The sequence below is a fragment of the Gammaproteobacteria bacterium genome (assembly GCA_035501935.1).
GTDB lineage: Bacteria > Pseudomonadota > Gammaproteobacteria > JAJPIJ01 > JAJPIJ01 > JAJPIJ01.
The window spans coordinates 1-41766 of sequence record DATJVC010000005.1; the positions used below are offsets into that span (position 1 = coordinate 1).

General features: G+C 60.8%; 34 protein-coding genes. 18 read left to right on the top strand and 16 right to left on the bottom strand.

The window, feature by feature from the left end; all coding sequences use genetic code 11:
- Positions 1-2641 (bottom strand): DNA gyrase subunit A (gene gyrA / locus VMH34_00930; protein ID HTT07348.1); only part of this gene is annotated, 2641 nt, incomplete at its 3' end.
- Between the two features lie 178 nt (positions 2642-2819).
- Positions 2820-3872, bottom strand: coding sequence for an S-methyl-5-thioribose-1-phosphate isomerase (mtnA, locus tag VMH34_00935; GenBank protein ID HTT07349.1), 1053 nt, complete (start codon positions 3870-3872; stop codon positions 2820-2822).
- 44 nt (positions 3873-3916) lie between these two features.
- Here mtnA and VMH34_00940 point away from each other — a divergent pair, with 44 nt between their 5' ends.
- A complete protein-coding gene (locus tag VMH34_00940) occupies positions 3917-5242 on the top strand; it encodes a TRZ/ATZ family hydrolase (protein ID HTT07350.1) in 1326 nt (441 codons plus the stop codon).
- Positions 5243-5246: 4 nt separating this feature from the next.
- Here VMH34_00940 and rnt read toward each other — a convergent pair whose 3' ends face one another.
- Positions 5247-5909: a ribonuclease T gene (gene rnt, locus VMH34_00945; protein ID HTT07351.1), complete on the bottom strand. Its 663-nt coding sequence runs from the start codon at positions 5907-5909 to the stop codon at positions 5247-5249.
- Positions 5888-6925, bottom strand: a complete 1038-nt coding sequence (pyrC, locus tag VMH34_00950; GenBank protein HTT07352.1) for a dihydroorotase — start codon at positions 6923-6925, stop codon at positions 5888-5890. The genes rnt and pyrC overlap by 22 nt, the downstream gene beginning before the upstream one ends.
- Before the next feature lie 306 nt (positions 6926-7231).
- Between pyrC and VMH34_00955 the strand changes: the two genes are divergently transcribed.
- From VMH34_00955 to VMH34_00965, 3 genes are read left to right on the top strand one after another with little or no spacing between them, the layout of a single operon-like run.
- On the top strand, positions 7232-9235 hold the full coding sequence (locus VMH34_00955) for a hypothetical protein (GenBank protein HTT07353.1): 2004 nt from the start codon (positions 7232-7234) through the stop codon (positions 9233-9235).
- Between the two features lie 7 nt (positions 9236-9242).
- Complete coding sequence (locus VMH34_00960) at positions 9243-9755, top strand: hypothetical protein (GenBank protein HTT07354.1); 513 nt, start codon at positions 9243-9245, stop codon at positions 9753-9755.
- Positions 9752-11953, top strand: coding sequence for a hypothetical protein (locus VMH34_00965; protein ID HTT07355.1), 2202 nt, complete (start codon positions 9752-9754; stop codon positions 11951-11953). Before VMH34_00960 ends, VMH34_00965 begins: the two co-directional genes overlap by 4 nt.
- A 49-nt stretch (positions 11954-12002) precedes the next feature.
- Here VMH34_00965 and VMH34_00970 read toward each other — a convergent pair whose 3' ends face one another.
- Positions 12003-12995 (bottom strand): radical SAM protein, encoded by a 993-nt coding sequence (locus tag VMH34_00970; GenBank protein HTT07356.1) that lies wholly within the window; start codon positions 12993-12995, stop codon positions 12003-12005.
- A gap of 95 nt (positions 12996-13090) precedes the next feature.
- Between VMH34_00970 and purB the strand changes: the two genes are divergently transcribed.
- The 5 genes from purB to purL all read left to right on the top strand — a co-directional run bounded on the left by purB (position 13091) and on the right by purL (position 21083).
- Positions 13091-14464 carry an adenylosuccinate lyase gene (gene purB / locus VMH34_00975; protein ID HTT07357.1) on the top strand — a complete coding sequence of 458 codons (1374 nt, stop codon included), beginning with the start codon at positions 13091-13093 and terminating at the stop codon, positions 14462-14464.
- Positions 14451-15650 carry a cupin domain-containing protein gene (locus tag VMH34_00980; GenBank protein HTT07358.1) on the top strand — a complete coding sequence of 400 codons (1200 nt, stop codon included), beginning with the start codon at positions 14451-14453 and terminating at the stop codon, positions 15648-15650. The genes purB and VMH34_00980 overlap by 14 nt, the downstream gene beginning before the upstream one ends.
- A 33-nt stretch (positions 15651-15683) precedes the next feature.
- The gene (locus VMH34_00985; protein ID HTT07359.1) at positions 15684-16196 is read left to right on the top strand and encodes a hypothetical protein; all 513 of its coding nucleotides are present in this window, start codon (positions 15684-15686) and stop codon (positions 16194-16196) included.
- A complete protein-coding gene (locus VMH34_00990; protein HTT07360.1) occupies positions 16193-17059 on the top strand; it encodes a secretin N-terminal domain-containing protein in 867 nt (288 codons plus the stop codon). Before VMH34_00985 ends, VMH34_00990 begins: the two co-directional genes overlap by 4 nt.
- Positions 17060-17168: 109 nt before the next feature.
- A complete protein-coding gene (gene purL / locus VMH34_00995; GenBank protein HTT07361.1) occupies positions 17169-21083 on the top strand; it encodes a phosphoribosylformylglycinamidine synthase in 3915 nt (1304 codons plus the stop codon).
- Between the two features lie 53 nt (positions 21084-21136).
- Here the strand turns inward: purL and VMH34_01000 are convergent, their stop codons facing one another.
- The 4 genes from VMH34_01000 to VMH34_01015 all read right to left on the bottom strand — a co-directional run bounded on the left by VMH34_01000 (position 21137) and on the right by VMH34_01015 (position 26421).
- Complete coding sequence (locus VMH34_01000; protein HTT07362.1) at positions 21137-22696, bottom strand: FecR family protein; 1560 nt, start codon at positions 22694-22696, stop codon at positions 21137-21139.
- A 14-nt stretch (positions 22697-22710) separates the two neighbouring features.
- A complete protein-coding gene (locus VMH34_01005) occupies positions 22711-24045 on the bottom strand; it encodes a tetratricopeptide repeat protein (GenBank protein HTT07363.1) in 1335 nt (444 codons plus the stop codon).
- A 143-nt stretch (positions 24046-24188) separates the two neighbouring features.
- Entirely contained in the window at positions 24189-24884 is a 696-nt protein-coding gene (locus VMH34_01010) for a FecR domain-containing protein (GenBank protein HTT07364.1), read from the bottom strand.
- A 130-nt stretch (positions 24885-25014) separates the two neighbouring features.
- Positions 25015-26421 carry an autotransporter outer membrane beta-barrel domain-containing protein gene (locus VMH34_01015; protein ID HTT07365.1) on the bottom strand — a complete coding sequence of 469 codons (1407 nt, stop codon included), beginning with the start codon at positions 26419-26421 and terminating at the stop codon, positions 25015-25017.
- Between the two features lie 299 nt (positions 26422-26720).
- On the opposite strand from VMH34_01015, the gene msrP reads away from it, so the two are divergent.
- The 3 genes from msrP (at position 26721) to VMH34_01030 (ending at position 29057) form a co-directional block, all read left to right on the top strand.
- Positions 26721-27680, top strand: a complete 960-nt coding sequence (msrP, locus tag VMH34_01020; protein ID HTT07366.1) for a protein-methionine-sulfoxide reductase catalytic subunit MsrP — start codon at positions 26721-26723, stop codon at positions 27678-27680.
- A gap of 3 nt (positions 27681-27683) precedes the next feature.
- A complete protein-coding gene (locus VMH34_01025; protein ID HTT07367.1) occupies positions 27684-28337 on the top strand; it encodes a protein-methionine-sulfoxide reductase heme-binding subunit MsrQ in 654 nt (217 codons plus the stop codon).
- A gap of 177 nt (positions 28338-28514) precedes the next feature.
- Positions 28515-29057, top strand: coding sequence for a Smr/MutS family protein (locus VMH34_01030; protein HTT07368.1), 543 nt, complete (start codon positions 28515-28517; stop codon positions 29055-29057).
- 535 nt (positions 29058-29592) lie between these two features.
- Here the strand turns inward: VMH34_01030 and ispF are convergent.
- The 6 genes from ispF to VMH34_01060 are packed head-to-tail and all read right to left on the bottom strand — an operon-like array spanning position 29593 to position 34885.
- Complete coding sequence (ispF, locus tag VMH34_01035; GenBank protein HTT07369.1) at positions 29593-30063, bottom strand: 2-C-methyl-D-erythritol 2,4-cyclodiphosphate synthase; 471 nt, start codon at positions 30061-30063, stop codon at positions 29593-29595.
- Positions 30054-30716 carry a 2-C-methyl-D-erythritol 4-phosphate cytidylyltransferase gene (gene ispD / locus VMH34_01040; protein ID HTT07370.1) on the bottom strand — a complete coding sequence of 221 codons (663 nt, stop codon included), beginning with the start codon at positions 30714-30716 and terminating at the stop codon, positions 30054-30056. The genes ispF and ispD overlap by 10 nt, the downstream gene beginning before the upstream one ends.
- Positions 30717-30742: 26 nt before the next feature.
- Positions 30743-31087 (bottom strand): cell division protein FtsB, encoded by a 345-nt coding sequence (gene ftsB, locus VMH34_01045; protein HTT07371.1) that lies wholly within the window; start codon positions 31085-31087, stop codon positions 30743-30745.
- A gap of 1 nt (position 31088) precedes the next feature.
- On the bottom strand, positions 31089-32366 hold the full coding sequence (eno, locus tag VMH34_01050) for a phosphopyruvate hydratase (protein HTT07372.1): 1278 nt from the start codon (positions 32364-32366) through the stop codon (positions 31089-31091).
- Positions 32367-32394: 28 nt separating this feature from the next.
- A complete protein-coding gene (gene kdsA, locus VMH34_01055; protein ID HTT07373.1) occupies positions 32395-33216 on the bottom strand; it encodes a 3-deoxy-8-phosphooctulonate synthase in 822 nt (273 codons plus the stop codon).
- Entirely contained in the window at positions 33203-34885 is a 1683-nt protein-coding gene (locus tag VMH34_01060) for a CTP synthase (GenBank protein ID HTT07374.1), read from the bottom strand. The genes kdsA and VMH34_01060 overlap by 14 nt, the downstream gene beginning before the upstream one ends.
- 161 nt (positions 34886-35046) lie before the next feature.
- Here VMH34_01060 and VMH34_01065 point away from each other — a divergent pair, with 161 nt between their 5' ends.
- Positions 35047-35943 (top strand): DMT family transporter, encoded by an 897-nt coding sequence (locus VMH34_01065; protein HTT07375.1) that lies wholly within the window; start codon positions 35047-35049, stop codon positions 35941-35943.
- 162 nt (positions 35944-36105) lie between these two features.
- Here the strand turns inward: VMH34_01065 and VMH34_01070 are convergent, their stop codons facing one another.
- On the bottom strand, positions 36106-37059 hold the full coding sequence (locus VMH34_01070; GenBank protein HTT07376.1) for an adenylate/guanylate cyclase domain-containing protein: 954 nt from the start codon (positions 37057-37059) through the stop codon (positions 36106-36108).
- A gap of 234 nt (positions 37060-37293) precedes the next feature.
- Here VMH34_01070 and VMH34_01075 point away from each other — a divergent pair, with 234 nt between their 5' ends.
- From VMH34_01075 to VMH34_01095, 5 genes are all read left to right on the top strand, one after another.
- Entirely contained in the window at positions 37294-38970 is a 1677-nt protein-coding gene (locus VMH34_01075; protein ID HTT07377.1) for a formate--tetrahydrofolate ligase, read from the top strand.
- A gap of 180 nt (positions 38971-39150) precedes the next feature.
- On the top strand, positions 39151-39567 hold the full coding sequence (locus tag VMH34_01080) for a hypothetical protein (protein ID HTT07378.1): 417 nt from the start codon (positions 39151-39153) through the stop codon (positions 39565-39567).
- Between the two features lie 178 nt (positions 39568-39745).
- A complete protein-coding gene (locus tag VMH34_01085) occupies positions 39746-40867 on the top strand; it encodes a 3-oxoacyl-[acyl-carrier-protein] synthase III C-terminal domain-containing protein (protein ID HTT07379.1) in 1122 nt (373 codons plus the stop codon).
- Between the two features lie 5 nt (positions 40868-40872).
- On the top strand, positions 40873-41598 hold the full coding sequence (locus tag VMH34_01090) for a methyltransferase (GenBank protein HTT07380.1): 726 nt from the start codon (positions 40873-40875) through the stop codon (positions 41596-41598).
- On the top strand, positions 41588-41766 hold a 179-nt coding region (locus VMH34_01095), incomplete at its 3' end, for an FAD-dependent oxidoreductase (GenBank protein HTT07381.1). The genes VMH34_01090 and VMH34_01095, both read left to right, overlap by 11 nt.

Genomic DNA, 41766 nt, shown 5'->3' on the forward strand with positions numbered 1-41766 from the left:
CGTTCGACACGGGGTCCTCGCCGTTGCCGTTGCCGTTGCCGTTGCCGTTGCCGTTGCCGTTGCCGTTGCCGTTGCCGTTGCCGTTGCCGTTGCCGTTGCCGTTTTCCGCTATGCGCTCCGCGATGCGCTCAACACCCACCAATTTTTCGCCGTCGGCCAGATTGATGAGGCGCACGCCCTGGGTGTTGCGGCCCATCACCGAAATGCCACCCGCCGGGGTGCGCACCAGCGTACCGGAATCGCTGATCAGCATCACCTCATCCTCGTCGGTGACGAAAACCGCGGCCACCACCTCGCCGTTGCGCTCCGTGGTCTGGATGGAAATGACGCCCTGGCCGCCGCGACCGTGCACCGGGTAGTCCTCCACCGGGCTGCGCTTGCCATAACCCTTCTGTGTCGTGGTCAGTATGGTGCTGTAGGGCTCGGCGATGATGAGCGAGATCACCCTCTGCCCTTCGCCCAGACGCATGCCACGCACGCCGCGGGCGTTGCGGCCCATCGGCCGCACGTCATCCTCGCTGAAGCGGATGGCCTTGCCGGCGTTGTTGAACAGCATGATGTCCTGCCTGCCGTCCGTCAGCGCGACGCCCACCAGGGCGTCGTCATCCGGCAGGTCGACGGCGATGATCCCCGACGGCCGCGGCCGTGAATATTCCGAGAGCGCCGTCTTCTTCACGTTGCCCTGTTTGGTCGCCATGAACACGTAGCGATCCTCGGCGAATTCCTTGATCGGCAGGAGCGCCGTGATGCGCTCGCCTTCGGACAGCGGCAACAGATTCACCAGCGGCTTGCCGCGCGCAGTCGGACCCGCCTGCGGCAACTGCCACACCTTGATCCAGTAAATCTTGCCGCGACTGGAGAAACACAGCACCATGTCATGGGTATTGGCGACAAAGAGTTTCTCGACGAAGTCCTCCTCGCGCGTGGTGGCGGCGATGCGCCCCTTGCCGCCGCGGCGTTGCGAGCGGTACACGTCCACCGGCTGCGATTTGGCATAGCCGGCATGCGACAGCGTCACCACCACCTCCTCCGGCGCAATCAGGTCCTCCTCGTTCAAATCCTGATGATCGTCGATGATCTCGGTGCGGCGATCGTCGCCGTACTTCTCGCGCATGTCGTTCAATTCATCGCGGATCACCTGCATCAGTCGCTCCGGACGGCCGAGGATGTCGCGGAGGTCGGCAATAGCGGCGAGCACTTCCTCGTACTCCTTTAAAATCTTGTCCTGCTCCAGGCCGGTCAACCGGTGCAGCTTGAGGTCCAGGATCTCCTGGGCCTGCACTTCCGACAGCCGGTAACCTTCGGTGGACAGGCCCAGTTCCGGCGCCAGGCCCTCGGGCCGCGAGGCATCGGCGCCGGCGCGCTGCAGCATCTGCACGACCATGCCCGGCGGCCATACCCGCGCAATCAGTCCTTGTTTGGCCTGTGCCGGATTCGGGCTGGCCTTGATCAGCGCGATGACCGGATCGATGTTGGCCAGCGCGATGGCCAAACCCTCCAGCTTGTGGGCGCGTTCGCGGGCCTTGCGCAAATCGTAAACGGTGCGGCGGGTCACTACCTCGCGACGGTGACTTACGAACGCCTCAATCATCTGCTTCAGATTGAGCAGCTTCGGCTGTCCGCCGGACAGTGCCACGCAGTTGATGCCATACACTTCCTGCATCTGCGTGTGCTTGTAGAGATTGTTGAGCACCACCTCGGCCACTTCGCCACGTTTCAGCTCGATGACCATGCGCATGCCGTCCTTGTCGGACTCATCGCGCAGTTCGCGGATGCCCTCAATTTTCTTTTCCTTGACCAGTTCGGCGATGCGTTCGAGCAGGCGCGCCTTGTTCACCATGTACGGCAGTTCGGTGACCACGATGCGCTGCTTGTCATCGTCGCTGCCGTAGGTCTCGAAGACGGTGCGGGCCCGCACGAAGATGCGGCCGCGGCCGGTGCGGTAGGCCTCGCGAATGCCCGCCACGCCGCTGATGATGCCGGCGGTGGGGAAATCCGGCCCGGGCACAAGCCGCATCAGCTCCTCGATGCTGACCTCGGGTTTGTCAATCAGCGTGATGCAGGCATTGATGATTTCACGCAGATTGTGCGGCGGGATGTTGGTGGCCATGCCGACCGCGATGCCGGAGGAACCATTGACGAGCAGGTTCGGAAATTTCGCCGGCAGGATGGTGGGCTCCTGCTCCGCACCGTCGTAGTTCGGCACGAAATTGACAGTCTCCTTGTCGAGATCGGCGAGCAGTTCATGGGCGATGCGCGCCATGCGCACTTCGGTGTAGCGCATGGCGGCGGGATTGTCGCCGTCCACCGAGCCGAAATTGCCCTGCCCGTCCACCAGCAGGTAGCGCAGCGAGAAATCCTGCGCCATGCGCACGATGGTGTCGTACACCGCCGTGTCGCCGTGCGGGTGATACTTGCCGATGACGTCGCCGACGACGCGCGCCGATTTCTTGTAGGGTTTGTTCCAGTCGTTTCCGAGTTCGTGCATGGAAAAGAGCACGCGGCGATGGACCGGTTTCAGTCCGTCGCGCACGTCGGGAAGCGCCCGGCCGACGATGACGCTCATGGCGTAGTCCATGTAGGACTGCCGCATCTCGTCTTCGATATTTACCGGCAATAATTGCCTGGCGAATTCAGTCATGCGGGCGTCTTTCAACCCGCCTTTTCAAGAGGTTCATCCTGGAAAGCGGTAAGATAGTTTAACAACATGATTTTAAAAGGCTTTTAAACAAAATGCGCCGGTGTTTCCACGGCGCTTTTTCAAGTGTTAAATTCTACCATGCACGGACCCGCAGTGCACTGAAAATTTGCGTGATTTTTCAGCCTTGGATCACCTGCGCCACGCGCGCGGCATCGGGACGTTCAATGAGGCCTTTTTCCGTCACGATCACATCGATGAGCGCCGCCGGCGTCACGTCAAACACCGGGTTCCACGCCCCCGCGCCGGCCGCCGCCACGGGCATGCCGGCATGGCTCAGCACCTCCGCCGCGTCGCGTACCTCGACCGGAATGTCGCGTCCGCTCAAGACCGTCAGATCGAAGGTCGAGGACGGCGCCACCACCATGAATTTCACGCCGTGCGCGCGCGCCGAGAGCGCCAGCATGTAGGTGCCGATCTTGTTGGCGGTATCGCCGTTGGCGGCGATGCGGTCGGCACCGACGATCACGCAATCCACGCCATGGGTCGCCATCAGATGCGCGGCCGCTGCGTCGGCCAGCACCGTCACCGCCATCCCGTCCCGCGACAATTCCCACGCCGTCAGGCGCGCGCCCTGCAGCCACGGCCGCGTTTCGTCCACATAGACCGCCTTGAGCGATCCGCGGGCATGGGCGGCGCGGATGACCCCGAGCGCGGTGCCGTAACCGCCGGTCGCCAGCGCCCCGGCGTTGCAATGCGTGAGCACCGTGGCTTTGGGCGGCAACCAGTCGGCGCCCAGTTTGCCCATCTTGAGATTGGCGGCGCGATCCTCGTCGTGGATAGCCTGGGCTTCGGCCAGCAGCGCCGCCTCCGGTGACCCATTGATGGCATCGAACCGGCCTCGCATGCGTGTAATGGCCCAGCGCAGATTGACGGCCGTGGGCCGCGAGGCGGCGAGCCGCGTTAAATCTGCTTCGATGGCATCGCGCCAATTGTCTCCGGCACCTTGATAAGCCGTTCGCGCGGCCAGGACCACGGCATAGGCCGCCGCGATGCCGATGGCCGGCGCCCCGCGCACCACCATGCCATGGATGGCCCGCGCCACTTCGGGTGCGGTATTCATGGTGAGATATTCTTCGCGCTGCGGCAACCGGCGCTGATCCAGCAAGCGAAGGCCGCCGTCCCGCCATTCCACCGCATGAAAAGATTCCCGCCCAGCCGCAGGCTGCTCCACGTTCATCTCTCCGCAAACCGGCACGCCATGTACAATACCTGCTCATGCCGTCCAACTCCATCGACCTGCTGTTGACCGCGCGCTGGGTCATTCCGGTCGAACCGGAGGGCGCCGTGCTCGAGCACCACGCGCTGGCCGTCGATCAAGGCCGCATCATCGCGCTGCTGCCCGCCCAAGAAGCCGTGCAGCGTTACCAAGCGCGCGAAACCGTCCGCCTGGCGGGACATGCCCTGCTCCCCGGCTTCATCAACGCCCATACACACGCCGCTATGAACCTGCTGCGCGGCTATGCCGACGATCGGGCCCTCATGGACTGGCTGCAAAACCACATCTGGCCAGCCGAGGCAAAATGGGTGGGCCCGGAATTCGTGTGCGACGGCAGCCAGCTCGCCATCGCCGAGATGCTGCGCGGCGGCGTCACCTGCTTCAACGACATGTACTTTTTCCCGGAAGAGACCGCGCGCGTGGCGGCGGCGGCGGGCATACGCGCCATCCTGGGCATGATCGTCATCGACTTCCCCTCCGCCTACGCCGCGCATGTCGATGAGTATTTCAAAAAGGGCCTGGCGCTGCATGATGAATGCCGCGACCACGCCCTCATCCACACTGGCTTTGCGCCGCACGCGCCTTATACCGTCTCCGATGACGCCTTCCGGCGCATCGCCACGCTGACCGGCGAATTGAATGTGCCGATCAGCATTCACGTGCACGAGACCGCGGGCGAAGTTCGCGAGGCGCTGGCAAAGACCGGCGAGCGGCCGTTGAAACGTCTGGAGCGGCTGGGGTTGATCACGCCGCAATTGCTGGCCGTGCACATGACGCAACTGGAGCCGCACGAGATTGCCCTGCTCGCAGCCCAGGGCGCGCACGTCATCCATTGCCCGGAATCCAACCTCAAGCTCGCCAGCGGCTTCTGTCCCGTCGCCGCATTGCTCAAGGCCGGCGTCAATGTCGCACTCGGCACCGACGGCGCCGCCAGCAACAACGACCTCGACATGTTCGGCGAGATGCGCACCGCCGCCCTGCTCGCCAAGGCCGTGGCGAATGACGCCACCGCCGTGCCGGCGGCGCAGGCCCTGCGCATGGCCACGCTTAACGGGGCCCGGGCCCTCGGCATGGATGACCTGACCGGTTCGCTCGTTTGTGGTAAAGCGGCGGACGTAATTGCGGTGGATCTAAGTCCGGTGGAGACACAGCCTGTACACGATCCGATCTCGCAGATTGTCTACGCCGCCGCCCGCGACCAGGTCACCGATGTCTGGGTTGCCGGCCGGCAGTTGTTGAAGCAGCGCAAACTTCTCACTCTTGACGTACCCGCCGTCAGCGCCGCCGCGCATCTCTGGCGTGATAAATTGCACGACGCTCGGTAAATCATCATGTCTTCAATTCACTCGTCAAGACATCCCAGCGATTGATGATGATGCAGAAAAGATCGGCGGTCAGTTCGGCGTCGTAGATTGCCGAATGCGCCTTCCCCGAGTTCCATTCCAGGCCGGCCACCTTGACGGCCCGTGCCAGCACGGTCTGGCCGAAAGCGAGCCCCGCGAGTGAGGCGGTGTCCAGCGTGGTGAAGGAATGAAACGGGCTGCGCTTGATTTTGCAGCGCTCCGCCGCCGCCTTCACGAAGGCCAGATCGAAGAAGGCGTTGTGGCCCACCAGTATGGCGCGGCTGCAACCCTGCTTTTCGATCTCCTGCCGCACCGGTTTGAAAATTTTCTCCAGCGCCTCCTTCTCCGGCAGCGCCATGCGGAATGGATGATACGGGTCGATGCCGTTGAATTTCAGCGCCTCCGGATCGAGTCTGGCCCCCTCAAAAGGCAGCACATGCGAATGCAGCGTCTCGCCGCGTTCCCAACGGCCCTCGCCATTGATCCGCAGCAGCACCGCGGCGATTTCAAGCAGGGCATTTTTGATCGGATCGAAGCCCGCAGTCTCGACATCCACAACCACCGGCAGAAAACCGCGAAACCGCCGCGCCACAGGCGTGCGGGGGCTGGCGGGCTCAATGGGTTCAATCAGGTCTTCTGCAGTTTCCATGTACATTCCCCGCCGGCGCGAAACGGCACCAGCGTATGTTCGCCAAAAGGCAGCGATTCCGGCACACGCCAGGTTTCGCGCTTGAGGATGATTTTATTCTTATTGCGCGGCAGACCGTAGAAATCGGCGCCAGAGAAGCTGGCGAATGATTCCAGCCTGTCGAGCGCGCCGGCTTGTTCAAACACCTCGGCATACAGCTCGATGGCGGCATGGGCAGTATAGATGCCGGCGCAACCGCAGGCGGACTCCTTGGCGTGACGCGCATGCGGCGCGCTGTCGGTACCGAGAAAAAACTTCGGATTGCCGCTGACGGCCGCGCGCACCAACGCCTCGCGGTGCGACTCCCGTTTCAGCACCGGCAGGCAGTAGTGATGCGGCTGGACGCCCCCGGCAAGCATGGCGTTACGGTTTAAAAGCAGGTGATGCACCGTGATCGTGGCACCGACACTGGCTGGCGCGCCCATCACAAAATTCGCGGCGTCCTTCGTGGTGATGTGCTCAAAGACCACTTTGAGCGCGGGAAAATTGCGCGTGATCGGTTGCAGGACATGCTCGATGAAAACCTTTTCACGGTCGAAAATATCGACATGGGTATCCGTCACCTCGCCATGGACCAGCAACGGCAGGCCGGCGCGCTGCATCTCTTCCAGTACCGGCAGGACTTTGGCTATCGCGGTCACCCCTTCATCGGAATTCGTGGTCGCACCCGCCGGATAATATTTCACCGCGTTCACGAAGCCACTCGCGGCGGCAACCTTGATCTCCGTTGGCGGCGTATTGTCGGTGAGATACAGAGTCATCAACGGTGCAAAGGCGGCGCCTTTGGGCAATGCCGCGAGAATGCGGTCGCGATAGGCGCGGGCCCGTGCCACTGTCGTCACCGGCGGCCTAAGGTTCGGCATGACAATGGCGCGTGCGAACTGCCGTGCCGTGTCCTGCACCACGCTGGCCATGTAGGGGCCGTCACGCAAATGCACGTGCCAGTCGTCCGGCCGGGTCAGCGTCAACGATTGCATGGCCGTGGTACGAGTTCCTCGTTGTCCGTTATCCCGCATTGTGAAGTGAAGATAATGATTAGAAAAGTCATATAACCAACGGAATTCAGGATGGTGCTTGCGACACTATACACCTGGCGCATGCGCAGATGACCCATGGCGCCCGGAAATTCCGCGATTCTGTGCATGGACAACCGTAAATTTCGGTGCCATGCTGCATTCAAATAAGTTTCGCATCGTTTTCAAAAAACGACTTACATAGGGATCCGGGGGGATCCATTGCATGGGGGGGGCGCCGGGACTTTCGTCCCGGCGGACAATGCATCTATGTATTTCCTATCTTCGATCGCCGAGAGCCCGCTGGCGCGCGTTCTGCCGCCGGCCTCTGAAACTTCGTCGCCACTGCGCGGGGTATGCGCGCTTGTGCGCCGCTGCGCGCTGTATACGCTGATCGGTACCGGCCTGCTGCTGGCCACGTCATTGCCCGCCCAAGCCGAATTGAAGGCGGAAGCGCCGTCCCTCAAGGACACTATCATCGAAAAGGGCAAGGAAAAGGCGACCGATGCGGCCGTTGATGCTGCGTTTGACAAATTCAAGGACGTAGTCGCGGGCGGCGAAATTACCCCGGAGATGTACCAGATATTGCAGTCAGTGTTCAACAGTATCGATGGCATGAAGGGAATACGCCGCAGCCCCTGTGAAGCGGCGGCCTATGACATGGCCTGGCAGGACGCCTTTGACGCCGCCCATCAGGGTCCGATAACCGCTTTTGGACGTGCCATCCTGGACACGTTGAAAAACCTCTTCTCCTTCGGCAGTGCCGGCCTGGCTGGCGAGGTTGCGGATTGGGCGAAGGATCAGGGGATCGATTTCGCCAAGGACAAGTTCAAGGATCTCCTGAGCGAATACATCCGCGGCAAACCGCCGGAAAAATATGAGAACTCCTTCACGCGCGGCGCCTGTACACAAGCGATCGAGGCGGTCTGGGACAAGGCGACGGGCAGTTATCACGTGCTGCTGAGCGGTGGTTGCGGCTGCCAGCCCTACACCTTTGGAGGCTTGACGTACGGGCACAATATCACCGTGCACATCAAAAGCTGGTTCGTATATGTCACCGGCAGGGTCTCGGTAAAACCCACGGATGATAACAGCGGCATGACGCTGATAGTGGGCACGCCGCACATCAGTCTGCGCGCGGATTGCGACAGCTGCGCCGAACCCACCCACACGACCGCGAAGCCGACCGGCGGAAGCGTCACTGCCGGCGGGGTAACGACGGGCACGGGCGGCGGCACGACTACCGGCGGTGGTACAACCACGGGTGGAGGAGGCGTGACTCCGCCGCCACCCCCACCAGCGCCGCCGCCTCCACCGCCGCCCCGTCCGCAATGGTCGGAGCAGAATCCCTGCCCTGAATGCCGGCCCTTCCTGGATCTGGCAATCAAGCATCAGCAGGAAGCCGCGAAATATGATCAGGAGGTCCAGCGCATTCGTGGTCAGATCGCCGACAACGGCGGGGAGCAGCAAAAGGTCCTCGACAAGATCGCCCGTGAACAGAAGGAGATTGAAGCCATCGGCAAGTCCGGGGCCGGCGGCTCGGCCTACGACCCCGAGACCGGGAACACCACCGAGGCGTGGACCCAGCCGGACGGTCGCGTGAAGGTCACCGTCAAGGATGCCAATGGCAATGTCATCGAGGAGCGCTGGCGCGATCGCCGCGATGCCGGCAAGGTACGCGATGAACTCGCCGCTGACCAGAAAAAACTCCAGGAACTGAAGCAAAAGCAGGAGCAGTTGCAGAAGGATCTGGACTACAACCAGCGTGGTGCGGATACCCAGCGCAAGCTGGCCGACGACGCAATGCGCGCCCTGCGCGAATGCATCGCCGAGAAATGCGGTGTGCTTGATGTGCAGGTCCAGCAGGTCTATCACATCACGGGGAACAATCCATTCGACCCGCAGGATCCGACCGCCAGGGAGGCCAATCAGCAGATCGAAGAGCGTACGCAGACCACTACCGGCACAAGTGGTGGCGGCACCTTCCTGGTGACCAGTGGCACTTATTTTGGCAGCGGCGGCTGTGGAATTTTTTCAACCGATCTCACCGTGTCAGGCGGATCGGTCACCGCCAGTCCCTTGGGGGCGAATGCCTCGGTCATGTTCACCGTGAACGGCGCCGATGCCCGCTCGAACAGCACCAATCTCACCATTCTCGCCGCCCCGGGCCATACCTGTGATATCAAGGATGGCAGCAGTTCAACAACGTTCAGCCTGTTCTGCTTCAGAACCGCCAATCCGGCGATTAACTGCACCGAACCCATGCACCCGTAGGCCGCCGATGAAAACGCGAACGTTGCTTGCTCACTGCGCCCTGGCACTCGCGATCTCTTTGCATTCGATCTGCGGAGTGGAGGCGCGCCAGTTCCGCCAGCTGCGCCAGATCGCCTCTCCGACCACCAACATTGCGACATTGCCCGCCAATGCGCGGCCCGTATCGCAGATGCATCCTCTCTCGCGCGAACAGGTGGCACCGCTGGTGGAAAAGGTCATCTCGGCCTGGAATACGGCACAGCTCGGGGACATGCTGGGGACGGAGTTTTATGACAGCAGCAGGTTGACCGATGCCGTGAACAGGCTGGCGACGCGCGATGCGACCCTGCGGCTGCAGTCGGTACAGGGCGTGCAGACCCTCCAGCAATACTACGACGGTGAAGATGGCAAACTGGTGAGCATTGTCTCCGCCACGGTCCGCACCCAGCTCGAATTCAACGACCCCCAGAATGGATTCCAGCGCCGCCCCGGCGTCAATGAATACATCCTCAAGATAACCCAGACCGCGCCCCCGCCATGATCCGCCGACGCGCTGATCGCGATGTCATGCTTCGCTGCGCGGTCGCCGCGGGAGCCTTGTACACGGCATTCGCCAGCGCCGATGATCAGGTGCCATTCCCCGGCTGGGACATCAACGGCTCCAATACGTTGCGGCTGGAATCCTACGATAATAACGGCGACAAGAGCGCGAGTCCTTACCCGTTCGACGGCGGCCAGTACTACGACGAATACGGCCTGAACTTCCTGAATAACGAAACGCCCTATGATACCTGGCGTCTGCAGCTCTACGGCGTATTCAACGCCTCGGATTACCGCTCGCATGATCGAGGTGTCGTGCCGGAACGCATGAGTCTGGTGCACGAAAAGGGCGATGGCGACCTGCCCTATCGCGCGGAACTCGGTGATTACTTCTCCTACTACAGTTTCCTCACGCTGCAGCGTTCGCTCAAAGGGTTGCAGATTGAACTGCAGCCGCATGCCGACTCCGCCGGCTGGCAGCATTCCATAGTCCTCACGAGCGGCACGCCCATCCAGTCATGGAAAAATTTCACGCCCCACGAGGACGCCGTCAACGGCGCCTCATGGCTGATGGACAACGGGCATGGAAGCTCCTACGCGCTCAATTTCGTGGCGAGTCACCGCTCCGGCAACGCAGTTCTTGGCACCCTCGTCCGGGACCAGTACACCACCAGCCTTGCCGGCGAGCAGGAATTCCTCGGCACGGCCCAGCGTGTCACCGTGGAGGGTGAGGCCGCTTACATGTGGGGCGACGACGATGGCGTTGCCGGCGTCAACAACGGCCAGGATCGCAACGGCAACGGCTTTTTTGGTGAAATCCGCGGCCAGGACCTGCATCTTCCCCTCGACTACCGCGCGCGGGTGGAATACTACACGCGGGACTTTCAGCCGCGCGGCGGGGTCATCACCCCCGATCGCCGATCGGTGGAGTTTCACGCGGGCTGGCGTTTTGACTCGGGCCTGCGCCTGAGCGGCCGCATCCAGGCCTTCGAAGACGCATTTCAGACGAAAAATTCCCTCGATACCCACACCGTGGGCTTCAATCTCTCCGGACCGATGTTCCGCGGCACGCTGAACGGCGTTACCGGCAGTATGGATTTCTACGTGCAGACTCTGGACAACGACAACAACACCATCGATCAACGCGTCGTCAACTCCACCATCAACCTGAGCAAGCCGCTGCCCGGCGACTGGTACGGGCGGCTGGCGGTTTTTCTCCAGGACATTGACGACCATACTCCGACGAATGCGGACTTATGGACCGGTCAGTATCAGGTGAGTGCTGATCACACTTTCGTACTCGCCGGTTTCGACGGCACCATCACGCCCGGAATCATGTACCGCAATCTCAGGAACGGCCCGCCCAAAGCCGATGACTGGAGCCCCACACTGGCGCTGCGCATGAACCGGGGCCCGCATGCGGTCGGCTTCAATTACGGTTTCCTGACGCAGGATCGGCATTTTGTTGGCGCGACGGACATCGACACCCAGACTGTGGCGTTCGACTACCGCTACACCCTGCGTCAGAACACCTTCGGTGTCGATTTCAACCTATTCGATCGCAATCCCAATCCCGGACGTTTCACCGATGCCTGGCGCACCGGCATTTTCTGGACCTACAGCTTCGATCGCCCGGCCAATCTCGCCGCGCGTGGTTATGAGGCGATCGGCGGCGCGGCACCCGCCGGTCCCATCTCCGCCGATCTCCGTTCACTGGCACCGGGCGTAACCCTGGCCGATGCAACACAGGCGCTCACCAGCGCGGGTATTTCCGGTGGGTCTCCGCAGGCCAACTACATCGTCTACGAATACCCGCTGCTGCGCGAGATAGAACAGCGCCAACGGCTGGTACTGATGCACGACGGCGTGCAGCTGACCGGCTCGGCGCTGATCATCGATCTCGACACCGTGGGGAACGTCGACAGCCTCGCGCAGACCTTCGAACACGTGCGCAAGGCGCTGATCCAGCATTACGGCAACCCCGCCAACAACTTCGAGGACGGCGATTTCACCCCCTCTTTTGTCGACGACGTCAATTCACAACGGCTGATCCGTGTGTCGGAATGGATCACGCCCACCGGTATCTTGCGCCTGGGCATCCCGCGCCGCCTCGACGGCCAGGTGCGCATCGAGATCCAGCATCAACGCTCGTTCCCGTTGCCGCGTGAAACGCTGTGGAGCATCGAGGCAGTGCGCTGAACGCAACCCGCACTTAATGCGCAGGGGGTTATTCGTCGGAAAGTCTCGATTAATGCGAACGCTGATCAAAGCGCCACAGGCCGGCGGCGCGCGCGGCGGCATGGGCGGCTTGCATCTCGCCCGGGGTCGGCCGGCGGTTGATCTCTGAATATTGCGGCGAGCCGCTTTTACCTGCCGCACCCACCTGAAACTCCGGGCGGTACTGACCCATGAGGTTGAGGTAGGTATCCGGCGAGATTTCCTGTGCCAGCCACCGGCAGATCGCGGCGACTTCATCGGTCTGCCCCGGCATGACCAAGTGCCGCACCAGCACGCCGCGACGCGCCAGCCCGTCCGGGCCGAATTTGAGCGGCCCGGCCTGGCGGTGCATTTCCGCAATGGCCTCGCGCGCCCGTTCGGGATAATCCTTGGCCTTGGCGTAACGGCGGCTGCTTTCGTAATTCCAGAACTTGAAGTCCGGCATGTAGATGTCCACGATGCCGTCCAGCAGCTTCAGCGACTCGACCGAGTCGTAGGCACTGGTGTTGTAAACGATGGGCAGGTTCAGTCCTTTCGGCACGGCAGCGGCGATGGCTTCGACAACCTGTGGCACGACGTGTTCGGGCGTGACGAAATTGATATTGTGGCAGCCGCGTTTTTGTAGCGCGATCATGACATCGGCGATCCGTTGAGCTGGATATTCGCCGCCGATTTTCTGCTGGCTGATGTCCCAGTTCTGGCAGAACACGCAGCGCAGATTGCACAGGGCGAAAAATATGGTGCCGGAGCCATTCCAGCCGCGCAGGCAATCCTCCTCACCGAAATGGGGAAAGACGCCCGCGACCCGGGCGTAACGGCCGGTATTGCAGACACGCATCTGGTTTTCAAGCCGGTTGACATGGCAGTCGCGCGGGCAGGCACAGCAATCCTCCAATTCGCGCAATCCCGCCGTCATGCGCGCCGCCAGCACGCCTGAACGGCGCAGCTGCAGGTAGGCCGGCTCGAAATCCTCGAGCAGAAACGCGGGGCCCACCCGCGGGCGTCTGAGGAACCTGGCCAGCATGATTTGAACCTAATCCTCCAGTAATGGCCTGTCAAACTGCGTCAGTTTGGCGGCGGTGTTATGATTATATTGTGGCGCCAAAACCAAATAAAAACGTGCTGTCATCGTTAACCGCCCTGTCACCGCTTGACGGCCGCTATGCCGGCAAAACTGCGGTGCTGCGCGATTATTTCAGCGAGTACGGCCTGATTCGCCGGCGTGTGCAGATCGAGATCGCCTGGCTCAAGGCGCTGGCCGGAGAGCAGAAGATCAAGGAAATCCCCGAACTCAGCCGCGCGGCCTCGGCGCGTCTGGACGCGATTGCCTCTGGTTTCAATCTGGCCGGCGCGGAGCGCGTGAAGGCCATCGAGGCGCGCACGAACCACGACGTCAAGGCGGTGGAGTATTTCCTCAAGGAGAAGGCCGCCGGGAATGCCGAGATCAAGCAGATGCTCGAATTCATTCATTTCGCCTGCACCTCGGAGGACATCAACAACCTCGCCTATGCGCTGCTGCTGAAAGAGACGCGCGCGGAGGTGCTGCTGCCCGCGATGGACAAGCTGATCAATGCGCTGCGCAAGCTGGCGCTGAACACCGCCAAGGAGCCGATGCTGGCGCGCACGCACGGCCAGCCGGCCTCGCCCACCACGCTGGGCAAGGAATTGGGCGTGTTCGTGCACCGCCTCCGCCGGCAACGCCGGCAGTTCGCGGCGCAGGAAATACTCGGCAAAATCAACGGCGCGGTCGGTAATTTCAATGCGCATCTCACCACCTGTCCTGAGGTGGACTGGCCCAAGCTGGCAAAGGGAATGGTCGAGAGCCTGGGCATCACATGGAATCCCTGCACCACGCAGATCGAACCGCATGATTACATGGCCGAATACTTTGCTGTTCTGGCGCGCTTCAACTCCATTCTGATCGATCTCTGCCGTGATTTGTGGGGCTATATATCTCTGAATTATTTCACGCAGAAGGCCGTCGGCCGCGAGGTGGGCTCCTCGACCATGCCGCACAAGGTCAACCCCATCGATTTCGAAAATGCCGAGGGCAATCTGGGCCTGGCCAACGCCCTGCTGGAACACTTGAGCGCGAAGCTGCCCATCTCCCGCTGGCAGCGCGACCTTACCGACTCGACCGTTCAGCGTAATATCGGCTGCGCGCTGGGTTACGGCCTCGTCGCCTATCAGGCCTGCCTGCACGGCCTCTCCAGGCTGGCGGTGAATCGCGCCGCCTTGCGCGCGGATCTGGACGCGGCATGGGAGGTGCTGGCGGAACCCATCCAGACCGTCATGCGACGGCACGGCCTGCCCGATCCCTACGAACAATTGAAAAAGCTCACACGCGGCCGGCGTATGGACCGCGCTGTCCTGCACGCATTTATTGATCGCCTGTCCCTGCCGGCGCGGGAAAGAAGCCGGCTGAAGAAACTCACCCCCGCCACGTACACCGGCAATGCCGCCGCGCAAGCCGCCGCACTTGCCAAAGAGTAAGCGCTCGTTCGCCGGACTCCTGCCGGATCCGCCCTCATTGCTCGGCGGCATGAACGTCCGCCGGTTTCTGCAACGTCACTGGCAGAAAAAACCACTGCTCATCCGGCAGGCGCTGCCGGATTTCCAAGGCTTCCTCAGTCCCAAAGATCTGATGCAACTTGCCGGTCGGGGAGACGTACAATCGCGCCTTGTGCTGGAAAAGGGCGGCGACCATCCCTGGCAGTTGCGAACCGGCCCCTTCAAACCGGCGGAATTCCGCCGGCTGCCGCGCACGCACTGGTCGCTACTGGTGCAGGACGTGGACAAGTCCATCCCTGAGGCCGCTGATCTGCTGCAGCACTTCAGTTTCATCCCAAGCTGGCGGATTGATGATTTGATGATAAGCATGGCGCCCCGGCACGGCAGCGTCGGGCCGCATGTGGACAGCTATGATGTGTTTCTCCTCCAGGCCCACGGTCATCGCCGCTGGCAAATCGGGGCACGGCAACACAGCGCGCAGGATTTAATTCCTGATCTGGATCTGCGCATTCTGTCGCGCTTCAAGCCCGGAAAAGAATGGGTACTCTCACCCGGCGACATGCTCTACCTCCCGCCGGGCGTGGCGCATCACGGCGTGGCGCTGGATGAGTGCATGACCTATTCCATCGGCTTCCGCAGCCCGAACCAACGTGAACTGCTCAGCCGGTTTTATGAATATCTGACCGAGCAGGCCTCCGATACGCTGTACTACACCGATCCGGACCTTGCATTGCAACGCGATCCCGGTGAAATCACGCCGCGCAGTCTGCGTCAGATCCAACATATGATCAGCGCATCGCGTTTTGATCAGGAGCAGATCGAACGGTGGTTTGGCAGCTACATCACCGAACCCGGCCTGTGGCCACCGCCACTCATCCCACGACGCAAATTGACGCCGGTGGCTTTTCTCAAACGCTATGCCAGCGTGGGCATGCTACAACGCCAGCAAGGAGTCCGTTTTGCCCACATCAATCGCCGCGGCGGTGCGCTGTTATTCGTGAACGGGCAGATTTTTCCAATGCCAGCCTCGCCGCGGTTTGCCGCGCCGCTGCTGAGCGGCCGGCGCGAACTCGGCCACATCGAGTTGAAACCGCATCTCAAGGACAGGGCATTTGCGGAATTGCTCTGCCGGTTATATAACGGCGGCTACCTGATATTTGAGAATTGAAATCCCGGATTGAGAGACGGAAGGGGGCCATACATGCTGGAAATGGATAAATATACCTTGGGAGGCACCAACACAGAACTGGTATTTGGCAGCCGTGAGGACGTGCGCGCCATCACGCTGGCGCTGACGCAGCAGTGTCAACGCACGCTCGACATCATGGGCCGCGGCCTAGATCCCGATTTGTACGAAAGTCCACCGTTCCTCGACGCCGTCCGCAAACTGATCGCGCGCAGCAGTCACAGCCGCATCCGCCTGTTGGTCCTGCAACCCGAAGCCCTGTACCGGCGCGGGCATGCGTTGATTGCGCTGGCGGGGGCCTTTTCCTCGTTCTGTCATGTGCGCGTCCCGGGGCCGGATCATCAGGACCTCAATGAAGCCATGCTGGTGGCCGATGAAACCGGCTATTTGCACCGCAAGCTCTCGGATCGCTACGAGGGCACGGCCAATTTCAACAACCGGCCTTATGTCGGCGGGTTGATGCGCCGCTTCGAGGAAGTCTGGATGACGGCTGAGGCCGATCCGAATTTCCAGCGCCTGAGGATATGAAGCGTTTCCTCCTCGCCGTCATTTACCTGTGGTGCGGCGGGCTCGTGGTATTGGTATCAGCGCAGGAGATGCCGCTGGAAATCATTTCCATGCAACACCGCCCGGTCGAGGACGTCGTCCCGATCTTGCAACCCCTGATTGCGCCCGGCGGCACGGTCGCGGGCATGAACAACCAGTTGATCATCAAAACCACGCCGGAGAATCTTGAACAGATCAAACAAGTGCTCGCCACTCTGGATCGGTCGCCGCGCCGCCTGAAGATTTATGTGAGCTGGGGCAATCGTGAAATCGCCAGCTCGCGCGATGACTCGCTCGCCGCGCGCGTGCGTTCCACCGACGTCAGCGCCAGATTGCCCGGTGATCACGCGAAGGACGGCGCCTCGGTAGCCGTGGGAAATGAAAACAACGCAGTGCGCTATTCCACCCGCGCCACGGAATCCAGCAGCCAGGATAGCGATGTCCATTTCATCATGGGGTTGGAAGGCCAGCCCGCCTGGATCAGCACCGGCGAATCTGTGCCTTTGCCGGATCAGAACGTATACGTCGGGCCGGATGGCGTGGTCGTGCAGCAGAGCACGGAATATCACGACGTCACCTCGGGGGTTTACGTCATCCCGCGCTTGAACGGCGACCAAGTCACTCTGGAAATCTCGCCACAGCGCAACCGCATCGATCCGCATACCGGCACTATTCGAACACAACAGGCTTCCAGCATCGTCACTGGCCGGCTCGGCGAATGGATCGCGCTCGGCGGTGTCAACGAAAGCACATCGCACACCGATAGCGCCAGCCTGAGTCGTGCCCAGACCCAGAGCAACCCTAGCACTAACATCCAGGTCAAGGTCGAAGAACTTCCGGATTAACTTCGTTGTGGGTTATGTTGCACTTGCCTGCCCTGCAGGTTGATGCGCCGCACAAGAGGTGGATTTTCCAGTATGATCGCCTCTACGATGCCCAGCCACCGCCGATGACATGGAAACTTATCGCGGCCCCCTCACCCATTCCACCTTCCGCCTGCAAAAAAAGCGCGACCTGCTGCGGAGCATAGCCTCCGGCATCGGGGCGCTGCACGCCGAGTTCGTGCACTTTGCCGATCTTGAAGCGCCGTTGACCGAGGACGAACAGCAACGGCTGAACGCCCTGCTTGATTATGGCTTGGCAGCGCCAGCGCAGAAACCTTCAGGCTTTCTGTACATAGTCATCCCGCGCCCGGGCACGATCTCGCCGTGGTCGAGCAAGGCCACCGACATCGCGCGCAATTGCGGGCTCGCCAAGGTGCGGCGGCTGGAACGCGGCACCTGCTGGTGCCTCGAAATGCCTTCCGGCGCCTCATTATCCGCCGTCACGCATCAGACGTTGGAACGTCAACTGCACGACCCCATGACCGAGGCGGTCATTCACGACCTGCGTGATGCGGAACGCTTATTTGCGCACACCCAGCCGGGAAAATTCAGCGTGATCGATCTGATCAAGGACGGGCGCGTTACTCTGGAGGCAGCCAATCGCGATATGGGGCTGGCGTTGTCGGACGATGAGATCGACTATCTGCTCGACAATTTCAAGCGGCTGAAACGCAATCCGACGGACGTCGAACTGATGATGTTTGCGCAGGCGAATTCCGAGCATTGCCGCCACAAGATCTTCAACGCGCAATGGACCATCGACGGACAGGTGCAGCCGCATTCGCTGTTCCAGATGATCCGCAACACCCATGAGAAAAATCCCGGCAAAGTGCTGCTGGCTTACAGCGATAACGCCGCCGTGACGCGCGGCTATCGCGGCCATCGCCTGCTGCCCGACCGCACGCACCGCTACGGCAGCACCGTCGAGGACGTGCATCTGGTGATGAAGGTGGAGACGCACAACCACCCCACCGGTATCTCGCCCTACCCGGGCGCTGCGACCGGCGCGGGTGGCGAAATCCGTGACGAGAGCGCCACCGGCCGCGGCGCCAAGTCCAAGGCGGGACTGACGGGCTTCAGCGTCTCCAACATGCGCATCCCGGACTTCGTACAGCCGTGGGAACAGGACCACGGCCGTCCCTTCGACGCTGCTCAGGACAGGCCCGCGCACATGGCCTCGGCGCTCGATATCATGATCGAGGGCCCCATAGGGGCAGCGGCGTTCAACAACGAATTCGGCCGGCCGGCATTGTGCGGCTATTTCCGCACCTATGAACAATCGATCAACACAGCGTCCGGCGCGGAAATCCGTGGCTACCACAAGCCGATCATGCTGGCAGGAGGCATTGGAAACATCCGTGCGGAACACCTGAACAAATCAGCGTTGCCTGAAGGCGCGCTGGTGATCGTGCTCGGCGGTCCGGCGATGTTGATTGGTCTCGGCGGTGGTGCGGCCTCGTCGGTGGCCGCGGGTCACGGCAGCGAGCAGATCGATTTCGCCTCGGTGCAACGTGACAACGCCGAGATGCAGCGGCGTTGTCAGGAGGTCATCGACCGCTGCTGGGCGCTGGGCGAAAACAATCCCATTCTATCGATCCACGATGTCGGCGCCGGCGGATTATCCAACGCCATTCCTGAACTCCTGCACGGCGGCGACCATGGCGGGCGGATCGATCTCCGCAGGATACCGAACGCCGAGCCTGGCATGTCGCCGATGCAAATCTGGTGCAATGAGGCGCAGGAGCGTTACGTACTGGCCATATTACCGAAGGACGAGAAGCTTTTTGCCGATTTGTGCGCGCGCGAACGCTGTCCCTTCGCCATGATCGGTGAGACGAGCGCGGATGAAAAACTGGTGCTCGAAGACGCGCTGTTCGGCAACACGCCCATCGACATGCCGCTCAGCGTGCTGCTCGGCAAGCCGCCACGGATGCACCGGCAGGTGCGCCACGGTGCAACCACGCTTTCGCCGCTGCGCACGGACGGCATCGATTTGCGCGAGGCGGTGGAGCGCGTGCTGCGCCTGCCCGCCGTCGCCGACAAGGGCTTTCTCATCACCATCGGCGACCGCACGGTCTCCGGCCTGACCACGCGCGATCAGATGGCGGGGCCGTGGCAGGTGCCGGTCGCGGACTGCGCCGTCACCGCCGCTTCGCTCCTCGACACCACCGGCGAGGCGATGGCGATCGGCGAACGCACGCCGCTCGCCGTCATCGATGCACCGGCTTCGGGACGCATGGCCATCGGCGAGGCAATCACCAACATCGCCGCCGCGCGCATCATGCAACTGAGCGACGTCGTGCTGTCGGCCAACTGGATGGCCGCCTGCGGGCATGGTCACGACGACGCCGCGCTGTACGACACGGTGCGGGCCGTGGGCATGGAATTGTGCCCGGCACTGGGATTGAGCATACCAGTCGGCAAGGATTCGTTATCGATGCGCGCGGTATGGTCCGAGGACGGCACGGAAAAGTCCGTAACGGCGCCGGTATCGCTGATCACCTCCGCCTTCGCGCCGGTCGTCGACGTGCGGCAGTCGCTGACACCGCAATTGCGCACGGACATGGGTGATACCGAACTTCTACTGGTCGATCTGGGACGCGGAAGAAATCGGCTCGGCGGCTCCGCGCTGGCGCAGGTGCACGGGCAGATCGGCGTTGTCGCGCCGGACGTGGATCATCCAGAGGATTTGAAAAACTTTTTCACGACCGTGCAGGTATTGAACGAGGCAAGTTTGCTGCTGGCCTATCACGATCGCTCCGACGGCGGCCTGATTACCACACTTTGCGAAATGGCGTTCGCCGGGCGCACGGGCATCAATGTCATGCTCGATGCACTTGCGCCCGACGATTTGGCTGTGCTCTTTAATGAGGAACTGGGTGCAGTATTACAAGTAAGAAGCGCGGATACCGATGCGGTCATTGCGCAGTTCCACGCTGCCGGGCTTGAAGGTCGTGTCCATCATCTGGGTCGGCTTAATGATGAATTGACGATCACCTGTACCCGAGATAGGCGGAAGGTTTTCAGCGAAGACGTGCTCAAGTTGCAGCGCATCTGGGCGGAGACCAGCTACCGCATGCGAGCCTTGCGAGATAATCCGGAATGTGCGCGGCAGGAATACGATGCCCTCCTCGACCGCACTGATCCGGGGCTCTCGCTCCACGTCACCCATGCCATCAACGAGCCGCCCGAGATCAACGCCGGCGCACGACCGCGGGTGGCCATCCTGCGCGAACAGGGCGTGAACGGCCAGGTGGAGATGGCGGCGGCGTTCGATCGCGCCGGGTTTGACGCCATCGACGTGCATATGAGCGATCTCATCAACGGCGCCGTCAATCTCAAGGATTTTCACGGGCTGGCGGCCGGCGGCGGATTTTCCTACGGTGACGTACTGGGTGCCGGCGGCGGCTGGGCCAAGTCCATCCTGTTCCACGAGCGCACGCGTGATGAGTTCAGCCTTTTCTTCGAACGCGATGATCGCTTCGCGCTGGGCGTATGCAACGGCTGCCAGATGATGTCGCACCTGAAGGCCATCATTCCCGGTGCGGCGCACTGGCCACGTTTCGTGCGCAACACCTCCGAGCAATTCGAGGCGCGGCTGGTGATGGTGGAGGTGCTGGAGTCGAAGTCGATCTTCTTCGACGGCATGGCCGGCTCAAGACTGCCCGTGGTCGTGGCGCACGGGGAGGGCCGTGCCCTGTTCCTGGATGCCCCGGCAGCACAGACGGCGCTGGACGCGCAAGCCGTGTGCTTGCGCTTTGTCGACAATTATGGGAGGCCCACCGACAGTTATCCTTGCAATCCGAATGGATCACCGCTGGGGATCACCGGCCTGACCAGCGCCGACGGGCGTGTGATGATCGTCATGCCCCACCCGGAGCGGATGTTTTTACGCCGGCAGTTTTCGTGGCTTCCGTCGGAATGGAAACGAGAGGTGAGCCCCTGGTTCAGAATGTTCCAGAACGCCCGCAGCTGGCTGGACTAGGATGCGAACGGCAACCGACGCGCGCGCTTCAGTTATACAATCGACTTCAGATCCTAATCACTAATAAAACACCTTCCCGTGCAGAGCTGGAAGGCCCCCACACCCTTGACCCAATTCTGCGGGTTCAAGGTGGAACCGAAATTATCATGGATACGGTAAGCGAGCCCAAGAGCCTCCGGCGCATTAATCGTGCTGCTTGGCGACGGCCCTAGACTGACGAAGGGAATCGGACTCCCTGATGTTGCCATATTGGGGCCTTCCAGACTGCCCACAATATCAGTCGGGCAACCCCCCGCGTTGTAGCAGCTACCCGTCCCCACACCATAGCTGTAGGCGAAGACCGCGCCGCCCTTGAAACTGCTGAATGTGCCGTTGGTGGTATCCAGCGGAATCGGGGCGCCCCCTGGCCCGAAAGTAGTGACGTCGTAAAACGAACGCATATGTTCCACTTCGAAACTCACGTCCACCGCAGCGGGACCGAAGAAGTCCACCTGGACAATACCACCGACGATGCCCGTTCCGGTTCCCATCGCATTGGTGGAAGCAGTGCCATTCAGGCCCGGGATGAAGGTATAAGTGGCGATGCCGCTGGTGGGCAGTGGATCGCGCGGTCCACTGCCGACAATGAAGCTATAGCCGGAATCGGGACCCACGACTTCCGTACCCACGATGGTGCCGTTTGCATCGAATTTCGTCACCGTGCCGTTGGTCCAGCGGAAGATAAAGGCGTCATCTGCAAAAGTGGAAAAATCCGTCACCTTGCCATCGAAAAACAGGGCTTCGGTATTGTTGCCACTGAAGGAGTCCTTGATCAAAAGGAAATTCGGCGGAGTACCCAGCGCCACGCCATGAAGGGCACTGACGACCTCGCCCATACTTTGCGAGCCACCCGGGACCACACCGACAATCCGGTCGTTGCCCGAGAAATTACCCAACACACACCCTTGATCGCATTGCTCGTCCGCCCTGAACCCCTTGGGCTCAGGCACATCCACGTGCGCCACGGGGGTCTCCTCAACGGGCTCGATATTGCAGTTGCTGCAACCGACGTAATACGTTTCGCCCGGATGCACGTCCTTGCTGTCGCCATCATTGGTCAGCGTCAGCGTATCCTGATTACCGGTAAGATAAAGCCCATCCTTCATGCCGGGGCAACTGCCGGCGACGCATAGGATCGCCAGTCCGCCGCTGCCACGGATGCCGATGGTGGCCACGACGGTCTTGATCTTGTAATTCTGCTTGTTCTTGTGGCCGATGGCGCCGGTGACGAAACGCATGCTGCCCTTCAGGAGATCGAAGAAGCTGCGTTCGCTGCCGTCCTCCTTGCCCGCATAGTTGTACTCGCTGATCTTGAAGCTGGTGTTGGGTTGGAGGGCGACAAAGCCGCCGTCCTTGAAGGTGATCTGGGCGCGGCCCTGCTGGGTCTGCACGGTGTCTCCTGACTGCACCTCCGCCCCCTTGGCTAGCGGGCGGCCCTGGCCGGCGGTGTTGATGGCCTGCGCCTGACCGTAGGCATAAGTAACCTGGGCGGCGGCGGCACAGACTGGCGTGGAGAAGAAGGAACATGCCGCGAAACCGGAAAGCAGCGCGAAATTCATGGTCAGATTACGCATGGTGCATACCTCCGTCAAAAGTCGTAGCGCATGGTGGTTAGTAGTTCCCAACGCTCAAATCCAAAAACGCTGATCGGTGAATCATTGCGTGAGTAACGCACCTCGGGCCGCAGGCTGATGTTTTTATTCAAGGCGTACCGGGCGCCGATGCTGGCGGCGAAAAAGTCATCGTCGCGGGTCTTCTGGAAAAGCGGTTCCGGGCCGCCGTATTCGCTATGCTCATATTCAAAAGATCCCAGCGCATAGAGGCGCTCATTCACCATGTATTGCCCACCGAGGCGCAAGCCCGCGAAATCGCGGCCGATATGTGCAGCATTGCTGTGCGTTTCGAATTCACTGCCGCCGTCGATACTCGCATACATCACCGGTTTGCCGGCGCCGCTGAAGGCATGCCCCCAGCCAACACCGCCGGCGACGCGGTCGACATCACGGATATTTTGGTCGGGATAGCGCAACACTGCCCCCTGGGCGAAGACCGTGATCTGGTTGTTGGCGTCCAGATCACGCTGCCATTGGGCAACGCCACCGCCATAGTCGCGGAAATTATTACCGCCTACGGTGAACTTCTGCGCCTGGCCGATAAGGCGATATTGATCCGTGCCACGCCGCAGGTTGACGCCGAGGCTGCCATTGTATTGATGCTGGGTGAAGTCCACTTCATCCACCGACAGCCGGTTGTCGAACTCGATGCCGCCGAAAAGCGTGGTGTCCTGGCGCAGCGGAGTGTAGAAGTTGAAGCCGGCATTGATGAGCCACAACATGCTGTCAAGCTCAGAACTGTTATTGGTCAGGTTGAACACCAGACCTCCCAGCGCCGGGATGGCCACCTGATTGTCGCTGGTGGCGCTGTTCACATTGCTGTCGTAGCCAAGGCCGGTTTCGACGAAAACGTCATAGCGGGTGCGGGTGGCGCCCAGACGCTGCTCGATACCGGAGAGATACTGGTCTATCGTGTTGGAGATGGAGGACGGCAACTGCTTGCCGCGCACGGCTTCGAATTCCTCCCTGGCGGTATCGTTCTCGCCCAGTTCGTAATAGGCGCGGGCCAGTTCAGCGCGGGCCAAGTCGTTGCCGGGCTGGTTATCCAGCACCCGTTCCAGCGCGAATACGGCTTGATTGGGCTTGCCGGCATCGATCGCCGCCATGCCCAGCGCCAGATCGAAATCCGGATCGCCGGCCTTGGCGTCAACATGTCCCTTCAGGAGTTCATAGGCCTGTGCACCCTTGCCAGCCTTGAGCAGTTGCTGCGCCTGTTTGACGTCATCGTCCGCCGATGCGGCGAAACTCGCGGGAGCCGTGGCGAGAACGCACAATAACCCCAGGAGACACAACCAGAATATCTTCGGCACCTTAGCTTCCCCCTAAATTCAACTGCTATTTTGGAAGCACAATCATCATAATTTTACATTATAAGCGACTTTCTAGGTCCCGGGTAAATAATCAATGCGGCTTTTTCCATGGGAAAATATCCCGCTGGCATGCCCCGGGCCAGCTATCGGATTTGAGGCCGCGGCGCGGGGTGGGGCAGGTTTGTCCTTTGTATCGATTGCATGATGTGCATCAGGTTTTCAATGTTACGCAGACGCATGCGCTGTACCGGCGATGGGGGGCTGTGCGCATCCGGCACATTGGTGCCAAAACCCGGCTCGGTGATGTCCACGCTGCCGTAGTCATTAAAGACAGTAATGGCCGTGGCCTTGGGTTCCCCCTCCGGCTCCATCAAGACGACCGATGCGGATTCACCTTCGAGTTCACCGGCCACATGGGTGCCACGGATACCGATGGTGGCCGTCGCCGCCAGTTTGACCTGCATGGCGGAAGGCTTGCGCTTGGCGACCAAACCGCTGACGAATCGAAAAGCGCCTTTGATGATGCGGGTGGATAACCCCTCCTCCCCCTGCTTGTCGGCAAAATGCTCCACGTTCATCCGGGTGTTATGCCACAGCACGAACTTGGTCTCGTCGCGGAAGATAACCACCAGCGCGCCATCGTCACCGGTGGCAAGTTGATCGCCCTCATACACGGGATCGCCTTTGGAGAGGGTGCGGGTTTCCGTGCCCAAGATTGCGGTCACGGTGCCGTTCACCACTTCGGCCTGCCCCACCGGCTCCGCGGCCTGGACTGCAAAACACAATACGCAGGCTGCAAGAAACGACAGGATGAACGATTTTCCAAATCCGGTTCGCATTGCTTCCCCGCTATGTCTGCGTCCTGCGAAAGACTAGCACATGGATGCGGTTATAAATGTTGAATACTTCACACAACTGCACAGATAGCAGTCTGAATGTCAGCCGCAACCACCGTCCAATGCCGGCGTCTTAAAAATCCAGCCGTAGTGTTGCGGTAACGACATCCTCATCGAAGTTTTCGCGGCTGACCCGTTTGTTCCACTCAAGGTTGCCAGTGATGCCCTTGGGCCCGAAGTAGCGCACGCCCGCCCCCACGAGCACGTCGTCATTGTCGTTGGCGGGTTGCGGTCCGGTAAGAACGGTGATCACCGTCCTGGAATAATCGCGTTCATAAGTCGCGCTCGCAAACGGCTCGAAGTCGCCCAGCGAATAGGCCACGTTGCCGCCAATCAGCCACTGGCCGAGCCGGTCGTCCGTTTCGGATACTTTCGTGCCGTCACTCTCAGTAAAGCTGTTCTGCACGCTCTTGGTGTACAAAGTGCCGATCTTGGCGCCCAGAGTCCACTTGTCATAAGTCCACAACCCGTTCACGTTGAGGGCGCCGAACCAGCGGTCGGTGTTCGGTGAACTGGTCACCCGCAAACCCGTGCCGGGCGCCGTGCGGAATTGATCGTAGTCGATGCTGGAATAGCCGGCGCTGAAATCGACGCTCCAGGTGTCCGACAACACGGCCCCGAAATAGGGCGCGATGGTGTAGCCATCGGACTGCTGGTTGCCCTGGTTGAAGCCGGTGTCGATGTCGCTGTTTTCATAACCGGCAGAGAGGCCGATGACCACCTTCTCCCACGGCGCCACGTCCACACCAGCCAACACCGTGTGGGTGTGGCCGTCGAAGGCGGTGCTGGAGAGATCGTTCTTGTAATCGGCATAGGAGTAACTGGCCCACGCCCCATAGTTGATCATCCGGTCGCCGGCGTTCAGACCGGAGGAGTTTTCATACATGAGGCCGTTGCTGGACACGCGCGGACCCGGATGCTGGATGCCCCGCAGGACATCGCCGATGCGGGTGCCGATGTTCGAGGTCACCGCTTTCACTTGCGTCGAAAGCAGGAGGGGCGCGGTGAGTATATTGCTGGGCGTGGTCTCCGGGTTTACAACCAGTTCACCGCTCCCGCCGCTGGTGCGGGTCATGATGCCGCTGCCATTCTGGGTGGGACATGAGCTGTCTCCGCCAGACACCGAAAGGTCCAGCGAGTCGCCATTCAATGTACCGGTGAACGTGCCGGTGAAACCTGCAGAATCTGAAATGCTGCCGGTGGCGATGCCACTGGCATTGATCGTGCCGCTAAATGACAGTGTGCCTTGCTTGCTGTTTCTGAGGTCAAGGGATGTGCCTGAACCCGTGATATTGGAACCTGACTGGGTGATGGTAAACGTCAGTTGGACTTGATCCGTTTGGGTAACCGTGGAAGGCGGCGGAGACGGATTGTTGCAGATTTCATTGACTGTCAGCGTGCCGGAATATGATCCGGTTGCGTCCGGAACGGAGGATGCGGCATAAACCAACGTGCTTACAGCCCCCAACAACAACCCCATAAGCAATGACAAGATGCACCGCGCGATATTCCAGCCCATCCAAGCCCCCCTGTCCCCGAGTTCTGTACCACTAATGAATCAATTAGCTTGTGAAATCAGTATAGTAATTAACTGTCCTGAGGTAAATATTAAAATTTGCCATATTCCGACGCTCCCGCGCCTGTGAGTGCCCGGCCGCTCCTCCAGGCAGCGCGCAGTAAGCCGATCCACATCTTCATATGCTCGTAACTTTGTGAACTGTAAAGCCATCAAACAAGTCAGTTAAGTTAATATCTGACAAAAATCACGGCAGGTGACCCATGCTCATCAAGAAACCACCGGACATCAAGCCCTCGGAGATTACCGACAAGTCGCTGTATTTGCGACGCCGCGAATTTCTGTCGACCTCCATCCGCTCCACCGCCGCCGTCGCTACGGCGAGCCTCGCCGGTGACCTTTTTTTGCCCTCGATCGCGCAGGCAGGCGCTAAATTGCAGGGCATCGTCAAAAGCCCCTTGAGCACGAACGAAGAGTTGACGCCATATGAAGACGTCACCACCTACAACAACTTCTACGAATTCGGCACCGACAAGGAGGACCCCGCGGAGTATTCCAAAGACTTCAAACCGCTGCCGTGGACGATTGCGGTGGAAGGCGCCTGCAACAAACCGGGCACGTTCCAATTCGAGGATTTCATCAAACCGCATCAGTTGGAGGAGCGCATCTATCGCCTGCGTTGCGTCGAGGCGTGGTCTATGGTCATCCCCTGGGTGGGTTTTCCACTTGCCGATGTCATCAAGCGTTTCGAACCCACCGGCAACGCCAAATACGTCGCCTTCACCACCCTGCTCGATCCCAAGCGCATGCCGGGCCAGACGCGCCCCGTGTTGGACTGGCCGTACGTCGAAGGCTTGCGTATGGACGAGGCCATGCACCCGCTCACCATTCTGGCGGTGGGTTTGTACGGCGAGATGCTGCCGAATCCCAATGGCGCACCGATACGGCTGGTCGTGCCCTGGAAGTACGGCTTTAAGGGCATCAAGTCGATCGTGAAAATCGCTTTCACCGAAACCCAGCCGCCGACCACCTGGAATAACGCGGCGCCCGGCGAGTATGGCTTCTACTCCAATGTCAATCCGAATCACGACCATCCGCGCTGGACGCAGAAAAAGGAGCGCCGCATCGGCGATCTGTTCAAGCGCCCGACGCTGATGTTCAACGGTTACGCCGATCAGGTGGCCTCGCTCTACGCCGGCATGGATCTCGATAAGTACTACTGATCCATGCGCGTGAAGGACCCGATCAAGATCATCAAGCCGGTGCTGTTCGCGCTGATGCTGGTGCCGCTCGCTCTTCTAATTCAGAAGGGATTCACGCACGGCCTGGGCGCCAATCCGATACTGAAGATCGAACATGAACTTGGCGACTGGGCACTGCGCTACCTGCTCATCACGCTGGCCTTCACGCCGTTGCGCCAATTGACGGGCTGGCAGCCCATGATGCGTCTGCGCCGCATGTTCGGACTCTATGTTTTCTTCTATGCCTGTTTGCATTTCACAACCTGGCTGGTATTCGACAACAGCCTCGATATTCACGATATCGCGCGCGACATCGCCAAGCGTCCGTACGTCACCGTGGGTTTCAGCGCATTCGTGCTGCTGGTGCCGCTGGCGCTCACCTCCACCAACAAGATGGTGAAGCGGCTCGGCGGGAAACGCTGGAAAAAATTGCACAGCCTCGTTTATCCCATCGGCACCCTGGTCATTCTGCATTTTCTCTGGCTGGTCAAGGCCGACAAACGCCTGCCGATCATCTACGGCCTCATCTTGATCTTCCTGTTGCTCTTGCGCGTACCCGGTTTCTTTAAGCGCCTCCCCGCGCTGGCATCCAAACGAGCCGCGCCGCAGCCTGCCCGCACTGCGCCACAACCCACCTGATCTCCTCTCAAAAATAAAAAAGCACAGTTCGCCCCGAGGTATCGAAGGGTGAACGAACATGTGAATTAAGATCGTCGTGCTTCGATACCCCAGCACGAGCGGCGTTTTTTGAGCCGTGTTCCTGATACTTATGCTGGTTTCTTTTCAGTACCGCCTTCTGCGTATATTCTTTGCGGTATGAGCAAGGAAACACGGCCCACACCGGCGGAAGTCGCCATGTTTCGCGAAGCGATGAGCAAGGTCCGCCGGTTGAAATCGGATCGGGTTGCGCCGGAGCGACCCAAGCGTGCGCCCGTCCCGGAGCAACGTCTTCGCGATGAGCAGGAAGTACTGCGCGAGATGGCGCAGGGACTCTATGACAGCTCCGAGATCGAGACCGGCGATGAACTGCTGTTCGTCCGCCCCGGTATACAGCACTCTCTCACCCGCAAGCTGCGGCGCGGCCAGTTGAGTATCGAGGGCGAACTCGATCTGCACGGCCAGACCGTCGCGGAGGCCAAGGAATCACTGGTGGCGTTTCTGAGCAAGGCACAGGACAGGGGCTGGCGCTGCGTGCGCATCGTGCACGGCAAGGGTTTGCGCTCGCAGGGCCGCATGCCCGTGCTCAAGGGCAAGGTGAACCACTGGCTGCAACAACTCGACGCGGTGCTCGCCTTCAGCTCCACGCGCCCCGCCGACGGCGGTACCGGCGCCGTCTATGTCCTCCTCAAACGCGGTTAACGCCGGAAAGAAACAATGGTGGTACATCCCTTCACCTTCACGCAATGCCCAAAATAACCTTTGGATTATCTTGGAAGCATCCCGCGGTGGTTTTAAACGGGATTGCCGTGTTACTTGATGCACTTTATGAGGTGATGGTTATCGCCGTAATCCACATTTCCAGTCGGTGAGCATCCTTATTACCGACTCATATTAGTTGGAGTGATAATGTACGCCCTATCTTTATGGTGTATTTCCGCATCGGCAGCTATAGCCAATGCAATCGTTGGTTATTCTTTGACCACCCTGAATGTGCTTTTTAGTCTCGTTTTTTTTGCTGGCTTGTGCTTCATATCTAACAGGCCCCGATTCAACTCTTTGGTACTTAATACATAAAACGTTTTAGGAACACCTAGGGACGTATCACGTTTCTTTTTGAACACTGAATCGATGCCCGCCTACTACACCTCATCGCACTTGTTGAATCGATGCCCGCCTACTACACCTCATCGCACTTGTCTGAAAACTGAAGAAAACAGCATTAGATAGTTTCACGTCAACCGGTGAGCAAAGCGACGGCGAGAGCAGCGATGCCTTCGCCGCGGCCGGTGAAACCCATTTTCTCTGTAGTGGTGGCTTTGATGTTGATTGCATCGCGGGCGATCTGCATGTCCGCAGCCAGGTTCTCGCACATCTGCGGAATGAATGGTGCGAGTTTCGGCGCCTGCGCGATGATGGTGGCATCCACGTTGCTGATCTTGTAATTCTTGTCATGCAATAATTTCACGATGTGGCGGAGCATGATGCGGCTGTCGATACCCTTGATGTCCTGATCGGTGTCGGGAAAGTGTTTGCCGATGTCGCCCAAGCCCGCGGCACCGAGCAGCGCGTCGCACACCGCATGGATCACCACATCGCCGTCAGAATGAGCCTCCATGCCGGATTCATAGGGGATGGTGACGCCGCCCAGCACCAGCCGGCGCCCCTTTTCAAAGCGATGGGCATCGAAACCCTGGCCTACACGCATGTGCCTTCTTCCTCCTGTAACCGCAGATAGATGTCCGCCAGATCCAAATCCTGCGGCTGGGTGATTTTGATGTTGTCGGGGTGGCCCTCGACCAGCATGGGTTGATGACCGGCCAGTTCGATGGCCTGCGCTTCATCGGTCACGATGACTCCCTTCGCCAGCGCCTGCTCGATAGCCTGCGTCAACGCGCCCAGGCGGAACATCTGCGGCGTCAGCGCGTGCCACAAACCTTTGCGTTCAACCGTGGCGGTGATTTCGTTCCGCGCGCCGCTGCGCTTCATGGTATCGCGCACCGGCGCGGCGAGGATACCGCCGACCGGATGCGTGGCCAACTTGTCCAGCATGAGGTCTATGTCTTTTTTGCGCAGGCATGGCCGCGCCGCGTCATGCACCAGCACCCAGTCCGTGGGCGCCGCGATTTCCGCCAGCCGCTTGAGCGCGTTCAGCACGGAGTGGCAGCGTTCGGCGCCGCCGTCCGCACGCCGCACCTTGGCGGCGCGTGCACACGGCAAATGGTCCCATGACGCATCCTGCGGTGCGATGGCGACCACGACGCCGGCGATGCGCGGGTGTGACGCAAACCGTTCGACGGTGTGCTCCAGCACCGCCCGCCCGCGCAGCGGCAGGTACTGCTTGGGGACCTCCGCGCCCATGCGCTGGCCCAAGCCCGCCGCCGGGATCACTGCCCAGTACTGTTCTTTGGCCCGGGTGGCGATGGCTTGGACCCCGCTGGCGCCGGCATGACCACGCCGGGCTGGTCGATAATCTGGTAGAACACTTCATCTTTTTTGATCATGCCCATCTCGCTGCGGGCGCGCTCCTCGATCGCCTCCAGGCCCTGCTTCAAGTCCTGCACCTCGGCCTCCAGCGCCTGGTTGCGCTCCTTGAGCTTGTCGTTGTCCAGTCGTTGCGCCTTGATTTGATCACGCAGCGCCCACACGGTCGGCCAGCTGCCTTCCCCATGCCACAGCCTGATCTGCAAGGCCCCCAGCAGTATCAGCAGCAAGAAGACAACGATCCGCATTTCAAAGGTTGTAGAACGCCTTGCGCTTCGGATAGTTCGCCTTTTTTCCGAGTTCTTCCTCGATCACCATCAGCCGGTTGTATTTGGCGACGCGATCGGAACGCGACATGGAGCCGGTCTTGATCTGGCCGCAGGAGGTGGCGACCGCGAGATCGGCGATGAAACTGTCCTCGGTCTCGCCGGAACGGTGCGACACCACAGCGGTATAGCCGGCCTCCTTCGCCATCTTGATGGCGGCCAGTGTCTCCGTCAGCGTGCCGATCTGATTGACCTTGATCAGGATCGAATTGGCGACGCCCTGCTCGATGCCCCGTTTCAGCAGCGCCGTATTGGTCACGAAATTATCGTCGCCGACGAGCTGCACCTTTTTGCCCAGCCGGCGCGTCAGCAGCTTCCAGCCGTCCCAGTCGTTCTGATCCATGCCGTCTTCGACGGTAATGATGGGGTATTTTTCCACCCATCCCGCCAGTACATCGATGAATTGCGCGCTGGTGAGTTCCCGGTTCTCGGACTCCAGCACGTAATAACCATCGCGGTAGAACTCGGAACTGGCGGCGTCAAGGCCCAGCAGGATGTCCCTGCCGGCCTTGTAGCCCGCTTTTTCCACGGCCTTGAGCAGCGTCTCGATGGCGGCCTCGTTGGAGGACAGGTTGGGCGCGAACCCGCCCTCGTCGCCGACCGCAGTGCTCATCCCCTGATCGGCCAGGATCCTTTTCAAGGCGTGAAACACCTCGGCGCCCCATCGCACCGCCTCGCGCAGGCTGGGCGCGCCGACCGGCAGGATCATGAACTCCTGCAAATCGACGTTGTTGTTGGCATGCACGCCGCCGTTGATGACGTTCATCATCGGCACCGGCATGGTGTATGGTCCGTTTCCGAGATAGCGGTACAGCGGCACGTCTTCCTCATTGGCGGCGGCGCGGGCAGCGGCCATCGACACCGCCAGTATGGCATTGGCGCCCAGACGGCGCTTGTTCGGCGTGCCATCCAGTTCGAGCATCGTCTCGTCAATTTTCTCCTGATCGTCCACCTTCAGCCCTTTGACCGACTTCCTGATGGCGCCGTTGACGTTGGCGACCGCCTTCAGCACGCCCTTGCCGTTGTAGCGCTTGCTGTTGCCGTCGCGCAGTTCCACGGCCTCGCGCTCGCCCGTGGAGGCGCCGGACGGCACCGCCGCCGCTCCCACCGCGCCCTTGTTGGTGCTGACCTCGGCCTGCACCGTCGGATTGCCGCGCGAGTCGATAATCTCGCGGGCATGCACGTTCACTATCCTGGACATCTCACTCCCCCTGTTATTGTTACTCGAATTACTTCGCTGATTTCTGCTTGGTAATCTGATCCAATTCCTTCAGTGTTTCCAGCAGCGCAGGCATGTCCTTCAGCCGCACCGAATTCGGCCCGTCGCTCATGGCTTTTTCCGGTTGCGGATGGGTTTCCATGAATAATCCGGAAATACCCACCGCCACGGCGGCACGCGCGAGCGGCGCCACGAATTCACGCTGGCCGCCGGAGGAGCCGCCCTGCCCGCCGGGCATCTGCACCGAGTGCGTGGCGTCGAACACCACCGGACAGCCGGTGTCGCGCATGACGACCAGGGCGCGCATGTCGGAAACCAGATAATTGTACCCGAAGCTGGTGCCGCGCTCGCAGACCATGATCTGATCGTTGCCCGTCGCCTTGGCCTTGGCGACCACATGCTGCATGTCCCACGGCGCCAGAAACTGCGCCTTCTTGATGTTGACCGGTCTGCCCTGACGGGCGACGTTCTGGATGAAGTTGGTCTGCCGGCAGAGAAAGGCGGGTGTTTGCAACACGTCCACGACCGCCGCCACTTCCTTGAGCGGCGTATCCTCGTGCACGTCCGTCAACACCGGCAGTTGCAACTGCTGCCTGACCTTCTCCAGCACCTTCAGCCCTTGTTCCAGACCCGGTCCGCGGAAACTTTCGTGCGAGGTGCGGTTGGCCTTGTCATAGGACGCTTTGAAGATGTAGGGAATGCGCAGCCGCCGCGTGATTTCCTTCAGCGTGCCGGCCACCTCCATGACCAGCGCCTCGCTCTCGACGACACACGGCCCGGCAATCAGGAAAAATGGCTGATCCGGGCCGATCTCAAAATCACACAGCCGCATGCTTGAGCGCCGGCTTGCGCGCCGCGCGGTAAGCCATTGCCGCGGCGATGAAGGATTTGAACAGGGGATGGCCCGCGCGCGGGGTCGAGGAAAATTCCGGGTGAAACTGGCAGCCGATGAACCACGGATGATCCGGCAGTTCGATCATTTCGGTCAGGGTCTCGCCGCTCACAGTCGCCCGCGCCCGCGCCGCGACTCTCAAGCCGGCGGCTTCCAGCTGTGGCAGATAATAGTTGTTGACTTCATAACGATGCCGGTGGCGCTCGTTCACCGTCCGGCTGTTATATATCTTTTCCACTTGCGTCCCGGCGGCGACGTCGGCGGCCTGCGCGCCGAGGCGCATGGTTCCGCCCAGATCCGAATTGACGTTGCGCCGCTCAACCACGCCATCGCGGTTCTGCCACTCGGTAATCAATGCCACCACCGGATGGGGCGTGTTGGGGTCGAATTCGGTGCTGTTGGCACCGGCGAGCCCCACCTTGCCGCGCGCGTATTCGATGACGGCCAGCTGCATGCCAAGACAAATGCCGAGATAAGGTATGTGGTTCTCGCGCGCATGACGGATGGCCTTCATCTTGCCCTCAGTGCCGCGGGAGCCGAAGCCGCCGGGCACCAGTACCGCGTCGGCGGCGCGCAGCGCGCTCCAGGCCGCCGCGTCGTCCTTTTCCAGCGCCTCGGAATCCACGTAGGCGATGCCGACCCGCGCGCGATTGTGGATGCCGGCGTGGGTCAGGGCCTCGTTCAGCGATTTGTAGGAATCTGTGAGGTCCACGTACTTGCCGACCATTGCCACCGTGACGTCGCCCTGCGGATGTTCCAGCGCCTCGATGAGATCGTTCCACGGCTTCAGATCGGCGGCGCGGGCCAGCAGTCCCAGCTTCTGACAGACGATTTCATCGAGCAGCTGTTCGTGCAGCATGCGCGGTATCTTGTAGATCGAGTCAACGTTCCACACCGAAATAACCGCCTTGGGACGCACGTTGGTGAACAATGCGATCTTCCTGCGCTCGTCCTCCGGTATGGGCCGATCGGAACGGCACAGGAGCGCATCGGGCTGTATGCCTATGGAACGCAGTTCCTTGACGCTGTGCTGCGTGGGCTTGGTCTTCATCTCGCCCGCAGTCCCGAGATAAGGCACCAGCGTCAGATGGATATAGCAGGTCTCCTGAGCTCCCAGCTCAAGACCCATCTGGCGGATGGCCTCAAGGAATGGCAGCGATTCGATGTCACCGACGGTCCCACCCACCTCGACGATGGCCACCTCGGCATCGCCGGCGCCGCGGCGGATGAAGGCCTTGATCTCATCGGTGATGTGGGGAATGACCTGCACGGTGCGGCCCAGATACTCGCCGCGCCGCTCTTTTTTGATGACGCTTTCGTAAATCTGGCCGGCGGTGAAGTTGTTCGCCTTGCGCATCTTCGCCGAACAGAAGCGCTCATAATGACCAAGGTCGAGATCGGTCTCGGCGCCGTCCTCGGTGACGAACACCTCGCCGTGCTGAAACGGGCTCATGGTGCCCGGATCGACATTGATGTAGGGGTCGAGCTTGAGATTGGTGACCTTGAGCCCGCGCGATTCGAGGATGGCGGCGAGCGACGCGGCGGCGATCCCCTTGCCCAGTGAGGAAACCACGCCGCCGGTGATGAAAACGTAGCGCGGAGAGGTCATCCTCCCACCTCGAGGGATGGGCGCCGGAAGGGAAATGCACCCTGCGCGCGGCGGTTTGGCATCGGGGGGCGAAACTACCAGAAGCCGGCGCTTTTCTCAATCACTACGACGCGATCGCGTGCGGGTGTTATACAATCCGCGCCTTTGCGCCGCCTCCGACCATGAAGATGGAAACCTTGCGCGAGTCCCTGTTCGCCGCCACGCCGGCAATCAGGAGTGTTTATGCCGCCCTTGGCGCCTCGCTGATGATGGCGGCCATGAGCACCATGATCAAGCTCGCCTCGTCTCAAACTGGCAATGAAATGGTGGTGTTTCTGCGCAGCGGTTTCGGGCTCATGTTCCTTCTGCCGGGTCTGTGGCGCCGGGGCATCGGTGTCCTGGCCACACGGCGATTCGCCGGCCACCTTGCACGCTCATGGTTCGGCCTCTCCGCCATGTATTGCTTCTTCTACGCCATAGGCCACATGCCCCTGGCGGAGGCCGTGCTGCTGAATTACAGCTCGCCCATCTTCACCGCCCTCATTGCCTGGACCTGGCTCGGCGAGCGGGCCTCGCCCAAAATTTTCATCGCCATCGGACTGGGCCTGCTGGGCGTGGGGCTGATCCTGAAACCCGGCGGGGTGCCATGGTCTGGCGCGGCCTGGGTGGGCGCCATATCGGCGGTACTGGCGGCGCTGGCCATGGTCAATATCCGCCGCATGGCCGATACCGAACCCATTTTTCGCATCGTGTTCTATTTCAGTCTCATCAGCGTGGCTACTTCCGGCGTGCCATTGTTATGGGCGTGGCGCACGCCCAATCTGCATGTGTTGGCAACGATGGCCGCCGCCGGCCTGATGGCCAGCGCCGGACAGCTGTTGCTCACATACAGCTATTCAACCGCACCCGCCGCCCGGGTCGGAACCCTGAGTTATTCGACAGTGGTGTTTGCGGCCCTGATTGGCTGGGTGCTTTGGGGCGAACGGCCGGATTGGTTGTCCGTGGCCGGGGCCGTGCTCATCGGTACCGCCGGAATGCTGGTGACCCGGCGGCCCCCCCTGCCTCCCGAGGCCGATTGACTCCAGCTTGTGGAATCCCGGAAAAATGTCAGAGCCCCGCGGTACAGGGATGTACCGCCGTTTTCAATGGCGACAAGCCATTGAAAATCGGAGGCCGGCAAAAACCACGCTTTTTGCCGGCCGAGCTCTGAGAAGTCCAGGATGGACTTATTCAGAGCTGACCTAGGCGAGCATAAACTCCAGGGCGGTTTTGGCCTTGCGGCTGGGTTCCTCGCCGAAATACATGACGCCGTTCATGGCCAGGTTGCAATCGGATTTCTTCAACAGGGTGCGGGTGCCGCCCTGCAGTTCGATGTAGGTACCGTTGCTGCTGAAGTCCGATACATAGAACGAGCCGTGTTTGTAATCGATGCGCGCGTGTTCCCGCGATACCATGTGGTGATCCAAAACCACGTCATTGTTGCGCCCCCGGCCGATGGTGACCGTCGGCTTCTGCTTGGAGACCTCCAGCGTCTGGTTGGAACCGCGCACCTTGAGCTTGAGGCGGGCCTTGGCGAGCGGACCGTGGGTGATTTCCGTTGTTTTGGTGAAACTGGCCGTTTCGTCGGTCTTGGAGGCATCCGTCAGGATTTGATACACATCCAGTGGCCGCGCCTTGCCGCGGATCACCACCGTGTCATAGAAGGAAACCATGTGGCGAAAGGCCTCGGGCAGGGCCTTGGCGATGGCTTCACTGGCCATGAAGCTGTTGGATTTTGCCAGGGACACCAGCCGCGAGGCCACGTTGACCGTGTCGCCGAAAATATCGTTGCGCTCCTCGATGACCGGGCCGTAATGCGTACCCACCCGCAGGTGCAGCAGACCCGTGGTGTCGGCCGTTTGCGGCACTTGCAGATCGGCCGCCGCCTTGATCATCTGCCGGCCGGCCATGACCGCCTCATGCGCCGTTTTGAACACACACATCAACTCATCGCCGATGGTCTTGACCACCCGGCCGTCAAATTCCTTCACCACCTGCGTCAATTTGCCCAGGGAGTCAGTGATGATGAACTTGGCTTCGGCATCCCCCAGAAGTTCGTACATGCGGGTGCTACCGGACAGATCTGCGAACAGCACCGCCATCTGAACGTCGGCCCGCTCCGGGGCGCGAATTGTCAAATCTTCTTCATCGATCATTTTTCTAGTATAACGGTTTCGCGCTCCATGTTTGAGGCTGCACGCCGGCCGGCCGAACCGGACGGGAAGCAGTTCGATCTCAACGATAGAGTTTTCGCCCGGCACTGATCCGGGTAGACTAACTGCCATCCCCTTACAATCACACGGCCCTCAACCGTGCCGGGGTTTGCACGCTTCCGGGCGCCTGCCGGAGGAAAAGAGGGCCCACAACAATATGAAAAGCGAGGATTTTCCATGAAGTCCGACATTGAAATTGCCCAAAAGGCAACGATGAAGCCCATCATCGAACTGGCGAAGAGCAAACTGGGCATAGACGGCAAATTTCTCGAGCCTTACGGCCACTACAAGGCCAAGCTGTCACTGGATTACCTGCATGAAATAGAGAAACGACCGGATGGGAAGCTCATTCTGGTCACCGCCATCAGCCCGACGCCGGCCGGCGAGGGCAAGACCACGACGACCGTGGGCTTGGGCGACGCACTCAACAAGATCGGCAGGAAGGCCATCATTTGTCTGCGCGAACCCTCGCTCGGCCCCGTCTTCGGAGTCAAGGGCGGCGCCGCCGGCGGCGGTTATGCGCAGGTGGTGCCGATGGAAGACATCAACCTGCATTTCACCGGTGATTTCCACGCCATCGGCGCCGCGCACAACCTGCTCTCCGCGATGATCGACAACCACATCAATCACGGCAATGAATTGAGAATAGACCCGCGCCTGATCCAGTGGAAACGGGTCGTGGACATGAACGACCGGGCGCTGCGCAAAATTGTCATCGGACTGGGCGGCACGGCCAACGGATTCGTCAGGGAGGACGGTTACGACATCGTGGTGGCCTCCGAGATCATGGCGATTTTGTGCCTGGCGACTTCATTGAAAGACCTCAAGGAGCGCCTGGGCCGCATTGTCATCGGTTATACCCAGGGCGACAAAAGACCGGTGTACGCGCGGGATCTGAAGGCGCACGGCGCCATGGCCACGGTGCTGAAGGACGCCATCAAGCCCAACCTGGTGCAGACATTGGAGAACAATCCGGCCTTCATTCACGGCGGACCGTTCGCCAACATCGCTCACGGCTGCAACAGCGTCACCGCCACCAAGACTGCGCTCAAGCTCGCCGACTATTGCGTCACCGAGGCCGGTTTCGGCGCCGATCTGGGCGCCGAGAAGTTCATCGACATCAAATGCCGCATGGCGGGCCTCAACCCCTCCGCAGTGGTGCTGGTCGCGACCATCCGCGCGCTCAAATTTCATGGCGGCGTGAAAAAGGAGGACCTCAACAAGGAAAATCTCGAGGCACTGGCGAAAGGCATGGTCAACATCGAAAAGCACCTCACCAACATCCGCGATCACTACGGCCTGCCATGCGTGGTTTCGGTGAATCACTTCACCTTCGACACCGAGGCCGAGATCAAACTGCTCAAGGAGCGGATCGAATCGCTCGGCGGCCGTTTCGTTCTTGCCAAGCACTGGGCGCACGGCGGCGCCGGCGCCGAGGATCTGGCGCATGCGGTCGTCGATGTCATCGACAAGTCGAAGAAAAAATACACCTTTGTCTACGAGGACAACCTGCCGCTCACCGACAAGATCAAGGCCATCGCCACCAAGATCTACGGCGCCGGCCAGGTGACCTTTACTGATGCCGTGAGGAAGCAGTTGGACGAATGGAACAAGGACTATGGTCACTTCCCGGTATGCATGGCCAAGACACAGATGTCGTTCACCGCCGATCCGAACGTGCGCGGCGCGCCGACCGGCCATACCCTCAACGTGCGCGAAGTGCGGCTGTCGAACGGCGCCGGTTTTGTGGTCGCCATCTGCGGCGACATGATGACCATGCCCGGCCTGCCCAAGGTACCCGCCGCCGAAAAGATCGACATCGACGAACACGGCAACATCGTCGGCCTTTTTTAGCGTCATGTGACACCGCCGTTAAGACAGTATTCATCATCTTGATGACATCATTAAAATGTTGAAGGACGCGCAACGGTGGACACAGTTACAGTGTGATTCGATCTGATTACATATTCGAATTTGTCGCGCAGTGAGAGTAGTGTGGTATCTGTTCTTTATCCCAATAGAAGGAGAACTGTCATGGGCTATACCGCACGCAAGATGAATTACTGTTATGTCACTGTATCCAATCGCGCCGGTTCCGCGGCAGGCATCTTAAAGGCGCTGAAAAGCGCGGGCATCAGTCTGACCGCCTTCTCCGGCTTTCCCGCGAGCGGTGGCAAGGCACAGGTGGATTTGATCGCCGAGCGGCTCGGCGGCATACGGCAGCTTGCCAGACAGCACGGCTGGAAATTGAGCAGGCCGAAAAAAGGATTTCTGATCCAGGGCACGGATGAGATTGGCGCCATTGAAAGGCCCATCTCCAAACTCGCGGCGGCAAAAATCAATGTCATTGCCGCCGATGCCGTTGCCGCGGGCCGGGGCCGCTATGGCATGATCCTGTGGGTCAAGCGCAGGGATTATGGACGGGCCGCCAAGGCCATCGGTGCACACTGACGCTACCGACCAATTCCGTTTTCATACCTGACCGGTGCGCGGAAATTCCGGTACGAGATGCCCGTTGCGCGCCGTTCTGGCCTGGCGCGGGAGAAACAAGCCCACCCTTGCTCCGATCGCATCAAGCACTGTTTCATTGCCGAGCCCTGCCAACCATACCCACTGGGAGCCCGTCCGCATGAATCTGCCCGAGCTTTTTCCCGTCACCCGTCCGCTGATCGCCGCTGCCACGCGTCCAATGATCATCGGCGGCCTGGGCACCGCGGTTCCGCCCCATCGCCACAGGCAGACGGACTGCTACGAGGCACTGAAGCAAACCAGCGCCTACGACCGGCTCCAATCGCGTTCACAAGCGCTACTGCGCAAATTGCTGGCCGGCAGCAACGGCATCCACAGCCGCGCCCTGGCCCTTGAGCAGATCGCGCAAGTGGATAAGTTCAATCCCGATACCTTGCAACAGCATTACGAACGCCACGCCCCGCAGCTGGGCATGGAAGCCGGGCGAAAAGCGCTGGCGGACGCAGTGATTGATGCCCGCGCCATTGATGCCGTCCTCGTCAGCACCTGCACCGGTTATCTGTGTCCGGGTTTATCGTCATATCTGATCGAGGGACTGGGACTGCGATCAGATGTGATCGCATTGGACCTGGTCGGCAACGGCTGCGGCGCGGCCCTGCCCAATCTACACATGGCCCAGTCCCTGCTGGCCGCGGGTGGGTGTGAACGGGTGTTATCCGTGTGCGTCGAAGTATGCACCGCCGCTTTTTATCTTGATGACGATCCGGGCGTATTGATCAGCGCCTGCCTGTTCGGCGACGGCGCCGCCGCCGCCGTGCTGGGCACGGAGCCGCCCGCTGACGGCAGGCGGCGAATTGCATGGAGAGCCTTCGGTTCGGAGATTGATCCCTCACGGCGCGATCTGCTGCGCTTCGAACAACGCCAGGGCATGCTCCGCAATATCCTGACCCCGCCCGTGCCGCGCCTGGCCGCGGAATATGCGGAACGCGTGCTCGACCGGGTGCTGGATGAACAAGACTTGCGCCGTGCCGATATTCAGGCCTGGATATGGCATGCCGGCGGCCGCGACGTCCTCGCCGCCCTGCGCGAGCGCTTGGACCTGGACGACGACGCCACGCGCTGGAGTGCGGAAGTTTTGAGCGAATACGGCAACATGAGCAGTCCGAGCGTGCTGTTTGCCCTCGACAAGGCCCTGATCGGCGGCGCCGCGCCGGGCGCATGGTGGCTGTCCAGTTTCGGGGCCGGCTTCAGTTGCTATGGCGCGCTGTTGCAGGTGAGCTGACGCCGATGTCGCTGGCACAGCGGCGGCGGGAGGAGGAACTGCTCGACGTGCTGCCGGCGAGCGACCCGCGCGCGCAGCGTTCGCGGCGCGATCTGCGGCGGGTCAACGTGCTGATGGGCCAGCGCTTCATCCTGCGGCAAAATTTGCAGGCGTTGTTCAGCGCGAGCGCTCCACGGCGCATCATCGAGATCGGCGCCGGCGACGGCACGTTGATGCTGTCACTGGCGCGCAGTCTCGCCGGTCGCTGGCCCGGCGTCACCGTGACCCTGGTCGATCGCCACCCCATCGTGTCGCCGGCGACGCTGACCGCATTCTCACAACTGGGCTGGCGCACCGAATGCGTCACCGCGGACGCGATCCCGTGGTTCCAGCAGGGCCACCCCGCCGATCTGGCCGTGGCCAATCTGGTACTGCATCATTTCGATGAGCCGCCGCTACGTAAACTGTTCGCGGCCATCGCCCGCACAACGGAGGTCTTTGTCGCCACCGAACCGAGGCGATCCTCGACGGCGCTCATGGGCAGCCGGGCGCTGGCGCTTATCGGTTGCAACGAGATTTCCCGCCATGATGCCGTGGTAAGCGTGAGAGCGGGTTTCAACGGCCGCGAGCTGTCCGCGCTGTGGCCCGCGGGTAACGACTGGCAGTTGACCGAACGCCGCGCCGGCTTGTTCACGCATTTGTTTGTCGCCCGGCAGGGCGGACAACTACGGGAGAAGCGGCGTGATCTATGACGCCGTGGTCATCGGTGGCGGGCCTGCCGGTTCCACGGCCGCCCTGCGGCTGGTGCTGGCGGGCTGGACTGTGGCATTGGTGGAGAAATCGTCTTTTCCACGCCGCAAGGTATGCGGTGAATTCATCTCCGCCACCACCCTACCCTTGTTGCGCGCCCTCGGCGTGGA

Excerpts from the sequence above, each read along its gene's own strand:
- VMH34_00970 (HTT07356.1), bottom strand. The coding sequence starts at position 12,995 with ATGCTGGCCAGGTTCCTCAGACGCCCGCGGGTGGGCCCCGCGTTTCTG.
- VMH34_01030 (HTT07368.1), top strand. The coding sequence starts at position 28,515 with ATGAGCAAGGAAACACGGCCCACACCGGCGGAAGTCGCCATGTTTCGC.
- VMH34_00965 (HTT07355.1), top strand. The coding sequence starts at position 9,752 with ATGATCCGCCGACGCGCTGATCGCGATGTCATGCTTCGCTGCGCGGTC.
- VMH34_01075 (HTT07377.1), top strand. The coding sequence starts at position 37,294 with ATGAAGTCCGACATTGAAATTGCCCAAAAGGCAACGATGAAGCCCATC.
- purL (HTT07361.1), top strand. The coding sequence starts at position 17,169 with ATGGAAACTTATCGCGGCCCCCTCACCCATTCCACCTTCCGCCTGCAA.
- msrP (HTT07366.1), top strand. The coding sequence starts at position 26,721 with ATGCTCATCAAGAAACCACCGGACATCAAGCCCTCGGAGATTACCGAC.
- VMH34_00955 (HTT07353.1), top strand. The coding sequence starts at position 7,232 with ATGTATTTCCTATCTTCGATCGCCGAGAGCCCGCTGGCGCGCGTTCTG.
- VMH34_01025 (HTT07367.1), top strand. The coding sequence starts at position 27,684 with ATGCGCGTGAAGGACCCGATCAAGATCATCAAGCCGGTGCTGTTCGCG.
- VMH34_01000 (HTT07362.1), bottom strand. The coding sequence starts at position 22,696 with ATGCGTAATCTGACCATGAATTTCGCGCTGCTTTCCGGTTTCGCGGCA.
- VMH34_01070 (HTT07376.1), bottom strand. The coding sequence starts at position 37,059 with ATGATCGATGAAGAAGATTTGACAATTCGCGCCCCGGAGCGGGCCGAC.
- VMH34_01060 (HTT07374.1), bottom strand. The coding sequence starts at position 34,885 with ATGACCTCTCCGCGCTACGTTTTCATCACCGGCGGCGTGGTTTCCTCA.
- VMH34_01015 (HTT07365.1), bottom strand. The coding sequence starts at position 26,421 with ATGGGGTTGTTGTTGGGGGCTGTAAGCACGTTGGTTTATGCCGCATCC.
- eno (HTT07372.1), bottom strand. The coding sequence starts at position 32,366 with ATGTCCAGGATAGTGAACGTGCATGCCCGCGAGATTATCGACTCGCGC.
- VMH34_01010 (HTT07364.1), bottom strand. The coding sequence starts at position 24,884 with ATGCGAACCGGATTTGGAAAATCGTTCATCCTGTCGTTTCTTGCAGCC.
- VMH34_01085 (HTT07379.1), top strand. The coding sequence starts at position 39,746 with ATGAATCTGCCCGAGCTTTTTCCCGTCACCCGTCCGCTGATCGCCGCT.
- kdsA (HTT07373.1), bottom strand. The coding sequence starts at position 33,216 with ATGCGGCTGTGTGATTTTGAGATCGGCCCGGATCAGCCATTTTTCCTG.
- VMH34_00940 (HTT07350.1), top strand. The coding sequence starts at position 3,917 with ATGCCGTCCAACTCCATCGACCTGCTGTTGACCGCGCGCTGGGTCATT.
- rnt (HTT07351.1), bottom strand. The coding sequence starts at position 5,909 with ATGGAAACTGCAGAAGACCTGATTGAACCCATTGAGCCCGCCAGCCCC.
- ispF (HTT07369.1), bottom strand. The coding sequence starts at position 30,063 with ATGCGTGTAGGCCAGGGTTTCGATGCCCATCGCTTTGAAAAGGGGCGC.
- ispD (HTT07370.1), bottom strand. The coding sequence starts at position 30,716 with ATGGGCGCGGAGGTCCCCAAGCAGTACCTGCCGCTGCGCGGGCGGGCG.
- VMH34_00985 (HTT07359.1), top strand. The coding sequence starts at position 15,684 with ATGCTGGAAATGGATAAATATACCTTGGGAGGCACCAACACAGAACTG.
- VMH34_00990 (HTT07360.1), top strand. The coding sequence starts at position 16,193 with ATGAAGCGTTTCCTCCTCGCCGTCATTTACCTGTGGTGCGGCGGGCTC.
- VMH34_00960 (HTT07354.1), top strand. The coding sequence starts at position 9,243 with ATGAAAACGCGAACGTTGCTTGCTCACTGCGCCCTGGCACTCGCGATC.
- VMH34_01065 (HTT07375.1), top strand. The coding sequence starts at position 35,047 with ATGAAGATGGAAACCTTGCGCGAGTCCCTGTTCGCCGCCACGCCGGCA.
- pyrC (HTT07352.1), bottom strand. The coding sequence starts at position 6,925 with ATGCAATCGTTGACGCTGACCCGGCCGGACGACTGGCACGTGCATTTG.
- ftsB (HTT07371.1), bottom strand. The coding sequence starts at position 31,087 with ATGCGGATCGTTGTCTTCTTGCTGCTGATACTGCTGGGGGCCTTGCAG.
- VMH34_01090 (HTT07380.1), top strand. The coding sequence starts at position 40,873 with ATGTCGCTGGCACAGCGGCGGCGGGAGGAGGAACTGCTCGACGTGCTG.
- VMH34_01080 (HTT07378.1), top strand. The coding sequence starts at position 39,151 with ATGGGCTATACCGCACGCAAGATGAATTACTGTTATGTCACTGTATCC.